This window comes from Gordonia aichiensis (genome assembly GCF_039946255.1).
Classification (GTDB): Bacteria; Actinomycetota; Actinomycetes; order Mycobacteriales; family Mycobacteriaceae; genus Gordonia; species Gordonia aichiensis_A.
This window is the reverse complement of the sequence record NZ_JBCDWL010000008.1, coordinates 111,484-156,582: the sequence shown is the minus strand read 5'-3', so window position 1 is coordinate 156,582 and position 45,099 is coordinate 111,484. Positions and strand designations below refer to the sequence as shown.

Sequence of the window (45,099 nt, the reverse complement as noted above, 5' to 3'; positions counted from 1 at the left end):
TTACTCGATCACCCTGAAAAGGCACGACCCTCAGGCTTGTCGAGTAGCCACCGAGCGCAGCGAGGCGGCGTATCGAGACACCCCCAGATCTCGATACACTCGCTCACTCCGTTCGCGGGCTACTCGATCACCCTGAAAAGGCACGACCCTCAGGCTTGTCGAGTAGCCACCGAGCGCAGCGAGGCGGCGTATCGAGACACCCCCAGATCTCGATACACTCGCTCACTCCGTTCGCGGGCTACTCGATCAGCCTGAAAGGGCACCCCGAGACTGCCAGGTACCACTTCCAGGCTTGTCGACTAGCCACCGAGCGCAGCGAGGCGGCGTATCGAGACACGCGGATCTCGATACGCTCGCTCACGCCGTTCGCGGGCTACTCGATCAGCCTGAGACGGCACAGCCCCCAGGCTTGTCGAGGCGGCGTATCGAGACAACCCAGCCGGCGTCCGACCTACAGGCCGGCGTACGAGTGCAGGCCCGAGACCACCAGGTTGATGGCGAACAGGTTGAACAGCAGGGCGACGAAGCCGGCGACGTTGACCCAGGCGGCGGCGTTGCGCCAGCCGGCGGTCGCGCGGGCGTGCAGATAGGCCGCGTAGATGACCCACGCGATGAACGACACCGTCTCCTTGGGATCCCAGCCCCAGAACCGGCCCCACGAGGCCTCGGCCCAGATGGCGCCGCAGATGATCCCGAGACCGAACAGCGGGAAGCCGATGACGGTGCACTTGTAGGCGGTGCGGTCGAGCGCATCGGCGCTGGGCAGATGGTCGACCAGCCGGCGCATCGCGGCGCCGAAGCCGGTCGAGCGCTCGTCGACGGCACCGACCGTGGGCCACTGGTTGCGGACCAGGTACAGGATGCTGGCGACACCGGCTACCAGGAGCACACCGGAGGCGATGGAGATGATCGAGACGTGGATGGCCAGCCAGTACGACTTCAGCGCGGGCACGACAGGTGCGGCCTGGGTGTACAGGTAGCGTCCGCCGATGAACATCAGCAGCACCACCGGCACCAGCACGAAGCTCAGCAGCGGGCGGGCGTCCTTCTTGCGCAGCACCACCACACCGGCGCCGACACATGCCACGCAGGTCAGCGAGATGAACTCGTACATGTTGCCCCACGGCGCGCGATCGGTCGCGACACCTCGCAGCACGATCGACGCCAGGTGTGCGACGAAGCCGACCCACACGACCGGGTACGCCATGGCGGCCAGCTTCTCGCCGAGGCTGCGGCGCGGAGCCGGACCGGACACGCGGCCCGGCACGCGGTCGCCGGGCGTCGATCCTCCGCCCACCGAAGCACCGACGAGTTCGGCCTCGACCGCGTGTTCGTCGAGCTTGGCGTAGCGCGCGGCCGCGAGAGCTCCGAGGAACATCAGCATGGCCAGCACGTACACGGTGATGCTGGTGGCGTAGAACCAGTCCGAATAGCGCGCCAGATTCTCGTTGACGTAGCCGACGACGTCGTCGTTCATATCCGATTCCTCATCTCATCCCGCATTCGCGCGGTCACAGCTTCGCCCGCTTCTTGCCTGGCTCGGCGACGAACAGACCGCGGGCCTGCTCCTCGAATCCGTCGCCCCAGCCGGCCTGATCCGTACGGGCCAGTCCGGCGACCTCTACTACAGTACGTCGTTCACCGCCTCCGGCAACAGGCACGAGGCGCACCCAGAGTCGACGGCGCCGGATCATCAGCGACACGACCAGGCCCAACACCATGACGATCGACGAGATCAGGACCCCGGTCTGCAGCGGATCGTGCGACACCTGCACCGACACCCAGCGCTCATATCCGTCGAACCGCACCTGCGTGCCGTTCGGGAGCACCGTCGTGGCACCCATCGCGAGGTTCACCGACGCCTTCTGCTTCAGCCGCCCCTGGTCGATCAGGTCCTGATCGAGGGTGTAGACGTTCTGCGGACGTCCGGTGTCGAGCCCTGTGTCGCCCTGGTAGACGCGGATCGCGACGGTCGGCTTGTCCGGGATCGGCGAGGCCGAGTCCAGGATGTTGGCGTGCGGGAACACCGCGTCGGGCGCGAACAAGCCCTCGATCGCGATCTGATTCTTCCGCCGATCGTCCTCGTCGGGATACATCCCGGCGGGGGTGTCGAAACGCAGGGCGCCCTCCGAGAGCATGGTCTGCGTCGACTGCGGGATGAACGGCTCGGTCTGCGTCCGCTTCTCCCCGTTCGGGAAGGTGACGGTGAAGGTCGGCGCGAACCCGTTGCCGAGCACGTAGACGCGGTCGCCCGCGACCCGAAGCGGCCGGTTGACCTGCACCGACGTCTTCGGCCACTGATCTCCCGCCAGCGCCAGGTCGGTGGTGTAGGCCATGTCGGCGTCGTACATGTCAGGCTGCCCGCTCGGCAGGAAGCGCGCATCGAAATGGTCGATGCGGATGCAGAAGGGCGCCAGCCCGGTGCCGTCGACCATCGCTCCGGCGCGGAACGAGTCGTAACCGGCCGTCGAGGTGTTGCACAGCACCTGCTGACCGTCGGCGACCAGCGTGCGCGAGCCCTCATAGCCGAACAGCTTTCCTCCCGCGATGGTGATCAGCAGCGCCAGCAGGGCGAAGTGGAAGACCAGGTTGCCGAACTCGCGCAGGTACCCCTTCTCCGCCGAGACCTCGACGGCGCCGTCCGGATACTTGGCCGACGGCTCCACCCGGCGGACCTCGGTGCGCCATCCGCGAAGGTTCTTCTCGACTCGTTCGGCGAGCTGCGCGGGTTCACCGTCGACGGTCTCGGTGATGTGGCGCGGCAGACGGGTCAGGTTGCGGGGCGCCTTCACCGGCTTGGTGCGCAGCGCCCGGTAGTGCTCCAGGGTGCGCGGCGTCAGGCATCCCACCAGCGATACGAACAGCAGCACGTAGATGGCCGTGAACCACGACGACGAGAAGACGTCGAACAATTGGAGCCGATCCATCCAGACGCCCAGCTCGCCCTTGGCGGCGATGTAGTCGAGGGTCTTCGACTCGTTGAGCTCCCGCTGCGGCAGCAGCGCGCCGGGAATGGCCGCCAGTGCCAGCAGGAACAGCAGGGCCAGGGCCGTGCGCATCGAGGTCAGCCCGCGCCACACCTTGCGTGCCGGGCCCACGACGAAGCGAGAGAGAACCGATTGCTGACTCATACAGGCAACTCCACGTCGTTGATCAGCGAGATCCTGATCGCATCGATGAACTCATTCCACCAGCCGGTCACCAGGAGGACGCCGACCACGATCAGCGCGATACCGCCGATGATCTGGATCGCCCTCGCATGCCTGCGGATGAAGCCGAGACTGCGCACCGCCCAGGCCGACGAGAACGCCAACAGGATGAACGGAATGCCCAGGCCGAAGCAGTAGGCGGCCACCATCAGTGCACCGCGGACGGGCGTGTTGCCGTCGGTGCTCATGGCGACGCCGATCACCGCACCCAGCGTCGCGCTGCTGCACGGGATCCAGCCGACGGCGAAGACCGCGCCGAGGACCGGTGCGCCGACGAGCCCGGTGTAGCGGCGCGGCGTCATCCGCACATCGCGCTGCAGGAACGGGATCATGCCGATGAAGACGAGGCCCATGACGATGATGAAGACGCCGCCGATCCGCTGCATCAACTGCAGCCGGTCGACGTCGAGGAAGACCGAGGTGACGCCGAACAGGGTCGCCGTCGCCAGCACGTACACGATCGTGAAGCCGAGCACGAACAGCGCCGCGGCACCGACCACTCGCCAGCGGCCCGACTTGCGGTCCTCCCCGACCTGGACCGCGGGGGCCTCAGCCCCCACCAGTCCGGCCAGATACGACAGGTAGCCGGGGACCAGCGGCACCACGCACGGCGACGCGAACGAGATCAACCCGACCAGGATGCACACCCCGAGTGCGAGCAGCAACGGACCGCTGGTGACCGTGGAGACGAACGTGGCGCCCACATCGGCCAGCTGAACTTCGGTCATCGCGGAGCCGGGGCCTGGGTCGCGGGGGCCGGATTCTCAGCAGCCGGGGTCTCCGGAGCCGGGGTCGCCGAGGGCTTCGGCGCCGGACTCTCGGCGGCCACCTGGTCGACGGCGGCCCGCAGCTCCGGTTCGGTGATCGCCCGCAGGTACACCTTCGCCGGACGGTGCTCGCGATCGAGGACGACGGTCGTCGGCACGACACCCACCGGAACCCCCAGCGCCGCCAGGGTCGCCCCGCCGTAGTCGTAGATCGACGGGTACGGGACCTTGCGGTCGGCGACGAAGTCCTGGGCGCGCGAACGGGTGTCGCGGAAGTTGATCCCCACGAAGGCGACGCCGGCGTCCTTGGTCTCGGCGTACACCTTCTCCAGGTCGCGGAACTCGGTGCGGCACGGCGGGCACCACGACGCCCACACGTTCACCACGACCACCTCGCCCGGGTAGTCCGACAACTTCACGGTGCCGTCACCGAGCAGATTCTCGCCGGACACATCGCCGATGTCGCGGCGCGCGCCACGGTCGTATTCGAGGACGGTCTTGCCGTCGGGTGAGACGAACTGGTTGCCGTTGCCCTGCGCGACGGCGTCGTTGCCGGTGCTGCATCCCGCGAGCACCGCCACCGCGGCCAGCACCGAGCAGGCGATCGCCGCGACGCGCGTGCGACGCCCGACCGTCACGCCGGTCACGCGCCGGTGACCCGCGGGTCGGAGGCGCCTGCGGGCTCGGAGTAGACGATGTCGACGAGCGCGTCGCCGTCGTAGATCAGGCTGGTCAGCGAGGCCAGCGAGCACTGCCGCACCCGCGGGTCGTGCCAGAGCCGCTGGCCCTCGAGGAAGCGGCGCAGCGTGTACACGGGCAGCTGGTGGCTGACGCAGACGGCTTCGTGCCCGCGGGCCGCGTCGCGCGCCTTGTTGGCGGCGGCCAGCATGCGATGGGCGATCTGGATGTAGGGCTCGCCCCACGACGGGGTGAACGGATCGCGCAGTTTGAGCCAGTGACGAGGCTTGCTCAGCGCGCCGTCGCCCACCGAGACCTTGAGTCCCTCGAATTGGTTGTCGGCTTCGATGAGGTCGTCGACGGTGGTGATCGCGAGGTCGTGTGCGGCGGCGATCGGCGTCGCCGTCTCCTGCGCCCGCTGCAGCGGCGAGGCGAAGACCGCGGTGATGTCGTGGTCGGCGAGGGTCACGGCGACGGTCCGCGCCTGCGCGGCGCCGGTGTCGGAGAGGTGGTAGCCGGGCAGTCGGCCGTACAGGATGCCCTCGGGGTTGTGCACCTCGCCGTGGCGCATCATGTGGACGATCGTCTTCATCGGGTTCCCTCTCCGGGATTGCGGGCTGCCGCGGCGGCGGCCGCCGCGGCCGGGAGCGCGTCGGCGATGATCGAGAAGGCCTCGTCGTCGAGCGCTGCGGACACGAACCACGCTTCGAAGGCGCTGGGCGGCGGATAGACGCCGCGTGCCAGCAGGGCGTGGAAGAAGGGCGCGAAGCGCCAGGTCTGGGTCGCCTTGACCGCGTCGTAGTCGACGATCGGTCCGGGGTCGGGCTGCTCGGGGTCGGTGAAGAAGACGCTGAACAGGTTGCCTGCCTTCTGCACCCGATGCGAGACCCCCGCGTCGGTGAGCGCCGCGCCGATCATGGTGGCGAGACGGTCGGCGTTGGCGTCGAGCGCCGCGTAGACGTCCGCGGTGGCATGCCGGAGGGTGGCCAGACCGGCGGCGACGGCCACCGGATTCCCCGACAGCGTGCCCGCCTGGTACACCGGGCCGGTCGGGGCGAGGTGCTCCATGATCTCGCGGCGACCGCCGAAGGCGGCCGCGGGCAGTCCGCCGCTCATCACCTTGCCGAACGTGTACAGGTCGCCGGCGACCCCGTCGAGTCCGTAGTAGCCGGCCGGGCTGACACGGAACCCGGTCATCACCTCGTCCATGATGAGCAGCGCGCCGTGGTCGGCGGTCACCGTGCGCAGGCCCTCGTTGAAGCCGGCGACCGGCGCCACCGCGCCCATGTTGCCCGCGGCGGCCTCGGTGATGACGGCGGCGATGTCGGAGCCGTGCTCGGCGAAGGCCCGCTCGACGGCGGCGACATCGTTGTAGGGCAGCACCAGAGTGTCGTGGGCGGCGGCTCCGGTGACGCCCGGCGACGTCGGCAGTCCGAGGGTGGCGACACCCGACCCGGCGTCGGCCAGCAGTGCGTCGACGTGGCCGTGGTAGCAGCCGGAGAACTTCACGATCTTGCTGCGGCCGGTGAATCCGCGTGCCAGCCGGACGGCCGACATGGTGGCCTCGGTCCCGGAGTTGACCAGCCGGACCCGGGCGACCGGATCCACCCGGTCGATGATCTCCTCGGCCAGCTCGATCTCGGCGGCGGTCGGGGCACCGAACGACAACCCGGTCGACGCCGCACGCTGCACCGCTTCGACGATCGCCGGATGGGCGTGCCCCAGGATCATCGGGCCCCACGAGCACACCAGGTCGACGTAGTCGTTGCCGTCGGCGTCGGTGAGCTTCCACCCCTTCGCCTCGGCGATGAACCGCGGATCACCGCCGACGGCCGAGAACGCTCGGACCGGCGAATTCACCCCGCCGGGTATCGCCCGCGTCGCCCGTTCGAACAGTTCTGCGCTGACAGCGGTGTTCACCGCGGGGACATCGAGTGGAGCGACCATGGCCTCCAGTGTTCCAAAACCTGGCGCCGGCGCCCAATCACTGCCGCCTCCGTCACACCGAATCGTCGCTTCTGGGCCGAATGTTCTTCGGATCACCGCCGCGTCCGGCGCCGAGTCCGGGACCTCGCACGGCCGCTGCGGCCGACGGAGACGTCGGGATATTCACCGGGTCGCGGCGCTGCGCGCGGGATCAACCGACCATCAGCCGCTGTCCGACGACGGTCAGCGCCTTCCCTTCGGCGGCAGACCCATCTTGACCGCGAGGTGCGCCTCGGTGAGTTCGGTCCGGAGTCGTTCCACATCGCGCGCCCACGCCTGTACCAGCGACCCGTTCGCCAACCGCAGCCCGATGCCCTTGCGTCGACGCGGCACCGCGTGCAGCTCGCCCAGGGCGGGTGCGCTCTCCCAGTCCTGCGTCTCGGTGCCGTGGCTTGCCGGGAAGATCTTGACGATGTCGGCGATCTCGATCGTCTGCGTGCCCTCTCGCAGGGTGGTCTCGGTCAGGTGCATCGACACGTGCTGCCGTGCGGCGATCACCTGAAGCACGGAGAATCCGGTGAGGATCACCCCGAAGATCGTCAGCACCTCCCAGTGGATCCGCCCCTTGCCCGCGATCTCCATCGCTAGCGTCACCAGCACGAGGACCGGCCCGATCGCGACCACCCACCAGCTGCCACCCGGCTCGTAGAGCAGGGTTTCGCCGGGGTCCACCGGCGGCTCGGACTTGTGCTTCTTGCGCGGATCGAGCGTCGCCGATCCCCGTGGTGCGACGTCGCCGGCCGCGTCGTCACCGGCGGTGTCGTCACCGGTCGTGGCGTCACCGGTCGTGTCGTCACCGGTCGTGTCGTCACCGACCGCCTGCTCGCCGGTCGCCTCATCGGTTCCGGTGCCAGCGGACGAGGCGTCCTCGGCGCCGGTCTCATCTGCGCCGGTCTCATCTGCGCCGGTCTCGTCTGCGCCGGTCTCCCCGGCCGGGGTCCGGTCCTGCGGAGCGGCGGTCATCGGCCCTCGTCCGACTCGGCGTCGGCGGACGCCGCACACCCGTCCAGCTTGCAGGTGAACCACCGGTCGGCGGCCGGCCGATAGGCCAGGACCGAGCCGACGAGGCCGACGACCGCGGAGGCGAGCACGATCGCCAGTCCGGCGCTGCGGAAGCCGATGGTCAGCGGCAGGAGCATCACGACGACCACGCAGGTCAGCGCCGACAACGACGAGCGCCACTGCAGCGCGCCCCGATAGGTCTTGGCGCCGAGCAGGAAGTACGCGACACCGAGCACGGTGATCAGCACGTCGATCGCCAGGACCCCGAAATCGAATCCGAGCTTGACGAGGTCGTCGACGATCCCCAGGACCCCCAGCACGATCAGCAGCGCGCCCGAGAGCATCCACAGCCGCAGCGCCCACACCACGAGAGCGGGGCGTTCGCTGGGGTCGGGCCGCGGCTCCCGGCGGCGCGGTGGGATCTCGATCATCGGAACCTGCCCTGCCGAATGCGGGAACGATACGCTGCCGACTCGCGACAGAACGCCGAGGAGTCTCGATGCATCAGCGCCGCCAGGGCACCGACCGCGCAGACGCCGCCGAGGATGGTCGGGATCATCCCCCACGTGGCGGGCTCGGGCAGGTCCGACGAGCCCGTGGAGTCGGAGAACAGTTCGATGACCGCGAAGACCAGTTCGACGGTCAGCAGGGCGCTCGCCCAGCCCAGGATCAGCCGGGCCCAGGTGCGGCCGCGGTAGGTGAACCACATGAGCACTCCGGCCAGTCCGCTCAGCAGTGCCATCACGCCGACGAAGGTCACCAGCACGGTGGCGTCGAGGTTCTCGACGAGCGCGGGGTCGTTCATCTTGGTGCTCAGCTCGCGCACCTGCTTCTCGTAGCTCGCCTTGAGCGTGTCATAGCGTGCCACCGACGCCAGGATCTGCAGGGCGATCACGGCGAACCACAGTTGGATGCCGAGCCGGATCGTGTCGGGTCGCTTCGGCGCCGACGCGGGGCTCTCGGTCCACTGTTCGGGGGCGGTCATGGCACCAGCCTAATCACCGACGCTGCAGGCGCCGCGCGATGTCCGGCGCCGCATAGGTCAACACCATCGACGCGCCCGCCCGAACGATCGACAGGACCGCCTCGTCGATCGCGGCGTCGAAGTCGATCCAGCCGCGTTCGGCGGCGGCGGCGATCATCGCGTACTCGCCGCTGACCTGGTAGGCCGCCACCGGTGAATCCGACCGGTCGGCGATGTCGCGGAGGATGTCCAGGTAGCTCATGGCGGGCTTGACCATCACCATGTCGGCACCCTCGTCGAGGTCGGCGAGCAGTTCGCGCGCCGATTCGAGCCGGTTGGCCGGGTCCTGCTGGTAGGTCCGACGGTCCCCGACGAGCGAGGAGCCGACGGCTTCGCGGAACGGCCCGTAGAAGGCGGAGGCGTACTTGGCGGTGTACGCCAGGATGGTGGTGTCGATGAATCCGTCGTCGTCGAGCGCCTCGCGGATGGCCGCCACCTGGCCGTCCATCATGCCGCTCGGCCCGACCACGTGGGCACCGGCGCGCGCCTGCGCGACCGCCAGCGCCCGGTATCGGCTCAGCGTCGCATCGTTGTCGACGGCACCGGTCTCGGTGAGCACCCCGCAGTGCCCGTGGTCGGTGAACTCGTCCAGACAGGTGTCGGCCATCAGGACGGTGTCGTCGCCGAAGTCCGACCGCAGCGCCTCCAGGGCCCGGTTCAAGATCCCGTCCGGGCGATCGCCCGCCGAACCGATCTCGTCCTTGTCCTCCGGCTTTGGCACGCCGAAGAGCATCAGCCCGCCGACGCCGGCGGTCACCGCGTCCTGCGCGGCCGCTCGCAGCGAGTCGACAGTGTGCTGGACGACGCCCGGCATCGACGAGATCGGCTTCGGCTCGTCGATGCCGTCGGCGACGAACATCGGCAGCACCAGCTGAGCCGGATCGAGCCGCGTCTCGGCGACCAGGCGCCGCATGGCGGCACTCGACCGCAGCCGGCGGTGACGGATGAAAGGACCGGTCATGGCTGGCTCACCTCACGAACGAGAACGGCGCGACTTCTTGCGCGGCGGCGGCAGTGCCCCCTCGGCGCGCAGTTGCGCGGCGTGAGCGGCGAGCGCGTCCACCAGTTCCACGATAGAGGCGTTCTCGGGTCGCACGTCCACGCGCAGCCCGAACTCGAGTGCGGTCTCGGCCGTCTTGGGGCCGATGCACGCGACGATGGTGCGGGCGTGCGGCTTGCCTGCGATGCCGACCAGGTTCCGCACCGTCGAGCTCGAGGTGAAGCAGACCGCGTCGAAGCCGCCGGTCTTGATCATCTCGCGCGTCTGCGCCGGTGGCGGAGCCGCCCGCACGGTGCGGTAGGCGGTGACGTCGTCGATCTCCCAGCCGCGGTCGCGCAGCCCCTCCGAGATCGTCTCGGTGGCGATGTCGGCGCGCGGCAGCAGGATGCGGTCGACGGGATCGAAGACCTCGTCGTAGGGCGGGAACACCTCGAGCAGGCCCAGCGAGCTCTGCTCACCGGTCGGGAGCAGTTCCGGCTCCACCCCGAACGAGCGGACCTTGGCCGCGGTGCCCTCGCCGACACAGGCGATCTTGACGCCGGAGAAGGCGCGGGCGTCCAGACCGAACTCGGCGAACTTCTCCCACACGGCGCGGACCGCGTTGGTGGAGGTGAACACCACCCACTGGTAGCGGCCGTCCACCAGACCCTTGACGGCGCGTTCCATCTGCGCCGGGCTGCGGGGAGGCTCGACGGCGATGGTCGGCACCTCCTTGGGGATCGCGCCGTGCGAGACGAGCCGTTCGCTCATGTCGACGGCCTGCTCCTTGGTGCGCGGCACCAGCACGGTCCAGCCGTACAGGGCGCGCGACTCCCACCACGAGAACTTGCCGCGCTGGTTGACGATCTTGCCGACCGTCACCACCAGCGGACCGGTGAGGGCATTGCCCTTCTCGTTGACCGTGGCGAGCGTGGCCTCGATGGTGCGCTGAGCGCAGGTGGTGCCGTTGACGGTGATCGCGACCGGGGTCTGCGGCGCGAGGCCGTGCTCGGTGAGCGCGCTGGCCAGTTCGGCCAGATGTCCGGACGTGGCGTGCAGGACCAGCGGTCCGGGCGCCGCGGCGAGCGCCGCCCAGTCCATGTCGCCGCGCACGTCGGCCACCGTGTGACCCGAGCCCAGCGGCATGCCGGCGAAGCTCGGCACGGCCGAGGCCGCGGAGATGCCGGGCAGGACCTCGAACGGGACGCTGGTCCGCGCGACGGCGGTGACCTCGGCGAGCACGGCGTCCGAGCTCATCGGGTCACCGGCGACCACGCGCACCACGTTGACGCCGGTCTTGGCCTCGGCGACGAGGGTCTTGGCGACCTGTGTGGGATCGCCGAGCGCGGGCTTGGTGACCTCGGGCTCTTCGGCGGCCTGCTCGGCGGCGGCCTTGCGGCCGGCCCTGGTGGGCGCCGGCTCATCGGCGGCGTGCGCCGATCCGATCACCGCGATCACGTCGGCGGGCACGTCGGGATCGACGTAGGCCGAGGTGGCGTTCACCAGGACTTGTTGCGCTCGCACGGTAAGCAGATCCGGGTTTCCGGGACCCGACCCCACGAACAGGATCCGGCCAGGATTAGCATTCTTCGTACGGCTCATGCGTTCGCACTCTCCTGCCCCGCCCCCGGGGCTGCAGTTCGTTCCTACCCAGCCACAGCTGGGTAAAGGTTCTCCTCCTGCACGAGTCCAGGTGACCGCAGTCTAGGCTCTTTTGGGAACCAGCGGTGCGGCACCGAGCTCGAGCAGTTCGGCGGCGAGGTCCTTACCGAGTTGTTCGGCCCGTTCGACGGGGCCCACCACCGAAGCGCGGATCACTTCGGATCCGTCCTCGGCCGCCACCACCGCGCGGAGCGACAGTTCGGCGAAGATGCGCCCGTCCTCGTCGATCGACTCGACCACCTCGGCCAGCGCGCCGACCGGTGCGGTACACCCGGCCTCGAGGGCCGCGAGTATCGCACGCTCGGCGTCGACCGCCGCGCGGGTGGACGGATCGTCCAACTCGGCGAGAATTCTCACCAGTTCGGCATCGTCAGAGCGGCATTCCACCGCAAGGGCGCCCTGCGCCGGAGCAGGCAGCATGACCAAGGGGTCAAGCGCCTCGGTGACCGCATCGGACTTGCCGATGCGCACCAACCCGGCCCGGGCTACCACAACCGCATCCAGCTCACCGCTCGCGACTTTGCCCAACCGAGAATCAAGGTTGCCTCTTAGGGGGCGAATTTCCAAACCGAGACCCAGTGCTCTAAGCTGTGCGGCCCGACGGGGCGACGACGTGCCGATCACCGATCCCGACGGCAGTTCCCCCAACACCATGCCGTCCCGGCTGACCAGCGCGTCTCGCGGATCCACGCGGGTCGGCACCGCTCCCATCGTGATGTCGGGCTCGGGGGCGGTCGGCAGGTCCTTGTACGAGTGGATCGCGACGTCGCACTCGCCTGCGCGCAGCGCCAGGCGGATGGCGGTGGTGAAGACCCCGACGCCGATCTGTGCGACGGGTGCGGTCGAGGTGTCGCCCGCCGTGCTGATGATGACCAGCTCCGCCGGATGCCCGGCCGCCGTCAGGCGGTCGGCGATCCCCTGGGCCTGCGTGGTCGCCAGCAGCGAACCGCGGGTCCCGATCCGGATGGGGCCCGCGCCCGCCGCAGTGCTTCGGGTCTGGTCCGCAGAATCTTGCACGGTGATCTCGTCCTGTCTCTCGGAGAAATGGGTCGCGTCGGGGCCTCAGGCCGGTCGACGAGGCGCCCGTGACCGAAGGGCGACGGTCACGGGTCTACTGGTCATCGGGTCAGCGCAGGTCTTCGATGCCCGCGTCGGATGCCGACACCGATTCGGCGGCGCCGGGCTTGAGTTCGAACAGTTCGCGCAGGGCCTCGGCGTAGTGGTCGCCGCGGCCGGAGGACGCCAACTGCTTGACGCGCACCGTCGGTGCGTGCAGGAGCTTGTCGGCCACCCGGCGGACCGTCTTGGCGACCTCGTCGCGCTGTGCGCCGTCCAGGTCGGGCAGGCGGCTCTGCAGCCGCAGGATCTCGGCCTCCACCACGTCGGCCGCACGCTGCCGCAGGGCGGCGACGGTGGGGGTGACCGCGGCCTGCCGCTGCGTCGAGAGGTAGCCGGCGAGCTCGCCCGCGACGATCGACTGTGCGGCGAGCGCATCGGCCTCGGCGGCGCGGGTCTGCTCATCGCCCCGCAGCCCCTCGATGTCGACGATGTGCACGCCGGGCAGCCGCCCGGCCGCGGGGTCGACGTCGCGTGGGAGACCGAGGTCGCAGATCATCAGCGGAGCGGTGTTGGTGCGTCGGGTGAGCGCCGAGTGGACGTCGCCGACCTGCACGACCGCGTTGATCGATCCGGTGCAGGTGACGACGATGTCGGCGTCGGCCATCACCTCGGCGACGTCGTCGAAGGTGACGCCCCGCGTGGTGATGCCGTACTTCTCGGCGACGGTCGCGGCGACCTCGTGGGCGCGGGCGGCGGTCCGGTTGACGACGGTGATGTCGCTGACTCCGCCACCGGCCAGCTGACTGGTCGCCAGGGACCCCATCGCACCGGCTCCGAGCACCACGGCCCGCCGCATCGGCGGCTGGTCGCCGCGGACGGCGACCGCGCGGTTCACCGCGACCGAGACCACGGATGCGCCGGCGCGGTCGATGCCGGTCTCGGTGTGCACGCGCTTGCCCACGCGCAAGGCCTTCTGAGCCAGTTCGTGCAGAGTGCTGCCCGCGGACTGATTGTCGTCGGCGTCGGTGTAGGCGTTCCGGATCTGGCCGAGGATCTGCTGTTCGCCGACGACCATCGAGTCCAGGCCCGCGGCGACGGTGAACAGGTGCTCCACCGCCGCCTCGGAGTACCGGACGTAGGCGTGGTCGGTGAGTTCGGCGACGGTCAGCCCACTGTGCTCGCCGATCACCTGACCGACGGCCTCCAACGCCGGGTGGAAAGCGTCGACGACGGCGTAGATCTCGACCCGGTTGCAGGTCGAGACCAGCATCGCCTCGGAGACGGTCCGCGTCGACAGCAGCGCATCGACCAGCTTCGGCCGGTCGGCATCGGAGACGGCGAGTCGTTCGAGAACCGATACCGGAGCGCTCCGATGGGATACGCCGAACAACAAGACACTCACTCTGACAAGCCTCCCGCCCGCAGACCCGACGGCACCGGAATGCCCGCCAGACCACCTACCGGCGCTCTCTCCTCTTCCCAGCCCCGGCCGGCCGGCCGGGTGGACATGAGTTCCAGGCTAGAGCAAGCGGCCCCGCGTTTGCACGCGCCCCCTATCCCCGATCGCCTCCGGCCGCCCCTAGCGAAGTGCGTCGAGGTCGGCGCGCAGCCGCTTCTCGTCGACCTCCCAGTAGCCGTGCTCGACACCGTTGAGGACGATCACCGGCAGCCGGTCGCCGAACTCGGCGCGCGGCAGCGGGTCGCCCTGTTCGGCAAGCTGATCCACGTCGACGACGGCGAGTCGGAGATCGTAATCGGTCAGGATCTGCGCCAGCTGTTCCTGCGCTCGCACGCAGGCCGAGCAGCCGGCACGGGACATCAATTCGACGACGGCTTCCACACCGCGAGTGTACGAAAGATCACCGTGTCGGGCGCCGCGCGGGCCAGGGCCGACAGCCCGGTCGCCACGATAGGCTGGACGCCAAGTGTTTCCACGGCGAAGGAGGTGGCTGGTGAGCCGCGATTCGATGGACCGTCCCGATTCCGACGATTTGTTCACCGACGCTCACGACGAGGCCCTCACGCCCGACGAGGCGGCCGAGATCGACGACGAGGAGGCCGAGGCCGCCGAACTCGACGCCGAGCAGTTCGACGGCGACGACGAGGAGGAGGCCCTCGAAGATCGTGACGGCGGTCTGATCGACGCGCCCGAGGCACCCGATTCCGATGAGGAGGCGCGGCGCGTCGGCGAATGGCTGACCGAGCGCGCGGGCCGGTTCCGGCAGACGGCGGGCGAGCTGCGTCAGATGCTCGCCGGCGAGGCCGCTGCCAAGGCGGCGATCGAATCGCTGCGGGCCCGCACCCCCGACTCCGACACCGAACAGCTCACCGACCTGACCGGCGCGGCGTTCTTCGACGTCGACAACACCCTGGTGCATGGCGCGTCGATCGTGCTCTTCGCGCGCGGTCTGGCGTCCCGGAACTACTTCTCCTACGGCGACATCATGAACTTCGCCTGGCAGCAGGCCAAGTTCCGGATCACCGGCAAGGAGAACGCCGAAGACGTCGCCGAGGGCCGCGACAAGGCGCTCTCGTTCATCGCCGGCCGCGAGACGGCCGAACTGGTGCAGCTCGGCGAGGAGATCTACGACGAGTACATCGCCGACAAGATCTGGCCGGGCACCGCGGCGCTGGCGCAGCGGCATCTGGACGCCGGCCAGCAGGTGTGGCTGGTGACGGCGACGCCGGTGGAGTTGGCGCAGACCATCGCCAAGCGGCTGGGGCTCACCGGCGCGCTCGGCACCGTCGCCGAGAGCGTCGACGGGGTCTTCACCGGCCGGCTGGTCGGCGACATCCTGCACGGCCCCGGCAAGGCGCACGCGGTCCGGACCATCGCCGTCCGCGAGGGCCTGAATCTGAAGCGCTGCACCGCCTACTCCGACTCCCACAACGACGTCCCGATGCTCTCGCTGGTCGGCACCGCGGTGGCGATCAACCCGGACGCCGACCTGCGGGAGATCGCCCGGGTGCGCGGTTGGGAGCAGTACGACTTTCGCACCGCCCGCAAGGCGGCGAAGTACGGTGCGCAGACGGCGCTGGTGGTCGGTGCGGCCGGCGGCGCCGCCGCTGTCGCGTCGAAGGTCCTGCGGCGCCGCTGAGATCGTGCAGCGGCGCTGAGATCGTGCAGCAGCGCTGACAGGCCTTGCGGCGTCGCTGCGGGCTGCCCCGCCGGCGATCGGGCGCGGAGACGGGCTCAGCCGAAGTAGACGCTGCCGCGGCGGCTCAGCATCCGGAACAGCGTCTGCTGGATCTCTTCGCGCACGTGGTCGGTGAGGTCGAAGACCACCATCGGATCATCGGCGGCGGCCTCGTCGTAGCCTTCGGTGTGGATCGGCTTGCCGAAGTGGATGTGCCACTTGGACGGCAGCGGAATCACCCCGAGCGGCCCCAGCCACGGGAACAGCGGGGTGATCGGGAAGTACGGCAGCCCCAGCGCGCGGGCGAGCGGCTTGAGGTCGGCGATCATCGGGTAGATCTCCTCCGACCCGACGATCGAGACTGGGATGATCGGCGCACCGGTCCGCAGCGCCGTCGTCACGAAGCCGCCGCGACCGAACCGCTGCAGCTTGTAGCGGTCCTTGTACGGCTTGCCGATGCCCTTGAACCCCTCGGGCCAGACGGCGGTCAGCTCCCCGCGTCGCAGCAGCGCGTCGGCGTCGTCCGTGCACGCGAGCGTCGCGCCGACGCGTCGCGCCACATCGCCGACGATCGGGGTCTCGAAGGCCATGTCGGCGGCCAGGATCCGCAGGTACCGCTCATTGGGGTGCTGATCGCGCACGGCCAGCGAGGTGATGATCGCATCGACCGGGATCGACCCCGCGTGGTTGGCCACCAGCAGGCCCGCGCCGGTCGCCGGAAGGTTCTCCACCCCGGTCACCTCGACGCGGAACCACTTCTCGTACAGCTGCCGGACCGCGGGGAACCACACGGCTTCGGTGAAGTGGGGGTCGAAGCCGAAGTCGTCGACCGCGTAGTCGCCGGTCATCCGCTCCCGGATGAAGCCGCTGGTGGCGATCAGCGAATCGGCGATCGCGCCGCGGATGCCTCCGAGGCTGAACAGCGGCGAGTGTCGGACGGGCGTCACCGGCGGCGACGGCTCGTCGTGCAGATCGATTCCCTCGTGGATCGGCGTCACCTCGGCTGCGGGCCTGCCGAAGCCGTCGGTGTTGGGGTGTCCGGCGGTGTTGGGGTGTCCGGGGGCGCGTCTGCGCAGATCGGGATCGGTGTAGAGCGCGATGACCTTCGCCGTCCGCCCATCACCCGGCTTCTCCGCTGCCGCCACGGCCACACCCCCATCGTCATTCCGAGTCCGTCGTCCCGAGTCCGCCGTCCCGGACCCTCGGTCCCGGAGCACGCGGTCCCGGAGGTCTCCGTCTCACATACTACGTCGGTCGACGCCGCTCACTGCAGTCGTGTGGCGGTGGCCACGGCCCGTCGTTCCATCCCCCGCCAGGTGTCCGCCGAGACCAGCGGCTCGGTGCGTCCCCGCGAGATGAAGTCGTCGAGCGTCTCCAACGAGGTGTACTTCGGCGCGAAGCCGAGTTCCTCGCGCATGCGGGTGTTGTCGACCACCCGCCCGTACGCCAGGTAGGAGGTGTTCTCCGAGCGCATCACCGGCAGCCGACCGCCCTGCAGCACCCCCATGATCGGGGCGATCAGACCGCCGGGCACCGGCAGCTTCACGTGCCCGGCCCGATGCACCGACTGCGAGAGCGTCACCACGCCGTCGCCGGCGATGTTGAAAGTGCCCGGATGCGGGTGGAGCGTCGCGTGCGCCAGCGCGGCCAATGCGTCCTCCTCGTGGAGGAACTGCAACCGCGGCTGATGGCCGAACGGGGTCGGGACAAGCGGAAGCGAGAGGTAGGCGCTCATCCGCGTCCGGATCCGCGGCCCCAGCAACGACTGGAATCGCAGGATCGACACCTCGATGTCCTGCCGTCTGCGCGACAGTCCGCGCGCGTAGCCCTCCATGTCGATCAGGTCGCGGCCGTACCCGCGGCGCGGTTCCCGGCGCGCGGGCGTGCCCTCGGTGAAGAAGCCGGGGTCGCTCGGGCCCGCCCCGTACACCATGGTGCTGGACCGCAGCACCAGTCGTTTCACCGACGGGCTGCGCTGGCACGCCGCGCACACCTGCATGGTGCCGACGACGTTGAGCTCCTTGATGGCCGCGGAGTGCTCGACGCTGTCCATGATCGACGGCGCCGCGTGCACCACGGTGTCGATCTCGTAGTTGGCGATCGCCTTGGCGATGGCCGGCCTGCGGATGTCGAGCCGCAGGAAGTCGGCCCGCCCCATCCGGCGCATCAGGTCTTTGCTGGGCACCCGGGAGTCGACGGCGACGACGTGCTCGATCGCCGGGTTGGCGGCCAGCCGTGCCACCAGATATCCGCCGAGGAAGGTGGAGGCACCGGTCACGAGCACCGAGCGGGGCGAGGGCCGGTCGGTCGTATCGTCGCTCATGCCTTCACCCTATCGCCCCGCACCGACAGCTTCGGCAGGCCCGACCGGACCCCGGAAAGCACAGAACCCGCCACATGCGGGCGGGTTCTGGACGATCACTTGCCGAGTTTACGACGCTGGACTCGCGTACGGCGGAGAAGCTTGCGGTGCTTCTTCTTCGACATGCGCTTGCGACGCTTCTTGATTACGGAACCCATGGGGTCTCCCTCACGATCGGTACTGATGAACTCATGTGGCCTGGCCAGAGGACTCACGCCGGGCCGTCGCCGACAGGGGTACATCCAAGGCGACAGCGACCTGACGAATGATCTTACCGACCGCGGCAGCCGGAGGCGAATTCGCCCCCGGATCGGGGTCGGACCCGCCCAGAAAGCCGACGACCCCCTCGGCCGTCGGCCGGAGGGGGTTCGGACACGCCAGATCGCGTCGGCGCGGGATCGAATATCGGGAGTGAGGTCTACCCGGCGTCGAAGTACGAGGTCTCGAGGTACTCGTGCACCGCTTTCGCATGCACTCGGAACGATCGACCGACCCGGACCGCAGGCAGTTCGCCGTTGTGGACGAGACGGTAGACGGTCATCTTCGACACGCGCATCAGCGCGGCGACCTCGGCGACGGTCAGGAACTGTGTGGCGGACGCATTTCCGACTCCGCGGTCTGCGAAGTCGTTCCGTTCACCAGGCTTTTCTGCAGCCATGAGACTTTACCAACCTTAGGTGCACGCATCGCGGCCTCCGGCTTCCCCTCCGGTGGACATCTGACACGTACGTGCTGCCAGCAGCTTAACGTGACCAATGTGAAAAGTGCGACGTGAGAGACGGAATCCGACGCGCCGAGAACGCGCCGGATCTCGCATCCGTGCAGGCTGAGGCGCTACTGTAGCTCGCTTGCGGTTTCGGCGGCGCGCTGGACACCGGCGCCGGAACTCTCAACTTCCACTCGACGTGCAGTTTTCGCGCTCGCCTCGGCGCAGGCGGCGGTCGCCTCGTTCACCGCGTGCCGCAGACCGGCCCGCTCGAACTCCTTCAGCGCCGCGGCGGTCGTGCCCGCCGGGGAGGTCACCGCCGCGCGCAGCTCCACCGGCGACAGCCCGGATTCGCTCAGCAGCGCGCCGGCGCCCTTGATCGTCTGGATCGCCAGTTCGCTCGACTGCGGCCGCGTCAGTCCGAGCGCGACGCCTGCGTCGATCAGCGCCTCGACCATCAAGAAGAAGTACGCGGGTCCGGAGCCGGAGATCGCGGTCACCGCGTCCATCAGCTTCTCCGGGACCACCGTCACCTTGCCGACCGACTCCAGCAGCCGCACGGTCAGCGCCACCTGCTCCTCCTCGGCGTAGCGTCCGGGGCTGACCGCCGACATCGCCTCGTTGACGAGCATCGGCGTGTTCGGCATCACCCGGATGACCGGGGAGCCGGCCTGCAGCGCGGCCTCGTAGCGAGAGGTCGGGATGCCGGCGACCAGGGTGACGGTGATGCGTTCCAGCTCGCCGCTGTCCTCGGTGACCGACAGCTTCTGCAGAACCGAGTCGACCGCGTCCGGCTTGACCGCGATGAAGACCACGCGGGCGCCTTCGACGGCGTCGACGACGTCGTCGGTCACTCGGACGGCGTAATCCGCGACCAGTTCGGCCGACCGCTCGGCGGACCGCTCGGCCACCACCAGGTCCTTGACCGGCTTGCCCGCGCTGATCAGTCCGGCCAGCAGAGCCTCGCCGATCTTGCCACCACCGATGATCGCGACCCGTTCGGTCATCTCGATCACTACCTTTCAGTTCCGTTGATTCGTTGTCATGCCGGGCAGCCTGCGCTCGTCTCGCGCCGGCCGGCGCGGTGCTGCCCGAAGCCTGTCGCCGACGCGCTCAGCGGCCGGCCGGGATCAGGGCCAGCTGCCGCGACTGCGCGACCGTCACGCCGTTCGCGTCCAGGACCACGTGGTCTTCGACGAACATCCCCTGCCCCACCTCGGCACTGTAGGCGGCGAACCGCAGCCATCCGGGAGCGGGATCGCGTCGCAGGTAGGTGGTCAGCTGCACGGTCGGCGCCCAGCCGAACATCCCGAGGTTCATCACCACTGGAGGCGACAGGTCGCTGACCAGGATCGGGAAGTCCGCGGTGACCGCGGTCGGCTGGCGGTCGGCGTCCTTGGGGCGCGTCCACCCGCGGATCAACGGTTCGCCCCGCTCCCCGCGCAGCGCCGGGAAGTGGTCCATGTCGAGGACCACGGCGATCGCGGCACCGAGGTGGACCACCTCGCCGACCGCCGTCGAGTACAGATCGGGCTCCCCGGGCGGCGGCGCGACGGGCAGTGCACTGACCGGCGTGTCGCCGCGGTGGTGCGGCTCGCCGTGGTCGTGCCTGCCGAGGGTCACCGTCGAGGTGACCGCCACCCGATCGTTCTGCCGCACGTCCACGCGCAGCAGCGAGACGGTTCGGCCGGTCTTGATCAGGGCGGCGTGCACCTCGATCGCGGCCGGGTCGGGGGCGAACAGGAAGTCGCTCGAGACCGCCAGCACGGCGGCCTCGGGGTCCGGTCCGCCCAGGTCGGCGTAGGCACGCTTGGCCGCTGCCGCGACGACCATCTGGATGCTGCCGCCGTGCACTTTCGGCCCGATGGTGAACACCGGGTCGATCACGGCGCGGTAGGCGGCGGCCTGCCCTGCGGCCGATCCGGTCGGCGTCTGGGCCGACGGCTTCAGCGCGATCAGCGAGGCGAGATCAGTCGACACGGGAGACGTCCTTGTACTCGGTCCGGGAGCTCTGCTCCCGGCGCAGGTGGGTGCGGGCGAAGTCCAGTGAGCGCGCCAGCATCGCCGCGCGTTCGTTCTTGGTGCGGGCCGATCCGGTGTGGACCTCCAGGACCACGGCCCCCGCGAAGTCGCTGTCCGCCAACCGGCGGCAGACCTCGATGCACGGCTGTGAGCCGTCCCCGGGGATCAGGTGCTCGTCGTGGGCGGCGCCGGTGCCGTCGGTCAGGTGCAGGTGCTCCAGACCTGCGCCCATCCGGCTCTGCAGGCCGAGCGCATCGACGCCCGCGGTGGCCGCGTGCGACAGGTCGAGCGTGTAGTGCTCGTAACCGTTGTCGGTGGGGTCGATCGACTTGCCGAACGCCGACGCACTGCGCCCCGGGTCGCCGCCGCGGTCGGCCATGCGGCGTGCCGAGCGCGCGCCCGCGCCGAAGAGTCGGTCGGCGCGCATCGGGAACATGTTCTCGACGGCCACCGCCACGTCCGACGACGCCTCCAACTCGGTCACCAGGTCGTCGAAGGCGCGCACGTAGTCGCGCTGCCAGCGGAAGGGCGGATGAACGACGACGGTGCCCGCACCCAGGTCTTCGGCGGCCTGCACCGAGCGGCGCAGCTTCGCCTTGGGATCGCGGCCCCACACCCGCTGGGAGATCAGCAGGCACGGCGCGTGCACGGACAGCACCGGCACCTGGTACTTCTGCGACAGGTGGGCCACATGCGCGACGTCCTGGCTCACCGGATCGCCCCAGACCATCAACTCGACCCCGTCGTAGCCGAGGTCCGCGGCGTAGCCGAACGCGGCCTCGGTGTTCTGCGGGTACACCGAGGCGGTCGACAGGCCGATCGGAATCGGGAAGCGGAGGTCGGACACGTCTACCGGCTCAGGCCGCCAACAGGACCAGCGGTCCGATCGTCACCAGCATCCCGACGCCGAGCGCCAGCAGAGTGGTGGGCAGATCGCGCTTGCGCAGCACATGCGCGAAGGTGACGATCGCGAAGATCACCACGACGGCCAGGATCAGCGCGAGGTACACGTAGCGCTTCCACAGTTCGGTGAATCCCCAGAACAGGCCGGCGCCCGCGGCGAGCCCCAGGACCGTCTCGGCGACCAGGCCGAGCCAGCCGAACAACGCCGATCGGCCGCGACCGCCGGCTGCGGACTCCTCGTCGGACTCCCCCTCGTGCTCGGCGCGCTCGCGCTCGCGCTCCTCCTCCTGCGCGGTCGCCAGGTCGGCGGCCGATGCGACGCGGCGGTGATCGCCCTCGTCTTCCTCGTCGGCCTCGTCGTCGACGACGTCCAGCGTCTCCGTCACCTGCTCCGCGTCGCGGCCGCGGTACTCCATCGACGGCAGGTGCACGCCCACCGGGTCGTCGGCGGGCACCGGCGCCAGGTCGGTCTCGGTGTCGTCGTCGTCAGCGACCACCGGGATGATCCCGGTCACCGCGGCGGCCTCCGCGGCCGCCTTCTCGTCGGCGGCCGATCGCGTCGGCGGATGCACCGGCATCCCCGAGGCTCCGACGGCGCGCGGCGGTTCGGGATCGTTGGCCGGTTCGGGATCGTGGGCCGGCATGCCGGAGGCTCCGACGGTGCGGCGTGCGGTCCGGTCTTCGACGTCGGAGGCCTTCGGGAAGGCAGTGCCTCCCGGCTCGGATCGCGCGATCAGCTCCGAGACCGTGATCGGCCTCGCGCGTGGTCCGGATTCCTTCGCCATACCTGGGGCACCCCGTTTCAACGTCGATCTGCTGGTTGTCGTGCCCGGGTCCGCCCCGGAACGCCCGCCCCGACGAATCGGTCAGCCGGCGCTCACCATCGCTCCGGCCGGCTCCGCGTCGAGTCGCCGTAGAATGACGCCTTCTCGCAGAGCCCACGGACAGATTTCAAGTGTATCCACACCGGTGGCCCTCATCGCCGCCTCCGCCACCAGCGCGCCGCCCACGATCTGCGCGGCACGGTCGGCGCTGACGCCTTCCAGGTCGGCGCGGTCGGCCGCCGTCATCCGGGAGATGAAGGCGATCAGCTGCCGCAGACCGCTGACGGTGAGGGTGCGTCGCACCCGCGGTCCGGCGCCCGACGGCGCGGCACCGGTGAGCCGGGCCAGCGAGCGGAAGGTCTTCGACGAGCCTACCGACAGGTCGGGTCTGCCCGCCGCCCGCAGCTGCTTGGCCGGCTCGCGCAGTTCGGCGTCGAGCCAGTCGCGCAGCACCGAGACGTGCCGTTTGCTCGGCGGGTCGCCGGGCAGCCATTCGCGGGTCAGCCGGCCCGCGCCCAGCGGCAGCGACAGCGCCACCTCGGGTTCCTCGTCGACGCCGCTGGTCATCTCCAGGCTGCCGCCGCCGATATCGAAGGTGAGGATGCGCCCGGCGCTCCAGCCGTACCAGCGCCGCACGGCCAGCGACGTGAGCCGCGCCTCGTCGACGCCCTCGAGGACGTCCACGTCGAGCCCGGAGGCCGCCTTGACCTGCGCCAAGACCTCGTCGGTGTTGGTCGCGTCGCGGACCGCGGAGGTCGCGAAGGCCATCACCTGCTGGCAGCCCGACGAGCGGGCGATCCGCGTGAAGTCCTCGACGGTCGAGGTCAGCGCGGCCGCGCCCGACTTCGTCAGCTTCCCGGTCTCGTCGATCTCCTCGGCCAGCCGCAGCACCGCCTTGGTCGAGCTCATCGGGTTGGGATGCCCGCCCCGATGTGCATCGACCACGAGCAGATGCACGGTATTGCTGCCCACGTCGAGCACTCCTAGTCGCACCCGATCAAAAGTACTGCGCCCGGCGCGCGTCCGCGACCCGACCGGCTACCGTGGGTCGTTGGATCGACGAAGGAACAGCGGTGACGGACTCCAAGAAGAAGGCGCGCAAGAAGGCCGGTCGCGCGAAGTCGGCGGCGACCCCCGTACCGGAGGTCCCGCTCGATTTTCCGCGCGAATGGTACGAGTTCGCCGACCCCGACAACGCCGAGCACCTGATCAGCGCCGACCTGACATGGCTGCTGTCGCGTTGGAACTGTGTCTTCGGCACGCCGGCCTGTCACGGAATCATCGCCGGACGGGCGTCCGACGGCTGCTGCACGCACGGCGCCTACCTCACCGACGAGGAGGACCGCGACAAGCTCGCCGCGGGTGTGGCGATGCTGACCCCCGACGACTGGCAGTTCTTCGAGCTCGGGTCGGCCGACGACCCCCTCGCCCCCGGCGGGTACCTCGAGGAGGCCACCGACCTCGACGACGAACCCGCGCTCAAGACCCGACTGCACGAGGGCGCGTGCATCTTCTTGAACCGGCCCGGTTTTCCCGCCGGGCAGGGCTGCTCGCTGCATTCGATGGCGCTGCGCAAGGGCTTGGAGCCGCTGACGGTCAAACCCGAGGTGTGCTGGCAGCTGCCGATGCGGCGCGAGCAGGAGTGGGTCACCCGCCCCGACGGCACGGAGATCCTCAAGACCACGCTCACCGAGTTCGATCGGCGCGGCTGGGGCGAGGGCGGCCACGATCTGGACTGGTACTGCTCGGGCTCACCCGAGGCGCACACCGGCGCCAAACCGGTCTTCGAGTCGTACCGGCCCGAGCTGATCGAGCTGATCGGCGAAGCGGCCTACGACGTGTTGGCCGCGGTGTGTCGCCGTCGCACCGAGCTCGGCCTGGTCGCCGTGCACCCGGCGACCGCCGCCGCCACCTCCCGCCGCGAGTCGGACATCAAGTACGAGCAGTTGTAGCGGTCACCGGGTCTCGATACGCTCGTTCACTCCGTTCGCGGGCTACTCGACCACCCTGTGATCAGGCCTGCCGAACGCCCGACGCCGCAGCCCCACACACAGGCTGGTCGAGTAGCGACCGAAGCGAAGCGCAGGACGCGTATCGAGACCCCGCCCGACGGCGGCGCTCAGCTCACGGCTCGAACTTGTACCCCAGGCCGCGGACGGTGATCAGATGCCGCGGCTGCGACGGGTCCGGTTCGACCTTCGACCGCAGGCGCTTGACGTGGACGTCGAGCGTCTTGGTGTCGCCGACGTAGTCGGCGCCCCACACCCGATCGATGAGCTGGCTGCGGGTCAGCACGCGACCGGAGTTGCGCAGCAGGTACTCCAGCAGGTCGAACTCCTTGAGCGGCAGCGTCACCTCGCTGCCGGCGACGGTAACGGTGTGCCGCTGCACGTCCATCCGCACCGGCCCCACCTCGACGACGCCGATCGCGGCGTCCTCGTCGTCGGCCACCACCCCGCCGCGGCGCAGGACCGCGCGGATGCGGGCGATCAGCTCCCGCGCCGAGTAGGGCTTGGTGACGTAGTCGTCGGCGCCCAGTTCCAGCCCGACCACCTTGTCGATCTCACTGTCGCGCGCGGTCACCATGATGACCGGGACCGCCGACTTGGCACGGATCGACTTGCAGATCTCGGTACCCGAGACGCCGGGCAGCATCAGGTCGAGCAGCACGATGTCGGGGTTGATCCGCTCGAACGTCGGCACCGCCTGCGCGCCGTCGTTGACGATGCTCGCCTCGAATCCCTCCTTGCGGAGCAGAAAGGCCAGCGGGTCGGCCAGCGATTCCTCGTCTTCGACAATCAGTACGTGCGTCAACTCGTCCGTTCCTCTGTGTTCGTCGGCCCGGCGTCGCCCGCGGCAGCCGGATCGATGGGGATGTACAGGCTGAAGGTCGAACCGGTACCCGGCCGACTCCACAGTCCGATGTGGCCGCCGTGACTGGCCGCCACGTGCTTGACGATCGCCAGCCCCAGTCCGGTGCCGCCGGTCGCCCGCGACCGCGCCTTGTCGACGCGGAAGAACCGTTCGAAGACGCGCTGCTGGTCGGCGGGGGCGATGCCGATGCCGCGGTCGGTGACCGATATCGCGACCATGTCGTTGCCGTCCAAGGTCAGGGCCTTCCGGCTCACCGACACCACCTCACCGGTGGGTGAATGGTTGATGGCGTTGACCAGCAGGTTCGACAGAGCGGTCAGCAACAGTGTGCGGTCGCCCTGGATCTGCAGCCCGCTGGCGGAGTCGGTCACCAACGAGATCTCCGAGACCTCGGCCGACACGCCGGCCGCAGCGACCGCGTCGTCCACCAGGGAGTCGATGTCGACGGCCTGGAAGTCGGGGATCCGCCCCTCCTGCAGTCGCGAGAGCCCGATCAGTTCGTTGACGAGCGTGCCCATCCGGGTCGCTTCCTTGAGCACGCGCCGGCCGAAGTGTTCGACGGCCGCCGGGTCGTCGCGCGACTCCAGCATGGCCTCGGCCATCAGGCTGATCGCGCCGAGCGGCGTCTTGAGCTCGTGGGAGACGTTGGCGGCGAAGTCGCGGCGGGTGGCCTCCACCCGCTGGTTCGTCGAGTCGTCGTCGCCGAAGATCAGCGCATAGCGCACGCCCTCGAAGACCGCCATGCGGGCGATGCATCGGACGTTCTCCACCGGGCGCGGCATGGTCCGGCCGGTCGACAGGAAGCCCAGCGACGAGTGCGGCGGCACGAAGTCGAAGTGACGGTCGATCCCGGTGATGAAGACTTCGGTGACCGCCTCAGCGACCCCGTCGGCCAGGGTGTCGCGCAACATGCCCAGTTCGGTCGCGCGCTTGTTGTAGAGGACGACGTTGTGGAACTCGTCGACGGCGATGATGCCGGTCTCGGTGTGCGCGACGATCAGCCCGAGCAGATCCGGACGGGATCGTTGCTCATCGACGATCACCAGGTCTTCGAGCGGGGTGTCCTCCGCGTCTGACGCTGCGGATCGGACACCGGCGACGATCGGATCCTGCTCCTGCACGACTCCCTGCTTCGACTCTTCGACGGCGCCTCGACGTGGACCGCGCAAAGGCGCCCACCCGGGGTGTCCGATGCTCGGACACCCCGAAGCTTACGTCGGATCAACCGATGTTCGCAGCCTGGGCGGGCAGTGTTCGACCCTCGTTCACGCCCGGTTCGCCTGGGTTGCGCGAGGGTGAACTCCAGCGGTCAGGAGGCGATGATGTCGCCGTACTCGGGGTGCTTCTCGAGGTATTTGCGGACGTATGAACAGACGGGGACGGCCGTCTGCCCGTTGGCGCGGATGTCGTCGAGGACGTGCTTGACCAGCTGAGCGGCGAAACCGCGGCCGCCGAAGCGTTCGTAGACGACGGTGTGCGTGAGCGCGAGACGATCGCCGTCCTGCGTGTAGTCGACATAGCCGACTTCGACCGGTTGGCCGTCGCCGTCGGCCACGTCAGCGCGGTAGCGCTCCTGTACAGACAGATGGGTTACCTGGAGAGTGCCGTCAGCCATACGATCCAATGTAGCGCAGGCCACACGGGGCGCGCCATCTGCGGCTCGACGGCACTCTCCGGTAGGGGAAGTGCTACTTATTGCCCTGTGCGGCAACGGCTGCCGCGCCTGCGGCGGCGGCCTCCGGATCCAGGTAGACCCCGCCCCGGGTGACCGGGCGCAGGTTCTCGTCGAGGTCGTAGCGCAGCGGGTTGCCGGTGGGGATGTTCAGCTCGGCGATGTCGGCGTCGGAGATGCCGTCCAGGTGCTTGACGAGGGCGCGCAGCGAGTTGCCGTGCGCGGCCACCAGCACGGTCTTGCCCGCACGCAGATCGGCTTCGATCGCCTCGGTGTAGTACGGGATCAGCCGCTTGACGACGTCCTGCAGGCACTCGGTGAGCGGGACCTCGATGTCGGCGTATCGCGGGTCGCCCACCTGGCTGTACTCGGCGTCGGCGGCGATCGCCGGCGGCGGGGTGTCGTAGCTGCGACGCCACAGCATGAACTGCTCGTCGCCGTACTTGGCCTTGGTCTCGGCCTTGTTCAGCCCCTGCAGCGCGCCGTAGTGCCGCTCGTTGAGACGCCAGTCGCGGACCACCGGGATCCAGTGGCGGTCGGCGGTGTCGAGCGCGATCTGCGCGGTGATGATGGCGCGGCGCAGCAGCGAGGTGTACAGCACGTCGGGCAGCAGGTCGTGCTCGACGAGCAGTTCGCCCGCGCGGACGGCCTCGGCCCGTCCCTTGTCGGTGAGTGCGACGTCGACCCAGCCGGTGAACTGGTTGGACGCGTTCCACTCGCTCTCGCCGTGACGCATCAGAATCAAGGTGCCGTTGCTCATGCCGGTTAGTTTCCCATACCGCCCGCGGCGGTCGGCTCGGGTGTGACTCGACTATCGCCGGCCCGAGCCGAGCGGCGGCGTGCCCCGGCTACGCCACCGCTGAAAGCAGGACGCTCACCGCGCACCTCCGGCACATTGCCGGCGGCGCGCGATGAGCGTCCTGCTCGCGTCTGCATCAGGTGGGCGATTCCCGGTGCTGCGGTCCGCCCGTCGAGTTCGGACTCGGGATCGCGTCCCTGATGCGCACCGTTCTACGCGCGCAGGTCCTTGCGCAGGATCTTGCCCGCCGCCGACTTCGGGACGGTCTCGATGAACTCGACCGCGCGCACCTTCTTGTAGGGCGCCACGCGTTCGGCGGTGAAGGCCATGACCTCCTCGGCCGTCAGCTGCGCGCCGTCGGCGAGCACCACGAAGGCCTTCGGGATCTCCTCGCCGTCGGCGTCGTTGACACCGATCACGGCGGCGTCGGCGATCTGCGGATGCGTCAGCAGCAACGCCTCCAGCTCGGCCGGCGGCACCTGGTAGCCCTTGTACTTGATGAGCTCCTTGAGGCGGTCGACGATGGTGACGCAGCCGCCGGCGTCGACGGTGGCCATGTCGCCGGTGCGCAGCCAGCCGCCGTCGACGATGGTCTCGGCGGTCGCCTCGTCGTTGTTGAGGTAGCCGACCATCACGTTGGGGCCGCGGACCCACAGCTCACCGGGTTCCGAGACGCCCTCGGCCGGGACGTCGACGTCGGCGCCGGTGGCCGGGTCGACGATCCGGTTCTCCGAGTTCGGCACCGCCCATCCCACCGACGACAGCGGGGCGTGTGCGCCGTGGGCGCCGACGCCGCCGTCGAACGGGATCAGGTGGCTCACCGGCGAGAGCTCGCTCATGCCGAAGCCCTGCAGCATGTGCAGGTTCAGGCGCTTGGCGACGGCCTGCCCCAGTTCCTCGTCGAGCGGCGCCGCACCCGAGAGCATGGTGTGCAGCGACGACAGGTCGTACTCGTCGATGATCGGATGCTTGGCCAGCGCGACGGCCACCGGCGGCGCGATGAAGGCGTAGGTGACCTTGTGCTTCTGGATGCCCTCGAGGAAGGCGACCAGGTCGAAGCGCGGCATCACGAACAGGGCGGCCCGCGCCTTGAGCGCCGCGTTGAGCAGGACGGTCATCCCGTAGATGTGGAAGAAGGGCAGCACCGCCAGGACGACGTCGTCGGACTTCATCCCCTGGAGCGGTTCCAGCTGTGCGACGTTCGCGACCAGGTTGCGGTGGCTGAGCATCACGCCCTTGGGGTTGCCGGTGGTTCCCGAGCTGTAGGGCAGGACGGCGATGTGGGTGGCCGGGTCGAAGCTCACCTCGGGCGCCGGGAGTCCGGCACCGAGCAGGTCGGCGGCGTTGGGATGACCGCTCGCGGCCTGTCCCTCACCGTCGAGGACGATGATCGCATCGTCGGCCAGGCCGACCTCGCGCGCCGCCTCCAGCGCTGCGGGCGCGAGCAGGGAGATCGTGATGATCAGCTGCGCCTTCGAGTCGACGAGCTGCTTGCGGATCTCCGGTGCGGTGAACAGCGCGTTGAGGGTGGTCGCGGTGGCGCCCGACCGCAGGATCCCGTGGAAGACCGTCGCGAAGGCGGGGATGTTCGGCGAGAGGACCGCGACCACGTCGCCGACCCCGATGCCGCGCGCCGCGAGCGCCCCGGCGGCCGCGTCGATCTGCCCGACCAGCTGCCGGTACGTGGTGACGGCGCCCGACGTCGAATCGATGAGGGCGGTCCGGTCCAGGTCGGATTCCGCAAGCGAACCGAACAGGTAGTCGTAGACGCTGACGTTCGGGATCTCGACGTCGGGGTACGGGGAGGAGAAGCTCATGGGTCGCCCTTCAAATCGGCACGCGAAGACTCATAAGACAACGATTGTTGTCATCGTTGTCGTGGGTCTCACCGTACCCGACGATCCGCGCAAGCCGCCCGCCGCGCACGGCTTTCCGGCGCTATGAGGGGCCGTCGCCGACCGACCACACCGGCTGCGCGTCCGGGTCGTCGAGGGGCGCGATCTCCGGCAGGTCGTCCTCGTCGATGAGATGCGCGAAGGCCTCGAGGTTGCGCATCGACTCCCCGCGCGACCGACGCCAGGCCCATTCGCGCTTGATCGAGGTGAGGAAGCCGATCTCGAGGATCTGGTTGAAGTCGCCGTCGGCGGCCTCCAGGACCTGCCCCAGGATCCGGTCCACCTCGGTGCGGGTCAGGGCATCCACCGAGATCCGACCGACGAGGTAGATGTCGCCGACGTTGTCGAGGGTGTACGCGATGCCGTAGAGGCGGCGGTTGCGCTTGAGCAGGTACTTGTAGACGGCCTCGAAGTTCTCGTCGGCGCGGCGGCAGACGAAGGCCTCCACGCGCACCCCGTGCGCACCCGCGGTCAGCAGCACGGTGGTCTTGAGCTTGCGTTCGCCGGGCAGTTCGACGATGAAGTGCTCCGATTTCGCCCCGCCGGACGACTTCCGGACGTATTCGATGCCGGTCTGCTCGAGCGCGGCCGTCAGCGCCTCGATCGTCTGTTCCGCGTTCACGCCATCACCCTCGTTCGATTCCGCCAGCGTCGTAAGCCGAACCGCGCCGGATCCGGCCGCACCCCGCCGTTGAAGGCGGCCATCGCCCGACCGTAGCTGTCGAGCAGCGCGTCGGTGGTGTGCTCCCAGGAGAACTGCTGGGCGTGGCGGGCCGCGGCACGACCCATCTCGGCCCGGCGCGTCGGGTCGGCCAGCAGTTCGCCGAGCCGCACGGTCCAGGAGTCGATGTCGTGCCCGTCGACGAGGACGCCGGTCCGACCGTCGGCGACGGCCACCCCGAGACCGCCGACGCGCGCGGCGATCACCGGCACCCCGCAGGCCTGCGCTTCGATCGCGACGAGGCCGAAGCTCTCCGAGTAGCTGGGCACCGCGACGAGGTCGGAGGCCCGGTACACGTGCACCAGCTCGGCCGGGGGCTGCGGCGGGAGGAAGTCGACGCGGTCGGCGATGCCGAGTTCGGCGGCGAGGTCGATCAGCGCCGAGGGCTGCGCCAGGCCGGTGCCCGACGGCCCGCCGACCACCATCACCCGCAGCCGGCCGGTGGTGTCGCGTTTGATCAGCGGGGCCATCGCGGCGACGAGGACGTCGGGCGCCTTGAGCGGCTGAATGCGTCCGACGAAGGTCACGAGCACGTCGTCGGGGTCGAGTCCCAGCCGGGCCCGCGCGGCGACGCGGTCGCCGGGCGAGTACCGGTCGAGGTCGGCGCCGGGGACCACCACGTCGATGCGCGATCGGTCGGCGCCGTACATCTGCGACAGTTCGGCGACCTCGGTGGTGGTGTTCGCGATGAGCCGGTCCGCCTCGTCGACCACCTGCTGCTCGCCGACCACGCGCACCATCGGTTCGGCGGCGTCGCCGACGGCGAGGGAGGCGTTCTTGACTGCGCCGAGCGTGTGCGCGGTGTGCACGAGCGGAACGCCCCAGCGGTCGCGCGCCAGCCAGCCCACTTGGCCCGACAGCCAGTAGTGCGAGTGGATGAGGTCGTAGTGGCCGGGTTCCTGGGCGGCTTCGGCGCGCAGGACGTTGGCCGAGAAGGCGCAGAGCTGACCGGGCAGATCACGCTTGTCGAGGCCGTCGAAAGGCCCGGCGACCACGTTGCGGACGGTGACTCCGGGGGCGGCGTCGACCACCGGCGCGTCGGCCGACGACGTTGCGCGAGTGAAGATCTCGACTTCGACGCCGCGTCGGGCCAGTCGGGTCGCGGTCTGCCAGACGTAGACGTTCATCCCGCCGGCGTCACCGGTTCCGGGCTGGGCCAGGGGGGAGGTGTGCACCGAGATCAGCGCGATGCGCCTCGGGGCTGGGCCGACGGTCATGCCCTCCAGAGTAATGAATCCGCGCGCGGGGAGGCGTCGTGAGGCCTGCGCCACCATCGTCGCCGCGACATATGCGCAGGCAGGCATCGCTTCGACAAGGCCCCGCTCCGGTAATACACTCTGCCGGTAACGATTTTCATTATCTATCGAAGGTGGACCTCCGCATGACGAACTCCGGGAGCGCGCGTCGCGTCCTGCTGGCCCTGATCGCGCTGTTGACCGCGATCGTCGCGACCGCGTGCAGCGGCTCCGACGGGCCCGCCGCGACCGACAAGCCGGTGGTCGTGACCTCCACCGACGTGTGGGCGGCGGTCGCGCGGGCGGTCGGCGGCGAGCACGCCGAGGTCACCGCGCTGTACTCCTCCCCCGACGGCGATCCGCACGAGTTCGAACCGTCGAGCGCCGACACCGCACGCGTGCACGACGCCAACCTGATCGTGATGAACGGCGGCCACTACGACGCGTTCATGGAGACCGCATCCGACGGCGCGCAGGGCCGCAAGGTGGTGGCCGACGACGTGCGCGCCGACAAGTCCCGCGGCAACGAGCACGTCTTCTACGACCTGGCCGCCGTCGCCGACACCGCGAACGCCATCGCGAACGACCTCGCCGAGATCGCCCCCGCCAACGCCGACTACTACCGGGCCCGGGCCGCCGAGTTCACCGGTCGGATCGACGGACTGCGCGCTACGCTCGCCGAGATGAAGAAGCAGCACGACGGCACCCCGGTCGCCTCCACCGAACCGCTCGCCGCAGCGATCCTGACCGACGCCGGCCTCGTCGAGATCGCCCCGCAGGGCTTCGTCGACGCCGTCGAGCACGGCCAGTCGCCGTCGGCCGCAGACCGCGCCGCGTTCGACGATCTGCTCACCCAGCGTCGCGCCAAGGCGCTCGTGTACAACACCCAGGCCGTCGACGCGGGCACCAAGGCGGTGCTCGACGTGGCGCGCCGCTCGGGGGTCCCGATCGTCGAGTTCACCGAGACCCTGCCCGCGGGCGTCACCGACTACATCGCCTGGCAGCGCGCCCAGATCGACGCCCTGTCGAAGGCCCTCGCCGCATGAGCGAATCCGATCCGGCGACCGACCCGGTCCTGAGTTTCCGCGACGCCGGCCTCCGGTTCGGCGATCGCGTCCTGTGGGAGGGGCTCGATCTCGACGTCGCGCCCGGCGAGTTCATCGCCGTCCTCGGCCCCAACGGGTCGGGCAAGACCTCGCTGATGCGCGCGATCCTCGGCCAGACCGAGCTGTCGGCCGGACACATCACCTCCCGCGGCAGCATCGGCTACGTGCCGCAGCAGCACGCCGAGGACTCCGACAGCATGATGCTGCGCGGACGCGACCTGGTCGGCTTCGGCGTCGACGGCGCCGCCTGGGGCATGGGGCTGCGCGGCATGGCGCGACGTCGGGCCGCCGTCTCCTCGGCGATCGCCCAGGTGGGGGCGAACGAGTTCGCCGGCCGCCCGCTCGGCCTGCTGTCGGGCGGTGAGCAGCAGCGGCTGCGGATCGCCCAGGCGCTGACCCGCGACCCGGCCGTCCTCCTGTGCGACGAGCCCTTGGCGAGCCTCGACCTGGCCAGCCAGCAGGTGGTCGTCGACCTGCTCGACACCCGCCGTCGGCGTGACGGGACCGCCGTCCTGTTCGTGACCCACGAACTCAATCCGGTCCTGCCCTTCGTCGACCGCGTGCTCTACCTGGCCGGCGGGTCGTTCCGCATCGGGCCGGTCGAGGAAGTGATGAACTCGCGCACCCTCACCGAGCTGTACGGCAGCCCGGTGGAGGTCCTCCGCATCGGCGGACGCCTCGTCGTCCTCGGCGGCGAGGACGATCACCACTGCCTCACCCATCACTACCCGGGCGACGCACTCGGCACCGACGCCGCGTTCGCGATCGCCGGGGACGACCTGTGAGCGCGACCCCGACGGTGCTGGCCGCCGACCTGGGTGATTTCTGGAACTTCTCGCAGACGGCGGATCTGCTCTCGCGCGGTTTCGTGCAGGAGTCGATGATCGCGATCGCCCTGCTCGGACTGATCGGCGGGCTGCTGGGGCCGATGATCGTCGCGCGCCAGATGAGCTTCGCCGTGCACGGTGCCGCCGAGCTTTCGTTCACCGGCGCTGCCGCCGCCCTGCTGGCCGGGGTCAGCGTGAACCTGGGCGGGGTGATCGGCGCGGTGCTCGCGGCTGCGGTCTTCGGGCTGCTCGGCAACCGCGCGCGCGAGCGCGACTCGGTGATCGGCGTCGTGATGGCCTTCGGCCTCGGCCTGGGTGTGCTGTTCCTGAGTCTCTACGGCCGCGTCGGCACCGGATTCGCGCTGCTCACCGGGCAGGTCGTCAGCGTCGGACGAGGCGGGCTGATCGCGGTGTCGATCACCGCCGCGGTCATCGTCGCCGTGTACGCCCTGATCTATCGGCCTCTGCTGTTCGCCAGCCTCGACCCGCGCGTCGCCGTCGCCTCCGGCGTCCCCGTGCGCGCGCTGTCGGTCGTGTTCGCGATCCTCGTCGGCCTCGCCGCCGCGCAGGGCGTGCAGATCATCGGCGCACTGCTGGTGATGAGCCTGCTCATCACCCCCGCGGCCGCCGCCGTCCGACTGTCGGCGAACCCGACGGTCGTGCTGGTCCTGTCGGTGCTCTTCGCCGAGATCTCCGCCGTCGGCGGCCTGATCGCCTCGCTGGCCCCCGAGCTTCCAGTGTCGGTGATGGTCACCACCATCTCGTTCGCGATCTACGTGCTCTGCCGCGTGTTCGGTCTGCGCGCGCGGGACTGACGCGCTCAGCCCGCGGCGACGCCGACGCGGCAATCAACGGTGCGCCTTTTGACCACCTGGTGGTCAAAAGGCGCACCGTTGATGCCTTCGGCGAGTCGACGTCGGGCGAGACGCCGCCTCACTCCCGAGTCCAGCCTCGCCCTCAGGGTCGTCGAGGCGTCTCAGTGGCGTCGGGCAGTCTGAGGGGCGTCGGGCCTTCTCAGGGTCGTCGGGCCTTCTCAGGGTCGTCGGGCCTTCTCAGGGTCGTCGGGCCTTCTCAGGGTCGTCGAGCTCGTCGAGACGGCTCCCTCCGCCGGCGTCGGCTGCCAGGGGGTGGACGTCTCGACGTCTCGATACGCTCGCTCACTTCGTTCGCGGGCTACTCGACAACCCTGATACTGAACAACCCTGCGACCGGACAACCCCGGTACTGGATGACCCTGGGACCGAACAACCCTGACATTGGACGACCCCGGTGCCGAACAACCCTGGTCTGTGCCGAACAGGCCTGGGACCGCGAACTACCGGGGTCGTCGGGCGAGGCGCCGCCCTACTCCTCCGGCGCGCCCGGATTGCACCGCGCCGCGATCATCTCCTCCGGCGAGACCACCGGACGGTCGGGCTCGATGTTCCAGGTCGGCTTGTTCGGCTGGACCAGCCGGGCGAACGTCCAGTGACAGTCGAACTGGGCTCTCATGCCCGGAGTGTCGGCGTCGGGGTCGAGGGCGAGGACCTCGCGCCAGGCCTCCGCGCCGGCCGTCGGCGACGACACCGTCCGACCGTTGGCTGTGGGCGCGATCTGCAGGCTCGGGCCGACAGCCGTCTGCACCCAGGTCGCCGAGGCGATATACGGCGGCGGCAGCACCGGTGTGGTCGACGTGCTCGTCGGCGACGGGTCGACGACGCTCGGCGCGGTGCTCGTCGTCGGCGCGGTGCTCGTCGTCGGCGCGACAGACGTCGTCCCGCCACCGCCTGCGGTATCGTCCGAGCACCCGGCCAGGACGAGCGCCGCCGCGACGACCGCGGCCGCCGCGGCGCCGCGCCGATTCACCCGCCGTTCCCCAGATGCACCCGGTCCCATGCCTCGCGGCGCGGGCCGTCCGGGTCGAGTTCCACGCGCGGCGGATCGTCGAGGATCATCACCCGCCGATCGTCGGCGGTGTACTGCGGCCAGTCGGGGGCGGGAACGCCCGTGCGGGCGAACCACGTCCACCGCGACTGCATGGTCGCGGTGATCCGCTTGGTCGATCCCCAACTGCCCACCGCCGCCAGACCGACGCCGATCGGATCGCGGTAGGTGCCGAACACCGCGAGCAGTTCGGTGGCGTGAGTGGCCCCGATTCCGCTGAGCTCCAACAACTTCGGCGCGTAGTCATAGCGGTAGACATACGTGGGCGCGTGGGCGCTGTGATAGCCCGCGAAGCGGATGGTCGGCGTCCAGAAGGTCGCATCGGCGGCGATCAACACCGCGCGACGATGGTCCGGGTACAGGTTCTCCAGGTCTTCGACGTCGGCGGAGGTGCCGAGCCCGACGAGGGCCTGCTCGTTGTCGGGCAGGATGTCCCAGAACCGGGCGAACAGTTCGCCCTCGTCCTTGTTGTTGCCGACGATCGTCGGCACCGCATGGGTCCTGCCGTCGCGCGCCGCATCGGTGGGGTGCTGCGGCAGGTAGTCGCCGTCGATCACCGGCGCGAACGGCACCGAGTCGGTCAGGCGCGCACCGCGGCTGAACCCGAGCAGGCGGTTGCCCGCCTTCAACAGCTCCATCGACGAGGCGTGGTCGACGATGCGGATCACCTCTTCGGGATCCAGCGGCGGCTCGTCGCGCTCGGCGCCCTTGCGCCGGGTGGGGTCCTTCAACAGACGGACGAACTCGTCGGCGTAGATGCGGGCGTTGTCCTTGGACACGATCAGGTCGGGCGCCGGGCTCTGCGAGATGGCCCGCGAGAACGTCCCGGCCGCCGACGGCGTCGACAACAGGGTCAGCACGGCCGAGCCGCCCGCGCTCTCCCCGAACACCGTGACTCGATCCGGGTCGCCGCCGAACGCCTCGATGTTGCGCTGCACCCATTCCAGACCGGCGACCATGTCGCGCAGGCCGGCGTTGGAATCGAAGGTCCGCTCGTCGGTCGAGTAGTCGCTCAGGTCCAGGAAGCCGAACGGCCCGAATCGGTAGTTGACGGTCACCACGATCACGTCGCGCGCCCGCGCCAGGTAGGAGCCGTCGTAGATCGGCGTCGACGACCCGCCGAGGATGTAGGCGCCGCCGTAATTGAACACCATCACCGGACGCGGTGTCACCGACACCGACGACGGCGAGAACACGTTGAGCGTCAGGCAGTCCTCGCTGCGGGGCTGGAACTTGCCCGCCCCGCGCGCGGTGAACAGCTTGTCCTGGATCGGCGCGGGCCCGTAGTCGTGGCATTCGCGAATCCCCGGCCACGGAGTCAGCGGACGCGGCGCGCGCCACCGGAACTGTCCGGTGGGCGCGTCCGCGAACGGAATCCCCCGCCACGAGATGGTGCCGCGACGCCCACCCTTACCGCGCTTCCCGTCGACCGCGCCGTCGCGGGTCTGCACCACCGTGTCCATTTCTGCCATGGGATCGACCCTAGAGGATCGAATCGGCGATGCAGTGCCCGCCGGCGCGTGACACGGCTTCGGACGAACTTCCCCGATGAACGGACACACGCCCGCCACCGACGGTGGCGACCCTCACCGGGGAAGTTCATCCGACACCGCGGCGAGACTCCCCGAAACCGGCCCCGACTACCATCGATGGCGTGGCTGTCTCCGCGCACAGAATCGACCTGAACGCCGACCTCGGGGAGGGCGTCGGCGACGACGACGCCATGCTCACGCTGGTGACCAGCGCGAACGTCTCGTGCGGCTTCCATGCGGGCACCCCGCGCGAACTGCTCGACACCTGCCGAGGTGCAGTCGCCTCCGGCGTGCGGATCGGCGCGCAGGTCTCCTACCCCGACCTGGCCGGCTTCGGGCGCCGCTTCATGGATCTGGCCGCCGCCGAACTGACCGCCGACATCCTGTACCAGATCGGCGCACTTCGCTCGCTGGCCCAATCGGTCGGCGGCACCGTCGACTACGTCAAACCGCACGGCGCGCTCTACAACGCGATCGTCCACCACGAGATCCAGGCCGCGGCGGTCGTCGACGCCGCGGGCACCGCCGGACTGCCGCTCATGTGCCTGCCCGGCTCGGCCGTCGAACGCCTCGCGCTCGACCAGGGCCTGCAGGTGATCCGCGAGGCCTTCGCCGACCGCGGCTACACGCCCGAGGGGACGCTCGTCCCGCGCTCGGAACCGGGCGCCCTGCTCACCGACCCCGACGAGGTCACCGCCCGGGTGGTCTCACTCGTGGCGTCCGGTCGTCTCACCGCGGTCGACGGCACCGTGATCGACGTGGCCGCCGACTCGGTGTGCCTGCACGGCGACACCCCCGGCGCCGTCGAGCACGCCCGTCGGGTGCGAGCCGCACTGGCCGACGCCGGCGTCGACGTGCGCGCCCGGTGACCGCCCCCGACCGGCCCGCTGCGAACACACCCGAGACCACCCGCGGCGTCCTGGCCGGGTTCGCCGCCTACGGCGCCTGGGGGCTGTTCCCCCTCCTGTTCGCGGCGATGGTCCCCGCCGGGCCGTGGGAGATCCTCGCGCACCGCATCGTCTGGACCATGCTGCTGTGCGCGGTCGCGCTGACCGTGATGCGCGACTGGTCGTGGACCCGGTCGCTGCGCCACCATCCGCGACTGCTCGCCGGGGTCACCGCCGCCGCCTTCCTGATCGCCACCAACTGGGTCGTGTACGTCGCCGCAGTCACCTCCGGACACACCAGCGACGCCGCACTCGGCTACTTCCTCAACCCGCTCGCGACCGTCGCGCTGGGCGTGGTCATCCTCCGCGAACGGCTGCGACCGCTGCAGTGGGCGGCCGTCGCGGTCGGGGTGGTCGCCGGGGCCTACCTCGCGTTCGCGGCGGGCACCTTCCCGACGACGGCGCTGGTGCTGGCGACGTCGTTCGCCCTGTACGGCCTGGTGAAGAAGAAGGTCGGCGACACGTTGCCCGCGTTGCACGGACTGACCCTGGAGACGGCGATCCTGTCGCCGGCCGCCGCCGTGATCCTGGTCGTCGTCGCCCTGTCCCCGGCCGGCGCGACCTTCGGCGACGGCGCCTGGCACACCGGTCTGCTGGTCTTCTCCGGCGCCGCCACCGCCGTACCGCTGCTGCTGTTCGCGGCCGCCGCTCGGCGGATCCCGCTGGTGACGATCGGCCTGATCCAGTTCATCACCCCGATCATGCAGCTGCTGTGCGCGGTGCTGCTCCTGGGCGAGCACCTGCCGCGCGAACGCTGGATCGGCTTCGGAATCGTCTGGGTGGCGCTGATCCTGCTCGCGTCCGACAGCCTGCTCAGAGCCTGGTCGAGGCATCCTTCTTCGCGGCTCGGGTGAGCGCCGCGGCGCCCGCCCAGGCCCGGGCCGAACCGGCCAGCGCTCGCGCCGCCACCGCGTCGGCGGGACCGCGCAGCGGCGGCGCGGTCACGTCGACGGGGACTTCGACGGTCTCGGGGTACAGCTCGATGGTCAAGAACGCCGCCACCACGACGAGCACCAGCACGATCAGCGACAGTCCGCCGACGAAGCCGCTGCCCGCCAGCTCGACCGCCAGGTAGCGCGTCGAGGCCAGCAGTGCGGTGAAGGCGACCGTCCCGAAGGCGATCACGGCGACGCGGTGCCGCGTCCACCCGAGTTCCGGACGGGTGAGTGCCGCTTCGACGGTGAGGGTGAACACCACGCCCGCCAGCACGTCGACCGCATAGTGGAAGCCGAAGCCGAGGGTCGCGCCGGTGGTGAGCACCAGCCAGACGACGCCGAAGACCTTCGACGCCGGCGAGCCTCGCCAGCCGTGCAGCAGGATGCACATGGCCCAGGCCGTGTGCAGGCTCGGCATGCAGTTGCGCGGGACGATCGAGTCGAAGGGCAGCGCCGACGGGTCGCCGATCACCGGCAGGTGCAGCGGCCACACCGCCTGCCAGCCGGCTCCGGGAAGTTCGTCGCCGAACGCGAAGACCGGCCCGACCACCGGGAACAGGAAGTAGACGACGGGGCCCACCATGCCGATCAACAGGAAGGTGCGAACGATGTGGTGGCGCGGGAAGCCGTCTCGCGCACTGTTGCGCAGTTGGAAGAAGGCGATCACCGCGGCCGCCACCGGCAGGTAGACGTAGACCTTCATCAGGATCTCGGTCAGCCACGGATGCTGCGCGACCACCGAGCCCACCGCCCACGACGGGCTGCCGAGCGCCCGGTCGGCCAGTTCGACGTACTCGTCGAGGACGCTCGTGTTGGCGCGGCTGGAGAGCACCAGCCACACGTCGCCGACGCGTCCCATCACGATCAGCAGCAGACCGAGACCGACCGCCTTCAGCGTCGCAGCGCGTTCGACGCCGTGCATACGCCATCCGGCCAGCACCGCGGTGCCGAGGAGGACGAACAGGATGCCGTTGCCGACCGTTCCCGGGTTGCCGACCGTCCAACGCTGCGCGTTCCACAGCAGCTCGAGGCCGACCGTCGACGCCAGGACCGGCACCCGCAGCCGCGCGGGCATGCACACCAACGCCAGCAGCATGCCCGCCATCTTGAGCTCGCCGATCCCCGGCCGACCGACCAGGTCGGTCGCCAGCAGCCCGACCGGTCCGCGGATGTGGTTGAACCGCGCGATCGCCTCGATCACCAGGACGAAGGCGATCAGCAGTGCGACGACGACCGTCCACGTCCTGCCGGTGAACTCCAGGCGCCGCCCGGAACGCAGCTGCTCACCCCACGTCCGTAGCACACTCTGAGCCGCCATTCGTTACACATTAGTGAACGCATAGCGAACTCTCAGAATCGTGAGCCTGATCGTTATCGATCCGCACCCACGACCGTGCCCCCGGCCGCGACTACGCCATGCGACGCTGCCGCGCGAACTCCGAGAGGACCACGCCCGCGGCGACCGACGCGTTCAGGCTCTCCACCTCGCTCGCGATCGGGATCGACAGGATCGAGTCGCAGTTCTCGCGCACCAGGCGCGACAACCCCTTGCCTTCGGAACCGACGACGATCACCGTGGGGCCGGTGCCGTCGTAGTCGTCGAGGCTGACGTCGCCGCCGGCGTCCAGGCCGACGATCTGCGCGCCCTTCTTGGCCCAGTCCAGCAGGGTGCGGTTGAGGTTGGGGGTGGTCGCGACGGGCAGCCGTGCGGCCGCACCGGCACTGGTGCGCCACGCGACGGCCGTCATGCCCGCGCTGCGTCGCTGCGGGATCACCACGCCGTGCCCGCCGAACGCGGCGACGCTGCGGATCACCGCACCGAGGTTGCGCGGGTCGGTGATGTTGTCCAGCGCCACCAGCAGCGGTGCCTGCGCACTCGCCTGGGCGTCGGCCATCAGGTCGTCGGGATGGGCGTACCGGTACTCCGGCACCTGCAGCGCCAGCCCCTGGTGCATGCCGTTGGCGACCATCCGGTCCAGTTCCGGCTTGCCGACCTCCAGGATGGAGATGCCGCGGTCGCCTGCGGTGTGCACCGCCTCCTTGACGCGTTCGTCGGCGTCGATCGTGGTCATCACGTAGAGCGCCGTGGCGGGCACCTCGGCGCGCAGGCATTCCACGACCGGGTTGCGGCCGACGACGTACTCGGGACCGCCGTCTTCGGACTTGCGGTGCTGGCGTCGGGTGTTCGACGCCTTCGCCGCGGCCTTGGCCTTCTTGTGCGCGGGGTGGTACTCGCGGTCGACGGCCTTCGGCGTGGCGCCGCGCCCCTCCAGACCGCGCCGTCGCTGCCCGCCGGAGCCGACGGTCTGCCCCTTCTTGCTGCCGGATTTGCGGATCGCGCCGCGACGCTGGGAGTTCCCCGCCATCAGTGTTCCTTCGATTTGAGCGCCCAGGAGGCGCCGTCTGGAGTGTCGGTGACTTCGATGCCGGCTGCGGCGAGCCGATCGCGGACCTCGTCGGCGACGGTCCAGTCCTTCGCGGCGCGCGCCTGCGCCCGCCGCTCCAATTCTGCCTTGATGAGCACGTCGAGCGCAGCGTGCGCGGTGTCATCGTCGTCTTCGGCCGCCCAGTGCGGATCGAGCGGGTCGGTGCCGAGCACCCCGGTCATGGCGCGCACCTGCGCGGCGATCGCCCGGGCCCGCTCGCCGTCGCCGGCCTCCAGCGCGGTGTTTCCTTCGCGAACCGCGTTGTGGACGGCAGCCAGGCCCGCGGGCACGCCGAGGTCGTCGTCGAGGGCCGCGGCGAAGTCGTCGGTCACCTCACCGACCGGGACCTCCCCGACCCGTTCGACGACGCGGTGGACGAACGACTCGATGCGCCGATAGCCCGCGGCCGCCTCGGTGAGCGCGCCGTCGGAGTACTCGAGCATCGAGCGGTAGTGGGCGCTGCCGAGGTAGTACCGCAGTTCCACCGGCCGCACCTTCTCGAGCATCGCCGGAATCGCGACGACGTTGCCGAGCGACTTGCTCATCTTCTCGCCGCTCATCGTGACCCAGCCGTTGTGCAGCCAGTACTGGGCGAAGCCGTCGCCTGCACCGTGGCTCTGGGCGATCTCGTTCTCATGGTGCGGGAAGATCAGATCCATTCCACCGCAATGGATGTCGAACTCGGCACCGAGGAGCGACGTGGACATCGCGGAGCATTCCAGGTGCCAGCCGGGCCGACCCTCGCCCCACGGCGTGGGCCACGACGGCTCCCCCGGCTTGGCGGCCTTCCAGAGGGTGAAGTCACGCGGATCGCGTTTGCCGGTGCCCGCGCTCTCGCCCTGGTGGACGTCTTCGAGCCTGTGGCCGGACAGACTGCCGTACTCGGGCAGGCTGCGGACGTCGAAGTAGACGTTGCCGTCGGCGGTGTAGGCGTGGCCGCGGTCGATGAGGCGCTGCATGTACTCGACCATCTGGGTGACGAATCCGGTGGCGCGCGGTTCGGCCGACGGCGGCAGGACGCCGAGCGCGTCGTAGGCGCGGGTGAACTCGCGTTCGTGGGTGGCCGCCCACTCCCACCAGGGTCGGCCGGCGTCGGCGGCCTTGCGGAGGATCTTGTCGTCGATGTCGGTGACATTGCGAACGAACAACACGTCGAGGCCGCGGTAGGCGAGCCAGCGGCGGAGCACGTCGAAGGCGATGCCGCTGCGGACGTGCCCGATGTGCGGAACGCCCTGGACCGTGGCCCCGCACAGGTACACCGATGCCGTTCCGGGTCGAAGGGGAACGAAGTCGCGAACCTCGCGGGTGGCCGAGTCGTACAGGCGTAGAGTCACGGCCTGCAATTCTACTTGAGCGCCAGCAGCGCCGTCGCCACCGCCGCGATCCCCTCACCGCGACCGGTCAGTCCGAGGCCGTCGCTGGTGGTGCCGGACACCGAGACCGGTGCGCCGAGCAGGTCGGAGAGCACCTGCTGCGCCTGCGCGCGACGCGGACCGATGCGCGGGCGGTTCCCGATGACCTGCACCGCCGCGTTGACCGGGACCAGGCCCTCCCGCTCGACGAGCTCGCGGACGTGGGCCAGCATCCGGGCGCCGGTGACGCCCTCCCACTCGGGACGGCCGACGCCGAACACCGCGCCGACGTCGCCCAGCCCGGCAGCCGACAGCAGCGCATCGCACAGGGCGTGGACGCCGACGTCGCCGTCGGAGTGTCCCGAACAGCCGTCGGCGTCGTCGAAGAGCAGGCCGACCATCCAGCAGGCGCGCCCGGGTTCGATCGGGTGGACGTCGGTGCCGATCCCGACTCGCATGTCAGCTCCTGTCACTTCTGCCGCTCCGCTGCTCGGCGATCAGCCGGGCCAGCGCGAGGTCGAAGGGCGTGGTCACTTTGAATGCCATGGCGTCTCCGGGCACCACGTGCACCGGCACCCCCATCTGCTCCACCAGCCCGGCGTCGTCGGTGGCGTCGCCGCCCCCGCGATGCGCGCTGTGGAGCAGATCCGCGGTGAAGCCCTGGGGCGTCTGGACCGCACGCAGTTCGCCGCGGTCCGGGGTGCCCAGGACGATGCCGTCGGCGTCGACGCGCTTGAGCGTGTCGGCCACCGGAACCCCCGGAACGACGGCGCGCGCCCCACCGCGAAGCGCCGCCACCACGGTGGCGAACAACTCCGGCGGTGTGAGCGCGCGTGCTGCGTCATGAACGAGGATCAACTCGGCGTCGGCCGCGGCCGCCAGGCCCGCCCGCACCGAATCGCTCCGCTGCGTTCCGCCTCGGACGACGATCGCGTCCGGGACGAGGGCCGCCGCCCGTTCGATCAGTTCGGCCGGTGCCGCGACCACGATCTGGTCGACCACACCCGACCGACGGGCCGCTGCCGCACTGAGCTCCAGCAGCGTGACCCCGCCGATCTCGACGAACGCCTTGGGGATCGCCTCACCGAGGCGCGTGCCCATTCCCGCGGCTGGGATCAGCGCGGCGACCCGACCGTTCAGGATGCCGTGGCCAGGATCTCGTCGAGCATGCTGTCGGCCTTCTCGTCGTCGGTGTGCTGGGCCAGCGACAACTCGTCCACCAGCACGCGACGCGCGCGGGTCAGCATGCGCTTCTCGCCGGCCGACAGTCCGCGGTCCTGCTCGCGCCGCCACAGGTCGCGGACGATCTCGGCGACCTTGATGATGTCGCCGGAGATGAGCTTCTCCTGGTTCGCCTTGAACCGACGCGCCCAGTTCGTGGGCTCTTCGGTGTGCGGTGCCCGAAGCACCTGGAAGACCTCGTCGAGGCCCTCCTCGCCGACCACGTCGCGTACACCCACGTAGTCGAGCTTGCTGGACGGAATCTGGACCGTCATGTCACCGTCGGCAACCTTCAGGACCAGGTACTCGACCTCTTCACCCTTGATGGTCCGGACGACGATGTCTTCGACTCGAGCAGCACCGTGATGGGGATAAACAACGGTGTCGCCAACTTTGAAATTCAATGTCCACTGCCCCTTTCGAATGTAACAAGTCTAACACGCGCCGCGCTTCGACCTCCGCCAACGGTGCAGGTCAACCTATGCGCAGGCAGGTCGACGGCGGTATTGGCCCCCTTTCGGCCCGGTCGCGGAAGCGGCATTGTCCCACTGGTTCGACGGCCGCGACGCTAAGCTCATCGAGGCAATCTGGCGACCCGGGGGAACAAATCCGGGGCCCGCCCACTACGCTGCGTAGTGAGAGTTCGCATCACCGGCGGACAACGCGACGACCACCCCGGAGGAAATGGTGTCAGTGCTCAATCGGTCCACCCGCCGTCTGGCTTCAGCCGCTGCCGTCGGTGCGCTCGGCATCGCCATCGCGCTGGGCACCACGGCCTGCAGCTCGGGCAAGATCTCCCAGACCGCCAACCAGGAACCGGCGATCAACGGCGCCAACGGCACCATCACGCTCACGCCGTCGGACTACAACGGCGAGAAGATGACGAACGGGTCGATCGCGATCCGCAACGTCCACGTGCTGTACCCGGTCGACAAGGCCGCACAGATCTTCGGCGACGGCGGTCCGTTCAAGCTGGCCTTCCTCATCTCGAACGACAGCCCGACGCGCATCGTCAAGCTCGACAGCATCACCGCCAAGACCGGCACGGTCAAGATGACGCCGCCGCCCGCCGCCGGCGGCGAGGATCCGACTCGGATCCACCCGACCAAGGCGATCCTGGCCGGCGACTCGGTCCTGTCGAACACCGACACCGATGGCGACAACCAGCCCGGCAACAGCAAGTTCAGCGTCGAGCTGACCAACACCGGCGACACCGTCGCCGCCGGCCTGACGACCCCGCTGACCTTCAGCTTCACCGTCTACGACCTGTCGGGCAAGGAGGTCGAGAAGGTCTCGACGACCATCACCACGCCG

At 69.8% G+C, this 45,099-nt stretch carries 46 protein-coding genes (1 of these 46 only partly in view); 8 read left to right on the top strand and 38 right to left on the bottom strand.

Annotated elements, in window-relative coordinates; translation table 11 throughout:
* Window positions 1-451 precede the first annotated feature (451 nt).
* The 14 genes from ccsB to AAFO60_RS11750 all read right to left on the bottom strand — a co-directional run bounded on the left by ccsB (window position 452) and on the right by AAFO60_RS11750 (window position 14,185).
* Window positions 452-1,477, bottom strand: coding sequence for a c-type cytochrome biogenesis protein CcsB (gene ccsB, locus AAFO60_RS11815; protein WP_347956392.1), 1,026 nt, complete (start codon window positions 1,475-1,477; stop codon window positions 452-454).
* Between the two features lie 34 nt (window positions 1,478-1,511).
* A complete protein-coding gene (gene resB / locus AAFO60_RS11810; RefSeq protein WP_347956391.1) occupies window positions 1,512-3,131 on the bottom strand; it encodes a cytochrome c biogenesis protein ResB in 1,620 nt (539 codons plus the stop codon).
* Window positions 3,128-3,937 (bottom strand): cytochrome c biogenesis CcdA family protein, encoded by an 810-nt coding sequence (locus tag AAFO60_RS11805; RefSeq protein WP_347956390.1) that lies wholly within the window; start codon window positions 3,935-3,937, stop codon window positions 3,128-3,130. Before AAFO60_RS11805 ends, resB begins: the two co-directional genes overlap by 4 nt.
* A complete protein-coding gene (locus tag AAFO60_RS11800; protein WP_424310290.1) occupies window positions 3,934-4,614 on the bottom strand; it encodes a TlpA disulfide reductase family protein in 681 nt (226 codons plus the stop codon). The genes AAFO60_RS11805 and AAFO60_RS11800 overlap by 4 nt, the downstream gene beginning before the upstream one ends.
* A 5-nt stretch (window positions 4,615-4,619) precedes the next feature.
* Window positions 4,620-5,246 carry a histidine phosphatase family protein gene (locus tag AAFO60_RS11795; protein WP_347956388.1) on the bottom strand — a complete coding sequence of 209 codons (627 nt, stop codon included), beginning with the start codon at window positions 5,244-5,246 and terminating at the stop codon, window positions 4,620-4,622.
* Window positions 5,243-6,601, bottom strand: a complete 1,359-nt coding sequence (gene hemL / locus AAFO60_RS11790; protein ID WP_347956387.1) for a glutamate-1-semialdehyde 2,1-aminomutase — start codon at window positions 6,599-6,601, stop codon at window positions 5,243-5,245. Before hemL ends, AAFO60_RS11795 begins: the two co-directional genes overlap by 4 nt.
* 222 nt (window positions 6,602-6,823) lie before the next feature.
* Entirely contained in the window at window positions 6,824-7,603 is a 780-nt protein-coding gene (locus tag AAFO60_RS11785) for a DUF3093 domain-containing protein (protein WP_347956386.1), read from the bottom strand.
* Window positions 7,600-8,073 carry a hypothetical protein gene (locus AAFO60_RS11780; protein ID WP_347956385.1) on the bottom strand — a complete coding sequence of 158 codons (474 nt, stop codon included), beginning with the start codon at window positions 8,071-8,073 and terminating at the stop codon, window positions 7,600-7,602. The genes AAFO60_RS11785 and AAFO60_RS11780 overlap by 4 nt, the downstream gene beginning before the upstream one ends.
* Entirely contained in the window at window positions 8,070-8,627 is a 558-nt protein-coding gene (locus AAFO60_RS11775) for a hypothetical protein (RefSeq protein ID WP_347956384.1), read from the bottom strand. The genes AAFO60_RS11780 and AAFO60_RS11775 overlap by 4 nt, the downstream gene beginning before the upstream one ends.
* A 13-nt stretch (window positions 8,628-8,640) precedes the next feature.
* Window positions 8,641-9,627 (bottom strand): porphobilinogen synthase, encoded by a 987-nt coding sequence (hemB, locus tag AAFO60_RS11770; protein ID WP_347956383.1) that lies wholly within the window; start codon window positions 9,625-9,627, stop codon window positions 8,641-8,643.
* 12 nt (window positions 9,628-9,639) lie between these two features.
* The gene (locus AAFO60_RS11765) at window positions 9,640-11,247 is read right to left on the bottom strand and encodes a bifunctional uroporphyrinogen-III C-methyltransferase/uroporphyrinogen-III synthase (RefSeq protein ID WP_347956382.1); all 1,608 of its coding nucleotides are present in this window, start codon (window positions 11,245-11,247) and stop codon (window positions 9,640-9,642) included.
* A 102-nt stretch (window positions 11,248-11,349) separates the two neighbouring features.
* Window positions 11,350-12,324, bottom strand: coding sequence for a hydroxymethylbilane synthase (hemC, locus tag AAFO60_RS11760; protein ID WP_347956381.1), 975 nt, complete (start codon window positions 12,322-12,324; stop codon window positions 11,350-11,352).
* A 109-nt stretch (window positions 12,325-12,433) separates the two neighbouring features.
* A complete protein-coding gene (locus AAFO60_RS11755; RefSeq protein WP_347956380.1) occupies window positions 12,434-13,768 on the bottom strand; it encodes a glutamyl-tRNA reductase in 1,335 nt (444 codons plus the stop codon).
* 177 nt (window positions 13,769-13,945) lie between these two features.
* A complete protein-coding gene (locus AAFO60_RS11750) occupies window positions 13,946-14,185 on the bottom strand; it encodes a glutaredoxin family protein (RefSeq protein WP_347956448.1) in 240 nt (79 codons plus the stop codon).
* Window positions 14,186-14,318: 133 nt separating this feature from the next.
* Between AAFO60_RS11750 and AAFO60_RS11745 the strand changes: the two genes are divergently transcribed.
* Window positions 14,319-15,464 (top strand): HAD family hydrolase, encoded by a 1,146-nt coding sequence (locus AAFO60_RS11745; protein ID WP_347956379.1) that lies wholly within the window; start codon window positions 14,319-14,321, stop codon window positions 15,462-15,464.
* 95 nt (window positions 15,465-15,559) lie between these two features.
* Here AAFO60_RS11745 and AAFO60_RS11740 read toward each other — a convergent pair whose 3' ends face one another.
* From AAFO60_RS11740 to AAFO60_RS11700, 9 genes are all read right to left on the bottom strand, one after another.
* Window positions 15,560-16,648 (bottom strand): lysophospholipid acyltransferase family protein, encoded by a 1,089-nt coding sequence (locus AAFO60_RS11740; RefSeq protein WP_347956447.1) that lies wholly within the window; start codon window positions 16,646-16,648, stop codon window positions 15,560-15,562.
* A gap of 119 nt (window positions 16,649-16,767) precedes the next feature.
* Window positions 16,768-17,826, bottom strand: coding sequence for an NAD-dependent epimerase/dehydratase family protein (locus AAFO60_RS11735; protein ID WP_347956378.1), 1,059 nt, complete (start codon window positions 17,824-17,826; stop codon window positions 16,768-16,770).
* Window positions 17,827-17,921: 95 nt separating this feature from the next.
* Window positions 17,922-18,023, bottom strand: a complete 102-nt coding sequence (locus tag AAFO60_RS11730) for a 30S ribosomal protein bS22 (protein ID WP_003402602.1) — start codon at window positions 18,021-18,023, stop codon at window positions 17,922-17,924.
* Between the two features lie 260 nt (window positions 18,024-18,283).
* Window positions 18,284-18,523: a helix-turn-helix domain-containing protein gene (locus AAFO60_RS11725; RefSeq protein ID WP_347956377.1), complete on the bottom strand. Its 240-nt coding sequence runs from the start codon at window positions 18,521-18,523 to the stop codon at window positions 18,284-18,286.
* Window positions 18,524-18,699: 176 nt separating this feature from the next.
* Window positions 18,700-19,578, bottom strand: a complete 879-nt coding sequence (gene proC / locus AAFO60_RS11720) for a pyrroline-5-carboxylate reductase (protein ID WP_347956376.1) — start codon at window positions 19,576-19,578, stop codon at window positions 18,700-18,702.
* A 106-nt stretch (window positions 19,579-19,684) separates the two neighbouring features.
* Window positions 19,685-20,551, bottom strand: a complete 867-nt coding sequence (locus AAFO60_RS11715) for a thioesterase family protein (RefSeq protein WP_347956375.1) — start codon at window positions 20,549-20,551, stop codon at window positions 19,685-19,687.
* A complete protein-coding gene (locus tag AAFO60_RS11710) occupies window positions 20,541-21,440 on the bottom strand; it encodes a sugar phosphate isomerase/epimerase family protein (protein WP_347956374.1) in 900 nt (299 codons plus the stop codon). Before AAFO60_RS11710 ends, AAFO60_RS11715 begins: the two co-directional genes overlap by 11 nt.
* Window positions 21,441-21,450: 10 nt before the next feature.
* Window positions 21,451-22,281, bottom strand: coding sequence for a hypothetical protein (locus AAFO60_RS11705; RefSeq protein WP_347956373.1), 831 nt, complete (start codon window positions 22,279-22,281; stop codon window positions 21,451-21,453).
* Window positions 22,282-22,362: 81 nt separating this feature from the next.
* Window positions 22,363-23,313: a Ppx/GppA phosphatase family protein gene (locus AAFO60_RS11700; RefSeq protein ID WP_347956372.1), complete on the bottom strand. Its 951-nt coding sequence runs from the start codon at window positions 23,311-23,313 to the stop codon at window positions 22,363-22,365.
* A gap of 80 nt (window positions 23,314-23,393) precedes the next feature.
* Between AAFO60_RS11700 and AAFO60_RS11695 the strand changes: the two genes are divergently transcribed.
* Window positions 23,394-24,272, top strand: coding sequence for a hypothetical protein (locus AAFO60_RS11695; protein ID WP_347956371.1), 879 nt, complete (start codon window positions 23,394-23,396; stop codon window positions 24,270-24,272).
* Between the two features lie 172 nt (window positions 24,273-24,444).
* Here AAFO60_RS11695 and AAFO60_RS11690 read toward each other — a convergent pair whose 3' ends face one another.
* The 7 genes from AAFO60_RS11690 to mshA all read right to left on the bottom strand — a co-directional run bounded on the left by AAFO60_RS11690 (window position 24,445) and on the right by mshA (window position 31,498).
* Window positions 24,445-25,134 (bottom strand): response regulator transcription factor, encoded by a 690-nt coding sequence (locus AAFO60_RS11690; protein ID WP_347956370.1) that lies wholly within the window; start codon window positions 25,132-25,134, stop codon window positions 24,445-24,447.
* On the bottom strand, window positions 25,131-26,315 hold the full coding sequence (locus tag AAFO60_RS11685; RefSeq protein ID WP_424310262.1) for a sensor histidine kinase: 1,185 nt from the start codon (window positions 26,313-26,315) through the stop codon (window positions 25,131-25,133). Before AAFO60_RS11685 ends, AAFO60_RS11690 begins: the two co-directional genes overlap by 4 nt.
* 188 nt (window positions 26,316-26,503) lie before the next feature.
* Window positions 26,504-26,809, bottom strand: coding sequence for a GNAT family N-acetyltransferase (locus AAFO60_RS11680; protein ID WP_347956369.1), 306 nt, complete (start codon window positions 26,807-26,809; stop codon window positions 26,504-26,506).
* A gap of 73 nt (window positions 26,810-26,882) precedes the next feature.
* Window positions 26,883-27,626 (bottom strand): phosphoglyceromutase, encoded by a 744-nt coding sequence (locus AAFO60_RS11675; RefSeq protein ID WP_347956368.1) that lies wholly within the window; start codon window positions 27,624-27,626, stop codon window positions 26,883-26,885.
* Window positions 27,627-27,877: 251 nt separating this feature from the next.
* Entirely contained in the window at window positions 27,878-29,482 is a 1,605-nt protein-coding gene (locus AAFO60_RS11670; RefSeq protein ID WP_347956367.1) for an AMP-binding protein, read from the bottom strand.
* 121 nt (window positions 29,483-29,603) lie between these two features.
* A complete protein-coding gene (locus AAFO60_RS11665) occupies window positions 29,604-30,182 on the bottom strand; it encodes a YbjN domain-containing protein (RefSeq protein WP_347956366.1) in 579 nt (192 codons plus the stop codon).
* A complete protein-coding gene (gene mshA, locus AAFO60_RS11660) occupies window positions 30,179-31,498 on the bottom strand; it encodes a D-inositol-3-phosphate glycosyltransferase (protein ID WP_347956365.1) in 1,320 nt (439 codons plus the stop codon). The genes AAFO60_RS11665 and mshA overlap by 4 nt, the downstream gene beginning before the upstream one ends.
* A 164-nt stretch (window positions 31,499-31,662) precedes the next feature.
* Here mshA and AAFO60_RS11655 point away from each other — a divergent pair, with 164 nt between their 5' ends.
* Genes AAFO60_RS11655 through AAFO60_RS11645 form a run of 3 tightly spaced genes read left to right on the top strand, consistent with a single transcriptional unit; the run spans window position 31,663 to window position 34,264 of the window.
* Window positions 31,663-32,562, top strand: coding sequence for a metal ABC transporter solute-binding protein, Zn/Mn family (locus AAFO60_RS11655; RefSeq protein WP_347956364.1), 900 nt, complete (start codon window positions 31,663-31,665; stop codon window positions 32,560-32,562).
* Window positions 32,559-33,407 (top strand): metal ABC transporter ATP-binding protein, encoded by an 849-nt coding sequence (locus tag AAFO60_RS11650; RefSeq protein ID WP_347956363.1) that lies wholly within the window; start codon window positions 32,559-32,561, stop codon window positions 33,405-33,407. Before AAFO60_RS11655 ends, AAFO60_RS11650 begins: the two co-directional genes overlap by 4 nt.
* A complete protein-coding gene (locus tag AAFO60_RS11645; RefSeq protein ID WP_347956362.1) occupies window positions 33,404-34,264 on the top strand; it encodes a metal ABC transporter permease in 861 nt (286 codons plus the stop codon). Before AAFO60_RS11650 ends, AAFO60_RS11645 begins: the two co-directional genes overlap by 4 nt.
* A 529-nt stretch (window positions 34,265-34,793) precedes the next feature.
* Here AAFO60_RS11645 and AAFO60_RS11640 read toward each other — a convergent pair.
* Window positions 34,794-35,324, bottom strand: a complete 531-nt coding sequence (locus tag AAFO60_RS11640; RefSeq protein WP_424307184.1) for a DUF2599 domain-containing protein — start codon at window positions 35,322-35,324, stop codon at window positions 34,794-34,796.
* The gene (locus tag AAFO60_RS11635; protein ID WP_347956360.1) at window positions 35,291-36,844 is read right to left on the bottom strand and encodes a carboxylesterase/lipase family protein; all 1,554 of its coding nucleotides are present in this window, start codon (window positions 36,842-36,844) and stop codon (window positions 35,291-35,293) included. The genes AAFO60_RS11640 and AAFO60_RS11635 overlap by 34 nt, the downstream gene beginning before the upstream one ends.
* A gap of 182 nt (window positions 36,845-37,026) precedes the next feature.
* Here AAFO60_RS11635 and AAFO60_RS11630 point away from each other — a divergent pair, with 182 nt between their 5' ends.
* Both AAFO60_RS11630 and rarD read left to right on the top strand, forming a co-directional pair.
* The gene (locus AAFO60_RS11630) at window positions 37,027-37,773 is read left to right on the top strand and encodes a LamB/YcsF family protein (RefSeq protein WP_347956359.1); all 747 of its coding nucleotides are present in this window, start codon (window positions 37,027-37,029) and stop codon (window positions 37,771-37,773) included.
* Window positions 37,770-38,705, top strand: coding sequence for an EamA family transporter RarD (gene rarD, locus AAFO60_RS11625; protein ID WP_347956358.1), 936 nt, complete (start codon window positions 37,770-37,772; stop codon window positions 38,703-38,705). The genes AAFO60_RS11630 and rarD overlap by 4 nt, the downstream gene beginning before the upstream one ends.
* On the opposite strand, the gene AAFO60_RS11620 is transcribed toward rarD, so the two are convergent.
* From AAFO60_RS11620 to AAFO60_RS11595, 6 genes are all read right to left on the bottom strand, one after another.
* Window positions 38,665-40,104 (bottom strand): phosphatase PAP2 family protein, encoded by a 1,440-nt coding sequence (locus AAFO60_RS11620; protein ID WP_347956357.1) that lies wholly within the window; start codon window positions 40,102-40,104, stop codon window positions 38,665-38,667. The two genes, rarD and AAFO60_RS11620, sit on opposite strands and share 41 nt — an antisense overlap.
* A gap of 91 nt (window positions 40,105-40,195) precedes the next feature.
* Window positions 40,196-41,152: a 23S rRNA (guanosine(2251)-2'-O)-methyltransferase RlmB gene (rlmB, locus tag AAFO60_RS11615; RefSeq protein WP_347956356.1), complete on the bottom strand. Its 957-nt coding sequence runs from the start codon at window positions 41,150-41,152 to the stop codon at window positions 40,196-40,198.
* Complete coding sequence (cysS, locus tag AAFO60_RS11610) at window positions 41,152-42,546, bottom strand: cysteine--tRNA ligase (RefSeq protein ID WP_347956355.1); 1,395 nt, start codon at window positions 42,544-42,546, stop codon at window positions 41,152-41,154. Before cysS ends, rlmB begins: the two co-directional genes overlap by 1 nt.
* Before the next feature lie 11 nt (window positions 42,547-42,557).
* Window positions 42,558-43,022, bottom strand: coding sequence for a 2-C-methyl-D-erythritol 2,4-cyclodiphosphate synthase (gene ispF / locus AAFO60_RS11605; protein WP_347956354.1), 465 nt, complete (start codon window positions 43,020-43,022; stop codon window positions 42,558-42,560).
* Between the two features lies 1 nt (window position 43,023).
* Window positions 43,024-43,704: a 2-C-methyl-D-erythritol 4-phosphate cytidylyltransferase gene (gene ispD / locus AAFO60_RS11600; protein ID WP_347956445.1), complete on the bottom strand. Its 681-nt coding sequence runs from the start codon at window positions 43,702-43,704 to the stop codon at window positions 43,024-43,026.
* On the bottom strand, window positions 43,701-44,189 hold the full coding sequence (locus AAFO60_RS11595; protein WP_347956353.1) for a CarD family transcriptional regulator: 489 nt from the start codon (window positions 44,187-44,189) through the stop codon (window positions 43,701-43,703). The genes ispD and AAFO60_RS11595 overlap by 4 nt, the downstream gene beginning before the upstream one ends.
* 280 nt (window positions 44,190-44,469) lie before the next feature.
* Between AAFO60_RS11595 and AAFO60_RS11590 the strand changes: the two genes are divergently transcribed.
* A protein-coding gene (locus AAFO60_RS11590; protein WP_347956352.1) for a copper-binding protein crosses the window boundary here: on the top strand, window positions 44,470-45,099 show its 5' portion. Its footprint extends 69 nt past the window's final position; 630 of the gene's 699 nt are visible here — the first part of the coding sequence; it begins with the start codon at window positions 44,470-44,472; the stop codon falls past the right edge of the window.

Coding starts and splice junctions, on each gene's coding strand:
- ccsB (WP_347956392.1), bottom strand. CDS start 1,477: ATGAACGACGACGTCGTCGGCTACGTCAACGAGAATCTGGCGCGCTAT.
- resB (WP_347956391.1), bottom strand. CDS start 3,131: ATGAGTCAGCAATCGGTTCTCTCTCGCTTCGTCGTGGGCCCGGCACGC.
- AAFO60_RS11805 (WP_347956390.1), bottom strand. CDS start 3,937: ATGACCGAAGTTCAGCTGGCCGATGTGGGCGCCACGTTCGTCTCCACG.
- AAFO60_RS11795 (WP_347956388.1), bottom strand. CDS start 5,246: ATGAAGACGATCGTCCACATGATGCGCCACGGCGAGGTGCACAACCCC.
- hemL (WP_347956387.1), bottom strand. CDS start 6,601: ATGGTCGCTCCACTCGATGTCCCCGCGGTGAACACCGCTGTCAGCGCA.
- AAFO60_RS11785 (WP_347956386.1), bottom strand. CDS start 7,603: ATGACCGCCGCTCCGCAGGACCGGACCCCGGCCGGGGAGACCGGCGCA.
- AAFO60_RS11780 (WP_347956385.1), bottom strand. CDS start 8,073: ATGATCGAGATCCCACCGCGCCGCCGGGAGCCGCGGCCCGACCCCAGC.
- AAFO60_RS11775 (WP_347956384.1), bottom strand. CDS start 8,627: ATGACCGCCCCCGAACAGTGGACCGAGAGCCCCGCGTCGGCGCCGAAG.
- hemB (WP_347956383.1), bottom strand. CDS start 9,627: ATGACCGGTCCTTTCATCCGTCACCGCCGGCTGCGGTCGAGTGCCGCC.
- AAFO60_RS11765 (WP_347956382.1), bottom strand. CDS start 11,247: ATGAGCCGTACGAAGAATGCTAATCCTGGCCGGATCCTGTTCGTGGGG.
- AAFO60_RS11750 (WP_347956448.1), bottom strand. CDS start 14,185: ATGTCCCGTGCCGGCTGCTCGGCCTGCGTGCGAGCGCAGGAACAGCTG.
- AAFO60_RS11735 (WP_347956378.1), bottom strand. CDS start 17,826: ATGAGCGACGATACGACCGACCGGCCCTCGCCCCGCTCGGTGCTCGTG.
- AAFO60_RS11730 (WP_003402602.1), bottom strand. CDS start 18,023: ATGGGTTCCGTAATCAAGAAGCGTCGCAAGCGCATGTCGAAGAAGAAG.
- AAFO60_RS11725 (WP_347956377.1), bottom strand. CDS start 18,523: ATGGCTGCAGAAAAGCCTGGTGAACGGAACGACTTCGCAGACCGCGGA.
- proC (WP_347956376.1), bottom strand. CDS start 19,578: ATGACCGAACGGGTCGCGATCATCGGTGGTGGCAAGATCGGCGAGGCT.
- AAFO60_RS11705 (WP_347956373.1), bottom strand. CDS start 22,281: ATGGCGAAGGAATCCGGACCACGCGCGAGGCCGATCACGGTCTCGGAG.
- AAFO60_RS11680 (WP_347956369.1), bottom strand. CDS start 26,809: ATGGCTGACGGCACTCTCCAGGTAACCCATCTGTCTGTACAGGAGCGC.
- AAFO60_RS11675 (WP_347956368.1), bottom strand. CDS start 27,626: ATGAGCAACGGCACCTTGATTCTGATGCGTCACGGCGAGAGCGAGTGG.
- AAFO60_RS11670 (WP_347956367.1), bottom strand. CDS start 29,482: ATGAGCTTCTCCTCCCCGTACCCCGACGTCGAGATCCCGAACGTCAGC.
- mshA (WP_347956365.1), bottom strand. CDS start 31,498: ATGACCGTCGGCCCAGCCCCGAGGCGCATCGCGCTGATCTCGGTGCAC.
- AAFO60_RS11655 (WP_347956364.1), top strand. CDS start 31,663: ATGACGAACTCCGGGAGCGCGCGTCGCGTCCTGCTGGCCCTGATCGCG.
- AAFO60_RS11650 (WP_347956363.1), top strand. CDS start 32,559: ATGAGCGAATCCGATCCGGCGACCGACCCGGTCCTGAGTTTCCGCGAC.
- AAFO60_RS11640 (WP_424307184.1), bottom strand. CDS start 35,324: ATGGGACCGGGTGCATCTGGGGAACGGCGGGTGAATCGGCGCGGCGCC.
- AAFO60_RS11635 (WP_347956360.1), bottom strand. CDS start 36,844: ATGGCAGAAATGGACACGGTGGTGCAGACCCGCGACGGCGCGGTCGAC.
- AAFO60_RS11620 (WP_347956357.1), bottom strand. CDS start 40,104: ATGGCGGCTCAGAGTGTGCTACGGACGTGGGGTGAGCAGCTGCGTTCC.
- rlmB (WP_347956356.1), bottom strand. CDS start 41,152: ATGGCGGGGAACTCCCAGCGTCGCGGCGCGATCCGCAAATCCGGCAGC.
- ispF (WP_347956354.1), bottom strand. CDS start 43,022: ATGCGAGTCGGGATCGGCACCGACGTCCACCCGATCGAACCCGGGCGC.